This is a genomic window from Polaromonas sp. P5_D5, from assembly GCF_054049435.1.
Genome location: NZ_JBFUMJ010000008.1, coordinates 1 through 57,671, shown reverse-complemented (window position 1 = coordinate 57,671; position 57,671 = coordinate 1). Strand labels below are relative to the sequence as shown.

The following is a 57,671-nucleotide window of genomic DNA, read 5'->3' as shown; positions in this document are numbered from 1 at the left end:
TGGTGGACTGGTAGGCGCTGGAACGGCATTCCGCGGTTTGCTATAGTTTTTATAGCTTATCGCGCTTTTATTTATTGGCCTCAGAGCGGTTTTCGCTTAAAAAAATCGGACACAAACGTGTCTACAGGGCGCATCCAGGCACCACGGCAACGGCGCGTCGGCTGATACCGGGACGCCTGCGCTTGCCGTAAGGTGGGGCGATGACTTTTGCCGAGCCCACCACTTTCACGCTGGCCTGCATCGTGGCCGGTGCGCTGCTGATTGCCATGACACTGGGCGGCTCTTTCATTGCACGGTTGCCTCTGAGTGCCGCCATGCTGTACCTCGGTGTTGGTGTGGCGGTCAGTCCCGTTGGGCTGGGGCTGCTCAAACTCGACGCCCTCAAGAACACGGTGCTGCTGGAGCGCCTCACGGAGGTGGCGGTACTGATCTCGCTGTTCACCGCGGGCATGAAGCTCGAGTTCCGCGTACGGGATGGCCGCTGGCGCATTCCGGTGCAACTCGCAACCGTGTCGATGGTGGTCACCGTGGCCGCCATCACCGCACTGGGCGTTTATGTGCTGGAGCTGCCCGTGGGCGCCGCGGTGCTGCTGGGCGCCATCCTCGCGCCGACCGACCCGGTGCTGGCCTCCGACGTGCAGGTGGCCAACCCGGGCGACCGCGACCGCCTGCGTTTCGGCCTCACCGGTGAGGGCGGCCTGAACGACGGCACCGCATTTCCATTTGTGATGCTCGGGCTGGGCCTGCTGGGCCTGCACGAACTCGGTGAAGGCGGCTGGCGCTGGTGGGCCGTTGATGTGCTGTGGGCCGTGGCCGGCGGCCTGGCCCTGGGCTGGCTGCTGGGCACGCTGGTGGGCCGCGCCATTCTTTACCTGCGCATGCGCCACCGCGAAGCACTGGGCTCGGACGAATTCATCGCGCTGGGACTCATCGGGTTGACGTACGGCCTGGCGCTGCTCTTTCAGACTTACGGCTTCCTGGCGGTATTTGCGGCGGGCCTGGCGCTGCGCCGCATCGACGAGCCCGATGCGCGGCCCTTGCCCCAGGCACCGGCCGCACCCGACGAAACGCTGAGCCCCGATGACCAGGAAGCCTCGGGCGCGGAAGCGCCCGCCCACATGATGCGCGCAGTAGAGCGCTTTAACAGCCAGCTGGAAAGCTTCGTGGAGGTCGCCATCGTGCTGGCGGTGGGCGTGCTGGTCGCGACCACACGCTTTCGCACTGAAGTGCTGTGGTTTATCCCGGCGCTGTTCCTGGTGATCCGGCCGGCGGCGGTTTTTATCGGGCTGCTGGGCACCCCGGTCAGGGGTTCACAGCGCCGCCTGATGGCCTGGTTCGGCATTCGCGGCATCGGCTCGCTGTATTACCTGCTTTATGCCATCAACCACCACCTCCCGCCCGCGCTCGCGCAGCGGCTGCTTTCCATCACACTCGCGGTGGTCGTCGCGTCGGTGATTGCCCACGGCATTTCGGTCACGCCGTTGATGAAGCGCTATGAGGCGCGCAAACCGGGCAAACGCCGCAAGCCCTGAACAAGCGGTCCGGCGGGCATCCGCACAGCCTCACAGAATGTCACCTTATTGATAACGATAACGATTCTCATTTGTATAATCGCACTTTGACCGATTAACAAAGACACAGGAGTCGTCGTGAAACCAGCAATCAAACCCGCCATCATTGCCGCCCTCGTGGCCCTGCTTGCCGTGCCGGCCATGGCCCAGCCCGCAGCAACGGCAGCGGCCGGTGCTGTGCCTGGCACAGTGGCGGCACCCGCCACCACGGCAGCGGCCGTGGCAAAGCACTACGCCCACCTGGTGCAGTCAAACTATGACGACACGCTGGCCAGCACGCTCATCCTGCAAAAAGCGGTGCAGGCTTTTATCGACGCACCTTCGGACGACGGCCTCAAGGCCGCGCGCAAAGCATGGCTGGACGCGCGCGAGTATTACGGCCAGACCGAGGCCTTCCGTTTTTACGGCGGCCCCATCGACGACAAAAATGGCCCCGAAGGCCGCATCAATGCCTGGCCCATGGACGAGTCCTATGTCGACTACGTGAAAGACGCACCCAACGCCGGCATCATCAACAACCGCAAGGCCGTGATCAACAAAAAGCGGCTGGCCAGCCTGAACGAGCGCAACGGCGAAGAAAACATCGCCACCGGCTGGCACGCGATTGAATTTCTGCTGTGGGGCCAGGACCTGAGCACCACCGGCCCGGGCAACCGTTCGTTTGAAGATTTTGTCGACGGCAAGAAACCCAACGCCGACCGCCGCCGCCAGTACCTCAAGGTGGTGACCGAGCTGCTGGTTGACGACCTCGGCATCCTCACCAAAGCCTGGGCACCCACATCGACGTCTTACCGCGCGAAGTTCGAGCGCGGCGGCCTGGAGTCGGTGCGCAAGATGTTTGTCGGCCTGGGCTCGCTTTCGCGCGGCGAACTCGCCGGTGAACGCCTCGAAGTCGCCCTGGCCAGCCAGGATCAGGAAGACGAGCACTCGTGCTTTTCCGACAACACGCACCGCGACGTGGTGAACAACGCCAAAGGCATCCAGAACGCCTGGCTGGGCCAGTACAAGCGCGCCGACGGCACGACGCTGGCCGGCCCTTCACTGCGTGACCTGGTGGCGGTGAAAAACCCGGCACTGGCAGACCGCACCAGCAAACAGATTGCCGCGTCCGTCGCCGCTGCCGAAGGCATTCAGGCGCCGTTTGACCGCGAAATCGTCGGCGCCAAGGATGCACCGGGCCGGCTGCGCGTGCAAAAAACCGTCGACAGCCTGGTGCAGCAAAGCAAGGACCTGGTGGAAGCCGCCAATGCCGCCGGCATCACCAAGCTGACCCTGGTCAAACCTTAATGGCCGACGCCGCATCGTCCTGGAGGGTCACGCGCCCTGCGCGTGCAGTGCTTGCCTGCGTGGCCGCGGCGGGACTGGCGGGGCTCGCCTTCTGGGCGTCGGCGGGGCCGGGTACGCAAGCCGGCACGGCGCCGGACGACGAAAAAACCGGCGGCGACGCCACGGTGTTTGCCACCGGCCACAACGCGTTTTCATTTCCGCTGGCCAACCTGGGCGATGAGGAACGCACGCGGTTTGTCATCGGCAATTCTTTCTTCAAGCGCAACTGGGTGCAGGCGCCGTCCTCCACCACCGCGCGCGACGGCCTGGGCCCGCACTTCATCGCCCGCTCCTGTGGCGGCTGCCATGTGCAGGACGGGCGCGGCGCGCCGCCCGACTTCAACCGCGGCCTGGCCGACCAGCCGGTCGGCCTGCTGCTGCGCCTGTCGGTGCCGGGCAAGGACGCGCACGGCGGGCCGCTGCCGGACCCGGTATACGGCGACCAGTTTTCCAATTTCGCGGTACAGGGCGTCATGCCCGAGGGGCAGATATCGCTGCGCTACGACGTGGTGCGCGGCAAGTTTGCCGACGGCACACCCTACCAGCTGCAAAAGCCCCGCTACGGTTTCAGCAAACTCAACTACGGCCCCATGGCCAAAGATGTGATGGTGAGCCCGCGCATCGCGCCGCAGATGGCCGGCGTGGGTTTGCTCGAGGCGATTCCCGAAGCCGAAATCCTGCGCAACGCGCGCGAGCAGGCCGTCTCCGACAGCCCGGTGCGCGGCGTCGTTAACCAGGTGTGGGACGCGCCGACGCAGCAGATGCGCACAGGCCGCTTCGGCTGGAAGGCCAATGTGGCCACCTTGGCGCACCAGACCGCCGGCGCTTTCCTCGGCGACATGGGCATCACCTCGCCGGTCTTTCCGAAAGAGACCTGCACGGCCGCCCAGAAAGACTGCCTCGCGGCGCCGCGCGGCGCACAGGGCAAGGCCAGCGAGATCGACGAAAAAACATTCAACGACGTGGTGTTTTATGAAACCACGCTGGCACCGGCGGCGCGCCGCAATCCGCGCGATGCCCAGGTGGTGCGCGGCCAGAAACTGTTTGCCGAAGCACAGTGCGCCGCCTGCCACCGCCCGAGCTACGTCACCGGCGAAAGCCCGTTCCCACGGCTCGGCAGCAAAGCCGTGCAGGGCCAGACCATCTGGCCCTACACCGACCTGCTGCTGCACGACATGGGCGAAGGCCTGGCCGACGGCCGGCCCGACTTCCTGGCGGGTGGCCGCCAGTGGCGCACGCCGCCGCTATGGGGCATCGGCCTGGTGCCCGACGTAAACGGCCACAACCGCCTGCTGCACGACGGCCGCGCGCGCGGCGTGCTGGAAGCCGTCCTGTGGCACGACGGCGAAGCCAAAGCCAGCAAGGACAAAGTCCTGCGCATGAATGCGCAGGAACGCGCCGCGCTGGTGAAATTTCTCGAATCGCTATGAGCCTCATGAATACGCTTCGCTCTCCATGCCGGCCTGCCCTGCTGGCTGTGGCCGGTGTGCTTTACCTGGTGGCCTGCGGCGCCGTGCACGCGCAAACCGTCGCGCCCAACGTTGCCGTGCCGTTCTATACGGCGGGTGACTTCATGCGCGGCGTCTACCGCTTTTGGTACGCGCCGCAGGCCGCAGCGTTTGCCGAACAGGCCGGTGCCTTGCCGTCAGCGGTCTCTGCGGTGTGCGATGCGAATGCAGACACTGCCGCTGCCCGACTGGAGCAGGCCCGCGATCGCTGGAAAACCACCGCGCTCGCCTGGGATCGCCTGAGCGGCGTGCAGATCGGCCCACTGGTACAGCGGCGCTCGGCGCGGCAGATCGACTTTTCGCCAACGCGGCTCGAGCTCATCAAGCGGGCGATTCAGTCAGCGCCGCAAGATGCCGCCGCGATGGAAAGCATAGGCACGCCGGCCAAGGGCTTGCCGGCGCTGGAATGGCTCTTGTGGAGCCAGCCTGCTTCTTCGTCTCCACCCGACATGCCGGCCTGCCACTACGCGGTGCAGGTGGCCGCCGATATCCAGCGCGAAGCCGACACCCTGGCCAAGGCGTTCGGCGAGCTGGCAGCGCGCCAACCCGGCGAGTCGGAAGAAAGCAACGGGCCGGCGATGAGCGAGCTGGTCAACCAGTGGACCGGTGCACTGGAACGCCTGCGCTGGGCCGAGATGGAAAAGCCCCGCATGGCCGGGGCGCAAGGCAACCGCAACGCCGCTTATGCGCGCAGCACCAGCGGCCAGACTGCAGCGCGCTGGGCCGCGCAATGGCAGGCGCTGCGCACACTGGGCGCAGCGCAGGCGCGTGAAGCCCCTTTGCCCGGTGCCGGTCTGGCGCCGCTGGAAACCTATTTGCGCGGGCTCGGCCGCAACGAGCCGGCCAACCAGCTCGCACAAGCGGTGAACAAAACCGACAAAGCCATGCAAAGCGCATCGCCCGCCAACAAGGCCGGCATGGGCAGCGCCGGGCGTTCACTGGCCGACCTGAAAAAACTCGCGGAAGCCGACATCGCGCCCGCGCTGGAAGTGAGCATCGGCTTTTCAGACGCCGACGGCGACTAGGCATTTGCATGAAAGAGGCTGAGGCCCTGACAACACTGCGGCGCCGGCAATGGCTGGCGCTGGCAGCGGCCGGCACCAGCGCCTGGCTCAATCCCGCCCTGGCAGCTGCCGTCACTGCCACTACTCGGCCGCAGCAGCTGGTCGCCGCCTGGGAGGCAACGCACGGCTACCAGGTCGGTGTGCTGGCGTATCGCGGCGCCGCACTCCAGGTCAGCGCCGCACTCGACGTACCGACACGCGCCCATGGCGTGTGGGTCGAGCCCAGCGGCACACTGCTGGCGGTGGCCCGCCGGCCAGGTGACTGGCTGCTGCGCTGGAGGCCCGAAGGCAACGGCACAGGCCAGGCCATCGCCTGGGGTTGGGCCGAGCCCGACCGCGCCTTCAACGGCCACGTGATCGCCAGCCCCGACGGCAACACGCTCTACACCACCGAAACAAACCTCGAAACCGGCGAAGGCCTGGTCGGCCTGCGTGATGCCGCCACGCTGGAAAAATTGGGCGAATGGCCGACCCACGGCATGGACCCGCACGAACTTTTGCTGGACGACGACGGCAGCCTCGTCGTGGCGAACGGCGGCATTCCCGCGCTGCCTGAAACCGGCCGCCTGAAAATTCACATGGACCGCATGGACGCCTCGCTGGTGCGGCTGGACGCACGCAGCGGCGCGCTGCTGGGCCAGTGGCGCCTGGCCGACAAACGCCTGAGCCTGCGGCACATGGCGTGGGGCGGCGCGCCGGCGGCAGGCGGTGCGCGTGTCCTGGGCATCGCGCTGCAGGCCGAGCATGACGACACCGCGGCCAAAACCGTCGCGCCCGTGCTGGCGCTTTTTGACGGCCGGAAGTTGCAAACCTGCGCCGCTGCCGACGGGCGCGTGCTCGCCGGCTACGGCGGTGACATCACCTGGGCCGCGGGCAGCTTTGCCGTGGGCTGCCCGCGCGCCAACGGCGTGGCCGTGTGGCAGGCCGATGGGCGCTGGACAGGCTTTTTCCCGCTGGAAGAAGCCTGCGCCGTCACGTCGGCCCCGGCCGCGGGCCAGGCTGACGCCACGCTGTGGGCCGGCGGGCGGCTCGCCGCACTGACACGCGACGTCGCGGGCCGCACGGCTTTGCCGGCGCTCAAAAATGTGCGGCTGGACAACCACTGGGCGCCGCTGGCGGGTTAGATAAAGGTTGGGTTGGCCGAAGGCATCGATGAATCGCTATCTTTTTGATAGCTGCTCGCGCAGGTTCTTATTGGGTTGCCGGCACATTTGGCACATAAAAATGCCCCGAAACCGCGTCCTGGCAGGGATTTTTCCGGATTTTTACCGGCCCCGGACAACTAAAAGCGGCTATTTTCAAAGCAAAAACCGGCTTTGATCCAAGCAAATCCTGCACAAGCTGCTATTGTTTTTATAGCAACCTGAGGCCCTGAGGATTCGAACGCAGCTTGTTCGGCGCCCTATTCGGCACCGTTATTCGGCGGACTTCACAGCTTCTTCCACAGCTCACCGTCCCTGGAACGGTAAGTGCCGCCGGTGGCGCAGCAACCCCCTGCACCGAAGGCGATGCGTCCGAGGGTAACGGTGACGACACCGTTGTCTGCCTGCAGCGATTGCCGCTCGCAATACGTGAAGAAGGGATAGAGATCGGGTTCGAGCACCATCTGCCAGTCGCCCTCGCCGCCCTTTCCGGGCTCCGTGGACACCTTGGGTATGGCGCGGTAGACCTTGCAGTCATGCACCGCAAGGTGCACCGGCTTACCCTCCAACAGTCCCTTGAATACGCGCTCCGGCGGTATCGCTGCCATGGGGTCCGGCTCGGCAGGTGACGGAGCAGGGACACTGCCGCCGCCTGCCAGCCCCAATCCAATCCCAAGCCCGACAGCCAGCAGGAGCTGGCCCCACAGCATGTTCCGCTCAGGCCTTGTCACCGGCGAAAACGCCTGCCACGCCAGCGCCGCCGCAGCCGCGGCTGACAGCACTGTGGCAACCCAGATCAGCAGCTCCGCGGCGTCGGTGAAGGGACTGATCGCCCAGGCAACAGCCAGCACAGCCGTATTGACCAGCAACAGCACGAGGCTAGCCCATGGCCGCAGCCGGGAGAACAAGCCTGCAATCAGCAAGAGCACCGTGCACAGCAGCACGGCGGGCAGCACCACCACGCCTGAAAACAGCAGCTCGAACACTCCCAGCAGCCAGCCACCACTGCCCGCCATCTTGCCAACGGTGTACAGGTAAAGCGCCAGACCCAGGCCCGGCAGGGCCATCAGCTGTGCGGCGACAAAAGCAAAGGCGTAAGGTGTGTTGGAGGTTCTCAAGATGAGGGGAATTCTAGAGTGCGGTCGGATACTGTCGTATACGGCTGCGTGAATCCCGCATGCCCAAATGCCATCGCCCCGGCAACCTTTGGCTGCCGGGGCGATTGGGCTGTAGCCGGCTGCTACCGGCGCCTGAGCAGGCTTATTGCTGGCTGGTCTTCACGAGTTCAGCAGCAGCCTGGGGTGCTGCACCGGCCTTCTCGGCGCGGGGAGCGCCGAGGTTTTGCTGGGCGGTGGCGCCGTTGTAGCTGGAAGCAGAGCTGGCATTTTGGGCGTGCACCACTTCGCTTTTGACTTCCGCGCGGGTTTTGGTCGCAGGTGCCTGCATCTGGTCAAACAGATAGGAGTTGAAGGTTTGGGCAGAAGCAGCCACGGAAGTCAGGGCGGCAACAGCAACAACGGAAGCGGCGATAAAGTTCGATTTCATGATGAATATCCTCTCAAAGTTAAGTGACGTTCCGGGCATGGCGGGCTCATCTTCCCGTCTGTCCAGCCTCGGTGAGTCGCCTTGTAGTGGGCTTCGGCTCATCGATGTATGAACTTTATTCCATTCAAATCAATCAAAAAATAGCAATTTCAACAATACATTGCTGTTAAATCAGCAACAATAGAGGCTCAATTTAGGGGTAAACCATGGACCGGCTTCAATCAATGCGCGTTTTTCAGCAAGTGGTGGATGACGGGAGTTTTGCGGCCGCAGCGCGCAAATTCGACATGTCTTCCGCCGTGGTGACCCGGCTGGTCGGCGACCTGGAGGATCACCTGGGCGTACGGCTGCTGCAGCGCACCACCCGCCGCCTGGCACTCACCGATGCGGGGGAAACTTACCTGGCCCGCGTGCGCCATATCCTGAACGACATTGATGAAGCCCATGCTGCCGCCCAGGCGCACGCCCAGGAAATGTCCGGCGTCATCCGCATCCTGACGCCCCCGGTGTTTGCCACGCATGTGCTGGCGCCGCTGGTGGCCGAGTTCGGGCGGCGCTACCCCAAGGTCGTGCTCGACATCCATACGGATTCGCCGCTGGTGCCGCCCATTGAAGACTACGACCTGACCCTGCTGGGCGCTGCCGATACTTTCGACGCCAACATCATCGCGCGACCAATTGCCTCTTCGGACGGAATCCTATGCGCCGCCCCCAGCTACCTCCAGGAGCACGGCATCCCCGCGCAACCGGAAGATCTGGCGCATCATCGCTGCCTGCGCGTCAAGCTCCAGGCAAACCGGCACCTCAGCCTGCGCCTCATCAACCCGGAAGAAAACAAGCGCGAACTGGAAATAAAGGTCGAGCCCGCCCTGCTGGTCAACAACACCTCCACGCTGATCCGGGCTTGCCTCGATGGGGCCGGCATCAGCATCCAGCCTATCGACCTCGTGGCGAAATCCCTCCAGAACGGCGAGCTGCAGCGGGTGCTGTCGCCGTGGATCACGGGAAGGAACACGCTGTATGCCGCGCTGCCCAGCCGCAAATTCATTCCTGCACGCACCAGCGTGTTTCTGGAGTTCATGACCGAGTACACGCGCGCCGTGCTCAGGAAGATGGAAGCCCGGCAGGACTAAAGCCTGCGCCGGGCACACGGCAGAAGCACCAACCCGGCGGCCGGTGTAGAAAAAGCAGCCGGGCGGCCCCACATAACGATGGCGGCCTTGCCTGGTGCTGCCCTGGTTCATGGCATTTCGCCCTTCGTGCAACACGCCTCAGAAATCGCGAAGAACCGTGTGCGAACTTTTCGAACACCAAAAAGTTCCAAGACTACACGCCGTTATTGTTCCGGTTTCGACAATTGAATGTTCTGCCAATACGCACTTGTGTATCAGCGCTGCGGAACAAGGTTTGATACATCGGTGAGCCACCTGTTCAAAGCGACTCAGCGATGAAGGCCTCACGGGCAGAACGCCCGTCCCGCCTGTTTTCACACTTGTTCTTAAAGGAAATTCACCATGAAATCGACGAAACTTGTTTCCGCATCCGTTCTTGCCCTTGCAGCGCTCGCCTCGGCGAACAGCTTTGCCCAGGACAGCAACTACCCCGGCAATGAAGTGAGCGCCGCCAGCACCGTGAGCCGCGCCGATGTCCGCGCAGAGTTGGCGCAATCACCACGCGCGTCGTACCAGGTCAACAGCGACAGCAGCTACCCCGGAACCGATGCCACCCCCGTTGCGGGCACCAAGACCCGCGCAGAAGTCCGCGCCGAACTGGAGCAGGCACAGCACGAAGGCTACAAGCTGAGCATCGACAACTCCTATCCCAACGACTTCAACGTGCCTGCCGCACACGGCAGGGCACACTCCGCGGGCTAAGCAGCGCCGCACCGCCAGCCAGGCGTGTGCACCTCGCGTTAAATCGCATTGCAACGTCCAGGAAGCCTCCGGCTTTCTGGACGTTGGCCTGCGCGCAGCACGGCCCTTCCTTCCCTGTTGTCCATCCTGGCGTTGCGTGAAGGACATTCAACAAGTCAGCGCTCAAAATTGCCTTGGCACACATATTTGCGAAATCATGTATGATGTGTATCATGCGAAACACCAAGATCAACGCCAGAACGGCCGCCAAGGAAGCCTCCCACGAACGCATCGTATCCGTGGCCGCGCGGGCAATACGCCGCAGCGGCTATAGCGGCACCGGCGTGGCCGACATCATGAAAGAGGCCGGCCTGACCCATGGTGCGTTTTACGCCCACTTCGCGTCGCGCGAGGCCATGCTGGCCGAAGCCGCAACGCGGGCCTGTGCCGAATCGGCTGCAGTGGTGGCGGGTGTTGCAGCCGGCGCGCCGCCTGAACAAGCCATGGCGGCCATGCTGCGCGCCTACCTTTCGCCGGAGCACCGGGAGCAGGTTGAGATGGGCTGCCCCCTGGCCGCGCTGGGTTCGGAGACGCCGCGCCAGGCGCCTGAAGTGCGCCGCGCGACCACCCGGCATGTCAAGGAAATGGTGGATTTTGTCGCCCGCCAGTCGCCCGATTGGGGCCAGCCCGGCGCCCACGAGCGCGCGCTGGTGACGGTCGCCACCATGGTCGGCACCTTGCTGCTGGCGCGCGTGGTCGACGAGCCCGCGCTGGCAGACAGCTTTAGCGAAGCCGCGCTGAAGCAGCTGGTACCGGTCTCCCACTGAATTCATTTTTTTTTGAAGCACGCCTGCTTTTTTCTTCGCCATTACATATGACGATCATCATTCAAAATTCACTTCAAACTGAAAGAACAACACCATGAACCCCCACTACAAAGTTGCCCTGGTGACAGGCGCCTCTTCAGGCATAGGCGAAGCGGTTGCGCTGCGGCTTTCGCAGGCTGGCTACAAGGTCTACGGCACCAGCCGGCGCGGCGACCGGACGGGCGGGCAGCCCTTCGAGATGCTGGCCCTGGATGTGACCCAGGACGCGTCGGTTGAAGCCGCGGTGCAACAGCTGATTCAGCTTGAGGGCCGCATCGACCTGCTGGTCAACAACGCGGGCTTCGGCGTCGCCCCGGCTGGTGCGGAGGAAAGTTCGATCACGCAGGCCCAGGCGATCTTCGACACCAACTTCTTCGGGATCGTCCGAATGACGCGCGCCGTCGTGCCGCACATGCGCCGACAGGGCGCGGGACGCATCATCAACATCGGCTCGGTGCTTGGTTTCCTGCCAATGCCGTACGGGGCACTGTATGCGGCGACGAAGCATGCCATCGAAGGCTACTCCGAGTCGCTTGACCATGAGCTGCGCACGAGGGGCATCCGGGTCTCGGTCATCGAGCCTGCATACACGAAGACGCCGTTCGACGCGAACTTCCTGGAACCCGACACCAAGCTCGATGAGTACCGCGAGGTTCGCGCTGCCGTGAGCCAGCGCGTGAAGGAAGTGATGGCAACTGCGGAACAGCCAGGCGTCGTGGCGGACGTCGTGCTGAAAGCTGCCAGTGCCGCTCGTCCCAAACTCCGATACACCGCAGGCGGACTCGCGAGTCGCCTGCGATTGCTCCGCACATTTGCGCCTGCTGGTCTGGTGGATGCCGGGATTCGAAAAGATCTGCGGCTCGACATGATGCCAACAGTGAAAACATCATGAAAGCATTCATCGTTGAACGTTATGGAAAAAAGAGCAGTTTGCGGTTGACGGACATGCCGAGCCCGGAGCTGCGCGATGACGAGGTCATGGTCCAGGTGCATGCCGCTGGCGTGAACCAGCTGGACTTCAAGATCCGCGACGGCGAGTTCAAACTCATACTGCCCTATCGCCTGCCTCTCATTCTGGGCCACGACGTCGCTGGGGTGGTCGTCAAGGTCGGCCCAGGCGTGCGGCAGTTCAAGCCGGGCGATGAGGTCTACGCCCGGCCGGATGATTTCCGGATCGGTACCTTCGCTGAATTCGTCCCGGTCAAGGAGGCATCCCTGGCGCTCAAACCTGCGGGGCTCACGATGGAAGAAGCCGCGTCCATCCCGCTGGTGGCCTTAACGGCCTGGCAAGCACTGGTCGAGAAGGCCAAGCTGAAAAAAGGGCAGAAGGTTTTCATCCAGGCTGGCTCAGGGGGCGTTGGCACCTTTGCCATCCAGTTGGCCAAGCACCTGGGCGCTACCGTTGCCACGACGACAAGCACGGGCAATGTCGCACTTGTGAAGAGTCTGGGCGCGGACGTCGTGATCGACTACAAGACGCAGGACTTCGAAGACATCTTGCGCGACTACGACGTGGTCCTGAACAGCCAGGACGGCAAGACGCTTGAAAAATCCCTGCGGATTCTCAAGGCCGGCGGGAAGCTCATCTCCATCTCCGGCCCACCTGATCCCGCATTCGGCAAGGAAAGCAGTGCTCCTGCATTCGTAAAGCTGGTGATTCGCATGCTGAGTTCAGGCATCCGGCGCAGGGCAAAGAGCCGTGGAGTGGACTACGCGTTCCTCTTCATGAAGGCAAGTGGCAGCCAACTGCGCGAGATCACGCGGCTCTTCGATGCTGGAGCCATCCGTCCAGTGATGGACCGGATCTTTCCGTTCGAAGCAACCAACGAGGCCTTGGCCTACGTCGAGGCGGGCCGTGCAAAAGGCAAGGTCGTCATCAAGGTCAAGTGAGCCAGTTTTCCCTAATCAGCTTTTCCCACCCACTGGAGTTTTCTCATGCAAATCAAAAACGCTGTTGTTCTCGTCACCGGCGCCAATCGCGGCATCGGCCTGGCATTCGCGCACGAGCTGCTCGCCCGCGGTGCCCGCAAGGTCTACGCGGCCGCTCGCGACCCTGCCACCATCACCTTGCCAGGCGTTCAGGCTTTGAAGCTCGACGTCACCAAGCCGGAAGACGTAGCGGCCGCCGCGGCACTGGCGTCGGATGTCACGCTGGTAATCAATAATGCCGGCATTGCCCAGCCGGGCGGTTTTCTGGCGGCCGACAGTGAAGATATCACCCGGCGCATCTTCGAGACCAACGTCTACGGCGTGTTGCGCATAAGCAAGGCCTTCGCGCCAGTGCTCAAAGGCAACGGCGGCGGCGCCCTGCTCAATGTGTTGTCGGTGGCCTCGTGGGTGAACGGCGGTGAGCTGGCAGCTTATTCAGCCAGCAAGTCCGCGGCCTGGTCGCTCACCAATGCCTTGCGCAGTGAACTGGCGGCGCAAAAGACGCAGGTGCTGGGGCTGCACATGGCCTATGTAGATACCGACCTCACGCGCGGCTTCGAGGTTCCGAAGGCCAGCCCTGAAGACATCGTCAAGCGTGCGCTCGACGGACTCGAATCGGGGGCTGATGAAGTGCTGGCCGATGAAATCACCCAACATGTCAAAGCCGGGATGACGGCGGCCAGACCCAGCTACCTTCCGCAGGCATCCTGACTTCGAAACCTGGCCGGAGCCTCTGCGCCTGCAGGTTGTGGCCGATGCCATCGCCACGCCAACGCACGGGTGGTGACTCCACTTTCTATGGCTGAAAGTGAGGTGCGAGGCTGCTGTACAACCCTGCCAGACGGGCGGCGCGGTCCTGCATCCGCGTGCGCTCGGCCGCTCGCACCTCGAATACGCCAGTCACCTCTGGCGCACGAAATATTCCCGCCGCTTCGCCCGGATCGCAGGCCAGCCAGGCCAGCCGGGCCGCGCCCAGCGACGGGCCAACCTCGGCATCCGCGTGCCGGACTACCTGCAGGCCGGTAGCGTCGGCCAGCATTTGAGCCCAATAGGCATTGCGCGAGCCGCCGCCAATCAGGCTGACACACGCCAGGCCAGGCTGAACCGACTGCAGCGCGGCAATCCCCTGCGCCATGCCCAGGCACACACCCTCGAGCGTGGCATTCACAATGTCTTCGCGCTGCGTGCCTGCGTGCATGCCGAAGAACACGGCTTTGGCATGCGGATTGTTGTGCGGCGTGCGTTCGCCGTTCAGATAAGGCAGGAACAACGGCGTATCTTCACGCAAGCCGCGCTGCTCCGCCTGCGCAAGCAGCACGGCCACGTCGCGCTCTCCCAGCAGCCCCGCTGTGAACTCGAGGCACGAGGCGGCCGACAGCATCACGGACATCAGGTGCCAGGCCTGCGGCAGCGCGTGGCAGAAGCTGTGCACCGCCTGCTGCGGATTCGCGACAAAAGCGCCGGTAGCCACGAACACCACGCCGGACGTTCCAAGGGACAGCATCGCGTCGCCCGGGTTGACCACGCCGGCGCCCAGTGCACCTGCGGCGTTGTCGCTGGCGCCGGCCACCACCGACACTTCGCGCAAGCCCCAATGCTGCGCCACCTCGGGCAGCAGGGTTCCGGTGACCTCCGGGCCTTCATACAACCTGGGTATGCAGTCGGAGGACAGACCGCAAGCGGCCAGGAGCTCGTGACTCCATTCGCGCCTTCCGACATCCAGCCACAGCGTGCCGGATGCGTCGGACAGGTCGGTCGCATAGTCGCCGGTCAGGCGCCAGCGCAGCCAGTCCTTGGGCAGCAGTACTTGCCGGACCCGGTCGAACACGCCGGGCTCGTGTCTGGATACCCAAAGCAGCTTGGGCGCCGTGAAACCCGGCATCATCAGGTTGCCGGTGATCTGCCGCGACTGCGGCACCGCCCGCTCCAGTTCCGCGCATTCCGCCGCCGCCCGGCCGTCGTTCCAGAGGATGGCCGGCCGCAGAACGTCACCGCGCCCATCCAGCAGGGTTGCGCCGTGCATCTGCCCGGTCAGGCCGATGGCCTCGATCTCGCTGCCTGTGCGGCCGCCGCGCCGCAACTCCTGCAACGCGGCACCTACGGCGGCATCGCACGCACGCCACCATTCGGAAGGATGCTGCTCGCGCCACAAGGGATGGGGGGCATCCACCGACAGCGGCGCGGAGCCGCTGGCCACCAGGCTGTGGCCACGGTCCAGCACGACCGCCTTGACACTGGAGGTGCCCAGATCAATGCCCATGAACATCGGTCAGTCCCCGAACGGCGTCCACTTGGCCGTACTGGCCGCAGACTGCACCACCTTCTCGATGAACCGCACACCGCGGGCGCCATCTTCGAGGCGGGGATAGTCGGTGTCCAGCGGATCCGGTGTACTGCCGGATTGCAGCGCGCGGATGTGCGCAGTCACTCCCAGGTAGACATTGGCAAAGGCTTCGATAAAGGCCTCGGGGTGCCCCGTGGGCAGTCGTGTCGCGCGGCGGGCTGCCTCACCGAGCCACGGCGAGCCCCGCGTCAACATGCGGGCCGGGCCGTCGATGGGGACATGCAGCAGCCGGTTAGGCTCCTCCTGGCGCCAATCCAGCGTACCGGTGGTGCCGAACACGCGCAGCCGCAGGTCGTTCTCGCAACCCACCTCGATCTGGGACGCGATCAGCACGCCCCTGGCGCCGTTCTTGAACCGCAGCAGGACATTGCCGTCGTCGTCAAGGCGCCGGCCGGGCACGAAGATGGTGAGGTCCGCGCAGATGCTTTCCAGCTCCAGGCCCGTCACCGTCGCCACAAGGTTCTCCGCGTGCGAGCCGATGTCGCCGATGGCGCCGGCCACGCCGCTGCGCGCCGGGTCCGTCCGCCAGTCGGCCTGCTTCTGCCCGCTTGCCTCCAGGTGGGTGGCAAGCCAGCCCTGGTTGTATTCGACGATGACCTTGCGCACCACGCCGATCGCGCCGCGCGCAACCATGTCACGCGCCTCGCGCACCAGGGGATAGCCCGTGTAGTTGTACGTGACACCGAATATGGAGCCGCTGCGCTTGACAACCTGAACGAGCTTGGCTGCCTCCTCGCTGGTATGGACCAGCGGCTTGTCACACACCACATGGATGCCCGCCTCGGCGAACGCGCGGGCGACGGGAAAATGCACATGGTTGGGCGTGACGATGGAAACGAAATCGATGCGCTCGTCCTTGCTGCGCCGCAGTTCGCCTTCCAGCAGGTCTTCCCAGCGGCCGTGGTTGCGTTCATCCCGCAGGCCGAGGTCGCGGCCCGATGCGCGCGCGCGCTCAGCATCGGAGGACAGTGCACCGGCCACCAGCTCCATCTGCCCATCCAGCGCCATGGCCTTGCGGTGCACAGCGCCGATGAAAGCGCCCTGCCCCCCGCCTACCATTGCATAGCGCAGTTTTCTCATGAGCCCGCCATCCCGCCCTGCTTGGCCTTGTCGAACACGGCGTCGAACGCTCCCGCGGCCGGCTTGAAGTCCAGCCGCTTGCTGTAGGCCGCGCTTTCAGTGGCGCCATGCACCCGATCCATGCGGCTGTCTTCCCACTCAACGCTCAAGGGCCCGTTGTAACCCACGTCGTTGAGCGCGACGATGATGGATTCGAAGTCGATCTGCCCGCGCCCGACACTGCGAAAGTCCCAGTGGCGGCGCGCGTCACCGAAATTGGTGTGCCCGCCGAAGACCCCCACGGTGCCGTCGCCCCGGCCCCACCACACGTCCTTCATGTGCACGTGATAGATGCGGTCGCCGAATGTCCGGATGAACTTGACGTAGTCCACGCCCTGGTAGCCCAGGTGGCTGGGGTCGAAGTTGAACCCGAAACGCCTGTGGCCACCGATGGCCGCGACTGCCCGTTGCGCCGAGGCGGTGTCGAAGGCGATTTCCGTGGGGTGCACTTCCAGCCCGAAATTCACGCCACACTGCTCAAACACATCGAGGATGGGTTTCCACCGGTTGGCAAAGTCGACGAAGCCCTTGTCCCAATACTCCTGCGAAGTGGGCGGAAACGCGTACAGCGAATGCCAGATGGACGAGCCGGTGAAGCCCGTCACCACCTTCACGCCCAGCTTGGCGGCGGCACGCGCGGTGTCCTGCATTTCCCGCGCGGCGCGCTGCCGCACGCCTTCCGGATCGCCGTCCCCCCAGACTTGCGGCGACAGGATGGCCTTGTGCCGCTCGTCGATGAGGTCGCACACCGCCTGGCCCACCAGGTGGTTGCCGATGGCGAAGCAGCGCAGCCCGTGCTGTTCCAGCAGATCGCGCCGGTCCTGCACGTAGCGATCGCTCGCCAGGGCCGCCTGCACATCGAAATGGTCGCCCCAACATGCCAGCTCCAGGCCGTCGTAGCCCATGCTGCGTGCCAGGGGTGCCAGCTCCTTGAGAGGCAGGTCCGCCCATTGCCCGGTAAAAAGAGTGACAGGTCTTGCCATGGCTGCCTCAGAACGGGGAATCGGGGAAGTAATACTGCTTGGCGTTTTCCCTGGTCACCAGCACCGACGGGATGATGGTGGTGGCCGGCAGTTTCTCACCCTTCACCCGTGCGGCGGCCGTTAGCTTCATCGCATCGGCAATCATGGCGGGCGAGTAGGTGACGTCGGCCGTCACGATCTTGTCGCCGTCCATGACCTTCTTGATGTAGTCCTTGGAACCTGCGCCGCCCAGCACGAGCTTGACATCGGTTCGCTTGGCCTGCGCGATTGCCTTTTGCACGCCGACCGCCATGTCATCGTCCGAGGCCCAGACGGCGTCGATCTGCTTGAAACGGGTCAAGTAGTCCTGCATCACCTTGAAGGCATCGTCGCGGTTCCAGTTGCCGTGCTTGGCATCCAGAACCTTGATGTCGGGATAGTTCTTCATCACAGCCGTGAACGCGTCTACGCGCTGGTTGTCGATGACCGTGGGAATGCCCCGCAGTACTACGACGTTACCCTTGCCGCCCAGGGCTTTGGCCATGTACTCCGCCGATACCTTGCCGAAGCCGGGGTTGTCGCCGGCAACGTAGGCGTCCTGCGCATTCGCATCCGTCAGGCCGCGGTCGACAACCGTGACGTACACGCCTTTGCCCTTGACCTGCGCGACCGGTTGCGTGAGCGGCGCCGACTCGAATGGCAGGATCACGAGGGTGTCGATCTTGTTGGCTGTGTGCAAGTCCTGTACCTGGTTCGCCTGTTCCGAAGCAGACCCGGCCGTCTTGATGGTGACTTTCAGGCCCGGGTACTGCTTTTCCAGCTCGGACTTGGTCCGGTTGGCCCAGTACACGACCCCGCCCGTCCAGCCGTGCGTGGCGGCCGGTATCGAGACGCCGATGTGGGGCTTGCCCTGGGCCATGGCGGAGGGCGCCGCACCCAGCGCCGCGAGAACTGTGGCGCCTGCGGCCATCAGACTTATCAGTGATTTCATGGTTTGTCTCCTTATGTTGTGAGAAACGGCAGCCTTGCCACCTGTGGGGAACCGGTTACTTGCGCCCGCGCTGGAAGAACGCGACGGCGATGATCACGAAGCCCTGCACAGCCGCGTTCAGGTACACACTGATGATGCTGGTCAGATTGAGGATGTTGCCGATCACCGAGAGCAGCACGGCGCCGATTACGGTGCCGGTGATGCCGCCGGCGCCGCCACGCAAGGCAGTGCCTCCGACGATGACCGCAGCGATGGCTTCCAGCTCCCACAGCAGCCCGGTGCTCGGCGAGGCCGAACCCAGGCGCGGCACATAGAGCACGGTGGCAATACCCACGCAAATGCCCAGCAACATGTATGTGAGAACCTTGACGCGGTCCACCTCGACGGCCGCGTAGCGCGCAACCTGCTCGTTGGAACCGATGGCCTGAACGTAACGGCCAAAGGCAGTGCGGTTGAGAACGAGGCCTCCCAGCAAAGCGACAGCGGCGAATACCCACACGGGCACCGGCACCCCCAGCCAGCTGCCGTAATACACCGGGCTGTAAACATCGACCAGTGCACTGTCGAGCGTGATGGCGCCGCCGTTGGAGAAGTAGGTCAGGTACGCGCGGAAGATGCCCAGCGTTCCCAGCGTCACGATGAAAGGCTCGATACGACCCTTGCTGATGAGCAGCCCGTGGCCCAAGCCGAACAGTGCGCCAAGTACGACTGCGAAGGCCATGCCGGTCACCACGGCCGCCATGGGGTTCCAGCCGGCGCCTGCTGTCGCATTCATCAGCAGGATCGTGCTGCCCGCAATCAGCGCGGCCATGGATCCCACCGAGAGATCGATGCCGCCGGAAATGATGACGAAGCACATCCCCACCGCGATGATTCCGATGAAAGCCGTGCGGGTGAGCACGTTCATCGCATTGTCGAGGCTGGCGAAGTTCTCGTTGAGAATCGCACCCGCGATGCACATAAGTGCCAACCCGGCCAGTGGCCCGGCTCCCGTGAAAGAGGGCCATTTGCGCAGTGCCGGCCTGGCGACAGGCACTGGAGCGGCGGCGGTATCAGTGGGTTCCAGTTGCATGGGCAATCAACAGTTCTTCGGACAGCTGATCCTGCGCGAGCTCGGCAGTGAGCCTTCCCTGGCGCATCACAAGGACGCGATGACATAACCCGATCAGCTCGAGCAGCTCGGAGGACACGACGATGATCCCGCGGCCTTCGCTGGCCAGCCGCTGGATCAGGAAATAGATATCGCGCTTGGCGCCGACGTCAACTCCTCGCGTCGGTTCATCCAGCACCACGACTTTGGGATCGGGCTGTAACACCCGCGCGAGCGCCAGCTTCTGCTGGTTGCCGCCGGACAGGGCGGAAGCCGGTATGTCAGAGCGTTGCGTGCGGATGCCAAATGCCGTGGTCGCGGCCACGAGGGCTGCCTGTTCCCGCTGCGGGTCGAGCAGCGGCTTCGCATAACGCTCCAGCGCCATCAGCGTGAGGTTCTGCGCCAGCCCCATGCGCAGGTGCAGGCCACGCGTCTTGCGGTCCTCGCTGAGATACGTGAGCCCCAGCCGTGCGGCCGAACGCGGATTGCGCCGCATCCAGGTTTTGTCCGCTACCTGCACAGATTCCGCGCTGGAGGGGCGCAACCCCAGGAGCCCTTCGAACAGCTCGGTCCGGCCCGCACCGACCAGCCCTGCAAAGCCAAGCACCTCCCCGGCGCGCACCTGGAAACTTGCGTCGTGGCACCACCCGGGTACGGTCAGTCCTTTCACGTCCAGCAGGACGGGCGCGCCGGCCGCCACGGGAAGCCTGCCCGGAAAGAGATCGGCCAGTTCGCGCCCCACCATCAGGCTGGCCATCTGCTGGCGTGTCACGCTCTGCGTGGACCGGCGAGCCACGAAGCGACCGTCGCGCATGACGACCACCTCGTCGGTGATGCGTTCGACTTCGTCCAGCTTGTGGGAAATATAGAGGATGGTGGAGCCTGCCGCTCTCAATTGCCCGATGAGGGAAAACAGGCGCTCGGTCTCGGAAGGCGTCAATGTGGCGGTGGGCTCGTCCATCACCAGTACGCGCGCGCGCCGGCTGAGCGCGCGTGCGATCTCCACCAGCTGTTTCTCGGCCACGATGAGGTCGCCCACGCGGCGCGCGGGGCTGCAATTCAGGCCAACCTGACGCAATGCGGCGCCCGCCTCCCTGGCCATCAGGTCTTCATCCAGCAGCCCGTAGCGCTTGCGCTCATGGCCGAGGAATATGTTCTGCGCAATGGTGAGGTCATCAGCAAGGTTGAATTCCTGATGGATCATCACCACACCGGCCGCTTCGGCCTCGCGCGGCCCCTTGAAACGTACGACATGCCCGCCCACCTCTACCACACCCTCACTGGCGGCCTCATAGCCGGCCAGGATTTTCATCAGCGTCGACTTGCCGGCGCCGTTTTCTCCAAGCACCCCGTACACCCGGCCCGGTGCGAGTTCGAAACTGACCCCATGCAGTACCTGCACGGGGCCGAAGCTCTTGCTCACGTCTTTGAAGCCGACCGTCAAACTCACTGAGTGCTCCTGCGTTCGGTTCTTCAGGCCGCGCCGGCGAAGATCGCGGCATTGACCCGGTTTTCCAGCCACTCCTGACGGCCGCTCACAGGCTTGGGCCGAAGATCGTTGACGAAGGCATGTTCGGCGAGCTGGCTGAGGCTCATGTCGCCAGTGATGATGCGCCGCCCCAGTTCACCGTCCCAGTTCGCGTAGCGCTGCTGGCGGAACTGCTCAAGCTCGCGGGACTCCATCAAACGCGCGGCACTCTTGAGTGCCAGCGCCAGCGCATCGATCGCACCCACATGCCCGTGCAGAATGTCAACCGGATCCATGCTTTGGCGCCGCACTTTCGCGTCGAAGTTGAACCCGCCACTGCCGATGCCGCCGGCGCGGAGGACTTCGTAGAGTGCCAGCGTGAGGTCCTCCACACTGTTGGGAAACTGGTCGGTGTCCCATCCGTTCTGCGGGTCGCCACGGTTGGCATCGATGCTGCCGAAAATTCCGAGGGAGGCAGCGGTTGCGATCTCGTGCTGGAAGCTGTGGCCCGCCAACGTGGCGTGATTGGCCTCGATGTTGAGCTTGATCTCCTTTTCCAGGCCGAACTCCTTCAGGAAGCCATACACAGTGGCGCTGTCGAAGTCGTATTGGTGCTTGGTCGGCTCCAGCGGCTTGGGCTCGATAAGCAGTTGCCCTTTGAAACCGATCTTGTGTTTGTGGTTCACCACCAATTGCATGAATCGGCCCAGCTGCTGGCGCTCGCGCTGCAGATCGGTATTGAGCAGGGTGTCATAGCCTTCGCGCCCACCCCACATCACGTAGTTGGCACCGCCAAGCTGCTGGGTGGCATTGAGTGCGCTGAAAACCTGCGTCGCCGCGTACGCGAAGACGTCGGGGTCCGGGTTGCTCGCTGCGCCGGCTGCGTAGCGGGGGTGGCTGAACAGGTTGGCAGTCCCCCATAGCAGCGAAATGCCGGTTTCTTTCTGCTTCTGGGCGAGCACATCCACCATCGCGGACAGATTGCTGCGGTACTCGGCCAGGTTCGCGCCTTCCGGCGCCACATCGGTGTCATGGAAAGTGTAGAACGGGACATCGAGCCGGGAAATCAGGCCAAAGGCTGCGTCCGCTTTCTTCCGCGCCATCGTCAACTCGTCTCCACCGGCATGCCAGGGCCGCGCAAACGTGCCTTGTCCGAAGACATCGCTGCCGGGCCACACGAAAGTGTGCCAGTAGCAGACGGCAAGCCGCAGGTGCTGTGCCATCGGCTTGCCTAGCACGACGGCACTGGCGTCATAGTGACGGTAGGCCAGGGGCGTCGTGGCCTGAGGGCCTTCATAGCGTACGGGTGCGATGGATTCGAGAAAGTTCATGTTTGTGGTGGGTAACAGCTTCCAATGGCACCATCCTAGAACCGCCGGCCTCCGCCCGCGATTGCGAAATTTGCGAGGGCAGCTTGCGAAATTGCTTTCTGCAGCGCAGCAATCTGTCCGATATGCCGGTATCCTCATGGTCAACCGACCCGACCATGAAATCGTCATTACGTCAAAGTGGCCCCACCGTGCTGCGCGTGGCATTGCTCTTCCATGCGAGCAAGGTGTACGACCGTGAGATCATCACGGGCATCGGCGACTATGTGAACCACACGCGCGTCGCCTGGGATCTCTTCCTTGAAGAGGATTTCCGCTTTCGGCTTGACGGCATCCACGACTGGGACGGCGACGGGATCATCGCGGACTACGACGATCCGGCCGTGGCGCATGCCCTCACAGGAGTACGCGTACCTGTCGTCGCCGTCGGGGGCTCCTACGAGGATCCAGCGTGCTACCCCGTCGATGTGCCGTATGTTGCGACGGACAACCGCGAACTGGTCGCGCATGCGCTGACCCACCTGGTGGAGTCCGGGCTTTCTCGTTTTGCCTGCTACAGCCTGCCGGAATCGCCACTCAACCGTTGGGCCCAGGAGCGCGAAAAAGCGTTCACTGCCCGCCTTGCCCGCGATGGGTTGGCTGGTGAGATCCACCGGGGCCTGGCAACCAGCGCGCCCACATGGGGCAGCGCGACAAGGAAACTGCTCTCCTGGCTGCAAAGCCTGCCCAAGCCCGTTGGCATAGTCGCCGTCACAGACGCGCGCGCACGGCAGGTGCTGCAGGCTTGCATCGTCGGCGCAATCGCAGTTCCCGACGAAGTCGCCATCATCGGGATCGATAACGACACACTGGGCCAGCACCTGACGAGAATCCAGCTCAGCTCGGTCAGCCAGGGAACCCACGAAATGGGCCATCGCGCGGCGCACCTGTTGCACCAAGCCCTGAGCGGCTCGCCGGTGAACGACGTGCGTGTGGTCGTGCCCCCGGCTGGCGTGCATTCGCGCGCGTCCACCGCGCGCGACGTCGAACACAGCGCAACCGTGATGCGTGCTCTCCATTACATCCGTCAATACGCCTGCCAGGGCATCAAGACGGAGCAGGTTGCCGAAACGGTGGGGCTTTCGCGCTCATCGCTGGAGATGTACTTTCGCCGCGAGTTGAAGCGCTCCGTCCACGACGAAATCCTGCTGTACAAGTTGCAGCGTTGCTTTCAGTTGCTCAGCAACACGCAAATGGGCATCGATGACATCGCGCGGGCGAGCGGCTTTCGTTCCGTCCAGTACCTCAATACAGTGTTCAAACGGGAACTGGGAGCAACGCCGGCTTCGTGGCGGGAAAGCCGTCGGAGCTGAGCCGGCAGTTTCTCTGGTCCGCTACGCCTTGTGCCGGCGATAGAACGCGAGGGCGTTCTTGAACATCACTTTGTCGCGCACGCCGGCACCGAACGGGGCCAGATACGCCTCGGCGACAGCGATCTGGGCTTCGAAAGTCCCGTGCAGGGTGATTACCGGCCAGTTGCTGCCCCAGATCAGGCGGTCCTTGCCGAACGCGGACATCAGCACGTCGAAGTGCGGCTTGTACGAAGCGAGGTCGGTGGGAGACGGAAAAACCACGTCGCCGGGAGCGTACATGTCATAGAACGACGAAAACTTCATGTACAGATTCGGGCAGTCGCTGGCGAGGTGACGAACGTCGGACGCCCAGGCGGGGTCCACCGCCGGCCCGGTTGCGCCGCCCAAATGGTCGATGATGACGCGCAGATTGGGCACCGCGGTACAAAGCGCCTGCACCTGGCTCTTCGGGTTCCTGGTCCCCCGGCTGATGATGTCGAGCGTCATACCGCGCGCTGCCAGGTCGCGCAGGCTGGTGAGCTGTGCCGCGCTGAGCGTGATGCCCTCAGCCGGGCCGGTGAGATAGCCGCGGATTCCCACAAAGCGCGGGTCAGCTGCGAAACGCGTGAGGTCAGCGGAAAAGTTCGGCGCGCCAATCTCGAGATTCCCGACGAAGAACGCGTAAAACGGATCGTTCTTGGTGAGGTCGAGGACCCACCGGTTGTCCTGAACAATGCCGCTCGCTTCCACGATCCCGGCCGCCACCACGCCCTGGGACCTGGCGAATGCGCTGTACTCCGGCGGCAGCACGTCGCGGAAGATCGGCCCTTCCGCCGCTGTGGGCCATGGCACACCGCCGGGCCGCGTCATCTGCCAGAAATGAATATGTGTCTCGACGATGGGCCGTTTGCCGGGCGAGGCGTTGCGTTCGGCGGATTCGATCGCAGCCTGCAGCGCCTGATCGACGGCACCACGCCCCCCGCGCGCCGTTGCGAGCCACGTCATGCCAGCGCCGCCGCTGCTGCCGCACAGTGCCTCAGGCCTTTGCTTACTGTCTCCTTCATGGTCCCCTCCTTGTCGGGTTGATGGGTGTTCCGGAACGAACCCTGTCATACGGTAAGTCAGTGATGGCTGACACAGTGTTGACGCTGATCGAGACGCCATTGGACGGTGACACGTCTCCGGCAGGATCGCGGATCAGGGTAAGACCAATATTACATATGTGTCAATATTGGCCTGACCAACCAACACCGCAGACCCGCGAAGCCCACAGAGAAGCAACGATGGATCGGAAATAACCGGCACCTCCCCGGCAAGTGGTTTTCACTCGGTGCAAGCGCCCGAACGCAGTGACCCGGCGAGAAACAGGGACGGCGCCGGCGTCGTAGAGAGCCGCCACCCTCTCTAATCGGTGAAGGCTCGCGCCCGAGGCCAAGTCCACTTTCTTTCCTGCTGGCTTCGCCATGTCGTTTGCAGCGAAGTCTTTTCTCCTCTGAAGCGCACAGCCAGGAGGACAACTCCGGAATCGATATAGGTTGCAACCCATACGAATTCGTGTATGGATCAAGCCCAAAACATGATCGCCAAAGCAGGGCCGGCTTGCTATCATCCGCGCCATTCAGAGGGCCCGAATGCAACCACCTTCTTCCGGACTCCTTCTCGTCACGGGTGCCACCGGCAAGGTGGGCCGCGCGTTCATCCAGCGAGTACTGGAGGACGCCAGTCTCGAGCGCTTCCGCGTGCGGGCGCTCTGCCACAACCGTGTGTTGCAGCCCCGCGAACGCCTGGAGTGCGTGCGGGGCTCCATTCAGGATCGCGCGGACGTGCAGCGCGCGCTCGAAGGCGTGACACACGTGCTGCACCTGGCCACAAGCAAGGAAACGCCGGACGAGGTGATGGATGTCGCCGTCAAGGGCATGTTCTGGTTGCTCGAGGGCTGCCGGACAAGCACCACCTTCCGGCAATTCGTGCTGGTCGGCGGCGACGCCGCTGTCGGGCATTTCCACTACGCGCACCCCGTACCGGTGGTAGAAAGCCAGCCGCATACCGCCTACCCTGGATGCTATGCCCTGTCCAAAGTACTGGAAGAAGTAATGCTCCAGCAGTACCAGGCCCAGTATGACCTGAACGGCTGCTGCCTGCGTGCACCCTGGATCATGGAGAAAGACGATTTCCGCTTCACCTTGTCCTTCGGCGACGACGTGTTCGGAGGCCCGCGCTGGCGGGACCTGGTGACACAGAGCGAAGCGCGCGACCATGTACGCAGCGGCGCCGTCCCGGTGATGCTTGATCCGGATGGGCAACCGGTGAAGCGCAACTTCGTCCATGTATGCGATCTTGTGGATGCCATCTTGCTGGCCCTGGACGCACCACGCGCCCGGCAGCAACTGATGAACGTGTGCATGGACGAGCCACTCGACTATGGCGAGCTTGGCACATACCTGGCACGCACGCGGGGCCTGCCGCTCGTGCCAGTCCGCACACCCTACCACTCCACGTGGCTGGACAACACCAAGGCGAAGTTCCTGCTGGGCTGGCGCCCCCAGTTCGACATGGCCCGGATGGTCGAGTCCGCGTGGACGTACCAACGAGCGCCCGACGACCCTCGCATGGTCTGGTATCCCGGCTGAGTTCAGCCGCCCGCCACAGCACCGGGCGGTCAGTAAGGCAAGAGTGCTGCACCCGATCGAACAGATACGAAGACAGGAGACACAAGATGAACCCGATGAAACGACGCAGCTTTGCCGCCATCATGGCGGCCGCCGGCCTGGCATACGCTTGGGCGACACCGGCCTGGAGCCAGGCGAAAGGCAAGAAGCTGGTGATCGGCTTCGCGCAGACCGGCGCCGAAAGCGAGTGGCGCACAGCCAATACGGACTCCGTCAAGGCCGCTGCCAGCGCGGCCGGCTATGAACTGAAGTTCTCTGACGCACAGCAGAAGCAGGAGAACCAGATCAAGGCAATCCGGTCCTTCATCGCCCAGAAGGTGGACGTCATCATCCTCGCGCCGCTCGTCACGACGGGCTGGGATACCGTGCTGCGGGAGGCCAAGTCCGCCAAGATCCCCGTCATTCTGGAAAGCCGCAGTGTGGTGGTGAAGGATCCCTCCACCTGGACCACCTTCGTGGGTTCGGACTTCGTCGAGGAAGGCCGGCGCGCCGCCCAGTGGTTGCTTGATAACACCAAGAACACCACGGGCGACGTGAACATCGTCGAACTGCAGGGCACCGTGGGCTCCGATCCCGCGATCGAACGGAAGAAAGGCTTCGAGGAAGGGCTCAAAGCCAATCCGCGCTACAAGATCATCCGCTCGCAGACCGCCGACTTCACCCGCGCCAAGGGCAAGGAAGTCATGGAGGCCTTCCTCAAGGCTGAAGGCAAGAAGGTCAACGTGCTGTACGCGCACAACGACGACATGGCCATCGGCGCGATTCAGGCCATCGAGGAAGCGGGCCTGAAGCCGGGCAAGGATATCCTGGTAATCGGCGTGGATGCGGTCAAGGGCGCCTTCGAGGCGATGATCGCCGGCAAGATGAATGTCAGCGTGGAGTGCAACCCCCTGCTTGGTCCCCAGCTGATGGAAGCGGCAGCCAAAGCCGCCTCGGGGCAAACGCTGCCACGCTGGATCAAGTCGATCGAGGGCGTGTTCCCGGCCGAAGTGGCTGCCAAGGAATTCCCGAACCGCAAGTATTGACACTGACAGTCGGGGCCCGCTGCAAGCCACAGCGGCGGGCCCAGCTGCGGCTCATCATTCTCAGAGTCGCCGCGACGTCGTGAGCTACACCAGGCTGCGTGCCCAGACACCAGACGTCGCCAGGTAGCAGGCGTATAGCGACGTCGTGGCCGTGATGAAAAGGCGGTTACCTCGCGGCCCGCCGAACTCTACATTGGCCACCGGCTCGGGAACGAGGATCCGGCCGAGCAGTTCGCCCTGCGGCGAGAAGCAATGCACGCCGTCTCCGGCGCTGGTCCACACATTGCCGCGCAGGTCTACGCGAAGGCCGTCCGGTATGCCCGCATCCACGGTGGCGAAGACTTCGCCGCCTCGCAGCCGGCCGCCGGCTGCCACGTCAAACACCCGAATGTGTCGTGGCCCCTGCGGATCATGCGATGCCCCGGAATCCGCCACATACAGCAGGGTGCCGTCCGGAGAAAACGCCAATCCATTGGGCTGCACGAAGTCCGTGGCGGCAGCTTCCATTCGCCCGCTCCCGGCGTCGACCCGGAACACGTAGCGGCCACCGTACTCGGGCTCGGCCGCATAACCCTCGTAATCGGACAGGATCCCGTAGGTCGGGTCGGAGAACCACACGGCGCCATCGGGCGCGACAACGGCGTCATTCGGCGAGTTCAGCCGCTTGCCTTCAAAGGCGCTTGCGATCACGATGCGCCCGCCATCGAGCTCGGTGCGGCTGACGCAGCGCGTGCCATGCTCGCAGCTGATCAGGCGGCCTTCGCCATCACGCGTATGGCCGTTGGCGAAGTTGGAGGGCCTGCGAAACTCTACTACGTTGCCCTCGCCTGCGCCGTCAGGCACCCACCGCAGGACGCGGTTGTTGGGGATGTCGCTGAACAGCAGGAAGTCGCCGGCCGGAAAATACACGGGGCCCTCCGCCCAACGCGTGCCGGTGAAGAGCTTTTCTACAAACCCGTTCGGCGGAACCAGTCCGCGAAAACGCACATCGTGCAGCAGGAAATCGCCCCGGATGCCATAGCGGTCAGCCAAGATCACCTCACCCTGGCCGAACGGCCATACAGCAGCAGCATGCACAGGATCAGCGCGCCGTAAATGATCTGGCGGCCCGCCTCGGGCATCTGCAGCACCGCAAGCACGCTTTGCAGCAGCACGATGAACACTACGCCTGCAACGGTGCCCAGGTAGCTGCCGCGGCCGCCCAGGATGTTGGTGCCGCCCAGCACGACCGCGGCGATCGCGGGCAGTACGTAGGGATCACCCATGGCCTGGTAGGCGTTGGCCGAGTAGCCGGCGAGCAGTATGCCGGCGAGCGCTGCCAGAGCCCCGCAGGCCACGAAGCACAGCACGATGACTTTGCCGGTGCGCACGCCGGACAGGTAGGCGGCGCGCTCGGTGTTGCCGATGATGTACACGTAGCGACCGATGGCAGTGCGCGTCAGCACCAGGTAGAACAGCAATGAGACGGCCACCCAGGTCCACACGGCATTGGGCACGCCAAACGTCCTGCCGACGCCCAGTGCACGCATCAGCTCGGTAGCGCCGTGCACCGGTGCATGCCCGCCTGAGTAAAGGACCATCAGGCCCTGCAGCACGGCGTTCGCGCCCAGCGTGAAAATCATCGAAGGGATGCGCAGGATCGCCACCCCCAACCCATTGACCAGGCCGATCAACGCGCCGCAGGCGATGCCTGCGGGGATCGCCCAGCCGGCGCCATAGGTGGCGCCCGCGGCGGCGGCCATCATTGCCCCGGTGGTGATGGTCCAGGGCACCGACAGGTCAATGTGGCCCAACAGGATGACGGCCATGAGCCCGGCGGCTGTGATGCCAAGGAAGGCGGCGATCTGCAGTTGCAGCAGCAGGTAGCCCGGCATCAGGAAGTTGCTGTTGACGACGCTGGCGGCCAGCAGAAGGGCCAGCGAACACAGGGCCACCATGGCCGGCGGATTCAACAGCAGTCGCTGGAACACACGCTTGCTGGTGGCGGAGGAGCGCGGAGTGTCAACGGAGAGGCTGGTCATCAGAACAGGTCCAGGCGGTTTCGCAGGCGAAGCACGTGCAGCGCGCCGACGCACACAGCAGCCAGAAGGATGAGTCCTTCGAACAGCGGCTGCCAAAGCGCAGGCGCATTGAACACGAACAGCAGGTCGCCAATGGTGCGCAACACGAAGGCACCCAACACCGATCCCACCATGCCCCCTGCGCCCCCATAGAGCGAGGTTCCGCCGATCACGACCGCCGCGATGGAATTGAGGGTGTACAGGCCCGCCTGCGGCGAGCTGGCCTCGCCCGACAGGGAGATCAGCGACAGCAGCAACCCGGCAAGCCCTGAAAGCAGTCCCGCGGCGGTGTACGCGATGAATTTGGCCCGCTGCGACGGAACGCCCGAAAGATAAGCCGCCTGCTCGGACGACCCCACGGCATAACAGGCGCGGCCGATGACCGTGCGCCTGAAGGGCATCCAGCCCAGCACGATGACCACGGCCAGCAACACCAGCGTTGTGGGAATCGTGCCGAAGAGACGACCGGTCAGCGCGTCTGACAAGCCCTCGCTGACCTCCCCGCCCGGCGCAGGACGCAGCAGCAAGGCCAGGCCGAAGAACACTGCGCCCGTGGCGAGCGTGACGATGATCGGCTGCAGGCGCCCGAATACGACGATTGCACCATTCAGGGCACCGGCCGCCGCCCCGGAGGCCAATACCAGCACCACCCCGAGTGCCACTTGCCAAGGCGCACCGTTCACCACGACGGAGGCCAGGCAACTGGTGAGCACCATCACCATCCCCACGGAGAGGTCCAGGCCGCGCGTGATGACAGGCAGGGTCTGGGCCATCGCAACGATGGCCAGCAGCGCCGCCTTGTTCGAGGCCGTGGTGACGATGCCGACCGATATCGAGCGCGGATGCTCCAGCAGGTACAGCGAAAACATCAGGATGAACACCACCAGCGCACTCAGCGGACCACTGTTGCGGCGCAGCCCTCGCAGCCATTCTTCCCTGTTCATGTGACGGCCTCCGGTTCGGTTGAAGCGAGGGATACGTTGAGGGATGAGGCCACAATCGCCTGCTCGGTGATCTCCTCCCCGACAAGCGTGCGCGCGATGCGTCCTTCGTACATGATCAGGATGCGGTCCGCCAGGCCGATCAGTTCTTCGTAGTCGGTGGAGTAGAGCAGGATGGCCACGCCCTGGGAAGCAAGCTGGCGCAACAGGACATAGATTTCCTGCTTGGTGGCCACATCGATGCCGCGTGTGGGATCGTTCAGCAGGAGCACGCGCGGCTGGGTCATCAGCCACTTGGCGATCACCACCTTCTGCTGGTTGCCGCCGGACAAGGTCTGCACCGGGTCTTCCACGGAACCGATCTTGATGCGCAACTTGTCCACCATCTGCGCCACGGCCGCCTGCTCGCCCCCCGGGCTCAGCAAGCCGTAGCGCGTGAGCGCCTCCAGCCGGGCAAGGCTCGCATTCTCACGGATACTCATGGGCAAGACCAACCCTTCGGTCTTGCGATCCTCCGGGATGAGGGCAATCCCCAGCCCGGGTTGCTTGCATATGTGTGGCGTCAGATTGGTGACCGGTTGACCAAAAACCTCGATTTCGCCGTGCACACCCTTAAGCACGCCGAAAAGCGCCAGCAGCAATTCGCGCTGCCCCTGTCCGTCCAGCCCTCCCAGGCCGACGATCTCGCCTCGCAGAATCTCCAGCGAAATGTCCCGGAGGCTGGGCTCCCAGCTCAAGGACTTGACCGTGACAGCCGGTCGCGCATCCGTGGCCGGACCGGTCTTGGGCGGGTACGACTTGGCGACGTCACGACCGATCATGAGTTGCACCACTTCAGCGTCGGTCCGCGTGCCGTTGGCAAACGTGTCGACGCGGCGACCACTGCGAAAGACCGAACAGGTACCGGCGAGCGCCTTGACCTCGTGCATGCGGTGCGAGATGAACAGCGCTGCGACGCCCTGGTCTCGCAGACTGAAGAGCAGGCGGTACAGGCGTTCCACGTCTTCGCTGCTGAGGGCGGAGGTCGCCTCGTCCAGGATGAGCAGGCGCGGCTGCGCACCTAGCGCCTTGGCAATTTCGACGACCTGCCGGCGGGATAGCGGCAGGTCGCGCACGCGGTCCATGGGATGGATGTCGCCGCAACCCAGCAAGGAGAGTAGCTCGGTAGCTCGCTCTTGCTGAGTCCTGGCGTCGATCAGGCCGTACTTCATCGGGGGCCTGGACAGGAAAATGTTGTCGCACACGGACAAGTCCGGGACCAGCGACAGTTCCTGGAACACGCAGACGATGCCGCGCTCGCGCGCGGCGTTCGGAGAGTCCAGCCGCAGTTCCTTGCCGTCCAGCAGGATGCGACCCGCGTCGGGCTGAACGACGCCGGCGATGATCTTGATCAAGGTCGACTTGCCGGCACCGTTCTCGCCCAGAACAGCGTGGATTTCACCTGCCGTACAAGCAAAGTCCGCGCTGTCAAGCGCACATACGCCGCCGTAGTGCTTGGTGATGCCCTGGAGTTCGAGCAAGAGTTTCTGGGTCACGAAAAGAAAAGCCTCCAAACAGGAAAAAGCCGGGCGCGGCCACACAGCCCGGCGTTAAAACTCCAAGGCTGATCTCAGGTATTTCCCTCGCTCTGCTTCATGATGTCCGGCGCCGTCAGGTTGATGTTGCAAGGCGGAAACTCGTTGGCCACGTAGAAGGTGTCGGGCAAATCCGGGTAGAAGTTCTTGCCGGGTGCCATGTTCTGGTATTCCACGTAGGGAATGGGCACCGAGATGTACTGCGGCAGCTTTTGGCCTTGCAGTGCGGCGATGGCCGCCTTCAGGGCCACGGAGACCAGGCCAGGAGACTGCGCGGCCGAAGCGCCTTTGAGGCCGTCCTTATGGTGCTGATAGACCATCTTGCGAAAGCCATTTTCCCCTTCCGCACCGATCGGCACGAACGGGTGCTTGGCCTCGATCAGCGCACGAATGGTGCCGTTGGATCCAGCCTGCGTGTAGATGCCGTTGAAGCGGCCATGCACGGCAATCGCGTCGGCCGCTACCTTCTGCGAAGTGCCGTCGTCCCAGTTGCCCACCACTTCGATGATCTGGACCTGCTTGTGCTTGTCCATGATCTCGCGGAAACCCAGGTGGCGGTCGCGGTCCACCGAGTTGCCCGGCAGGCCGCGGATCTCCAGCACCTTGCCGCTGGTCACGCCATTTTTCTCCAGCCAGCGGCCCATCAGGCGGCCCATCTCCAGCTGGTCTTCGTTCACCTGAATCACCTCGTCGGTGTCGAGCACATTGTCGAACGGGATCAGCACGACACCGGCCTCCTTGGCGCGCTTGATCACCGGCTTGAACGAGGTGGGCGACACCGCGATCGTGAGGATGGCGTCGAAGCCCGCATTGATGAAGTTGTCGATGGCACCAAGTTGCGCAGCCACGTCCGTGCCGGTGGACACGACCTTCAGCTCCTTGATGTGCTGCTTCATCTCCGGCGTTGCTGCATAAGCCTTCAGCGACTTGATCATCTGGATGCGCCAGCTGTTGCCGGCATAACCATTGGCCAGCGCGATACGGTACGGCCCCTTCTTGGCCGGATACTGGATGGTCTTGGTGTTGCCGGAGAACGGCTTGAAGCAGGCCGGCTCGTAGGTCTGCGCCAGCGCCGGCGCGCCCAGGCCGGCCAGTGTTGCGGCCGCGCCCGCGGCCAGAATATCTCGTCTCGTTTGCATGCTTGTCTCCTGTTTAGAGTAAGCCGGTCTCTGAAGCCGGCGAGCTGACAACGGCGCAGGATTGCGCGAAGCATTTGGCCAGGCCAAAACTTAACCAATTCATTTTTGGTCTGGCCATAACGGACCGCATCAGGGCTTTCCCTTGACTTGCGCCGCTTCGAAGGCTGCATCGCCCCTCAGAACCCAAGGCGCCGCAGGCGGGTCAGCCTGCCTGCGACGCCAACACGGGCGGCGAGCTCCAGGAGCGGGTCGACATGACAGTCCGGAAATCCTCGACCGTCGCGTTGCGGCCGCCAAGTAACGTGGCTTCGCGCTTGTGGAACTCAGGATCGGAGAGAGTAATGCTGTCGCGGACGATGGAAACGAGGATGTACTTTCCATCGTGGGCGAGGAACCGGAATCCGCGTTCCTTCACGGATCACGTCAGCATGATTGGCCTTGTGCAGGGGTCAGGCCGGTAACGACATATTTGCTAATTTGGACTGACCACTCTCGGCGGCGAGCTTTCGAATCTCGGAAAACCTGGGGAGACTCCCAGCAGCGGAAGCGGTACTTTCGCAGCCTCTGATATTCCGTTCAAAATTAGTTCCGGCATCTCGCCATCAAACAAGGCCGGCCCGGCCAGGCGGTCGACCCAGTCCAGAAGCTGCATGCCGCAGTACACCACGTGGCGCCCACGGATGGTGATGCGCAGTCCCCGGCGGTGGCGCTGGAAGACTGGCTCCCCGACCGCGTCCTCGAAAGCCTTCAGCCGGTGGCTGGCGCCCGACAGGGACAAGTGGCAGCGACGCGCAGCTTCCGACAATGAACCGGACTCGGCGCAAAGCACCACGAGCCGGATCGAAGCGAGATCGAAGCGTTGAAGGTTGATAAATTTGGTCATGCCAATTTTTTGAATGTACCAATTTTGGTCTGACCAGACAAGGTTTTTCCACCACAACTTACCGGCCATGGCCACGCAGGGGCACCGCCCGACGGTATGATCCTTTCGTTACACCTTCCCCGTCATGAGAGTTACCAAGCCTGCCGAACCCCGCCGCCTGTATCAGCAGATCGCCGATCAGATCAGGGAATTGATCGCCAAAGGATCGTTCCAGGTCGGCGACCGTCTGCCGGCCGAGCGCGAGCTGGCATTGCTCCTGGGCGTGTCCCGCCCTTCGCTGCGCGAGGCATTGATTGCCCTGGACGTCCAGAGCAGTGTCGAGATCCGTGGCGGCTCGGGTGTCTACGTCTGCCCTCAACCTAAACGCACTTCCGGGAAGGCCACACCCGCACTCGGCGAGAGCCCAAGGGAACTGATGCAGACGCGCTCCGCCCTGGAGAGCGCGGTGGTGATCCTTGCCTGCGCGCGCGGCACCCCTGAGCAGCTCAAGCAGCTTAGGACGATCGTCACGAGAATGAGGGCTGAAACGGATCGCAACCGCGCCCCGCTGGATCTTGATCGACGCTTTCACATGACGCTCACGCAGATGAGTGGTAATTCGGTTATGGCCCGCATCATCGCCGAGTTGTTCGATGAACGGCACAGCCCGATCTCGGCCAAGCTGTCTTCGAAATACGAGAACCCACGCACCTGGAAGGCTGCGCTGAAGGAACATGAAGCTATTCTCAGCGCTCTGGATGCACGCGATCCGATAGCCGCACAGGCTGCCATGCTCGCCCATCTGCGCGCCTCCGAGCTGCGTTGGGTGGGGGACTGACCCCGTCCCCTGAGGTGTGCATCCATGAGCGCACGATGCGCGGATTGCTATCGCTCGCACCGGAAATTGAATTGGTGCCGGGCCCGAGTCGAGCCTAGCATCGCGCGTGCCCCCCGCCGCTGCACATCGCAATTTAGGAGACGATTCACATGAACATGCAAACTCGCTATCCCAGCCTGAAAGACCGGTCCGTCCTCATCACCGGGGGGTCGACCGGCATCGGTGCCACCTTGGTGCGGCAGTTCGCAGCGCAAGATGCGAAGGTCGGGTTCATCGACATCGACGTGGACAACGCACTCGCCCTTCAGGCAAGTGTGGCGAAGGAGCTCGGCAAGCGCGTGCATTTCATGCGCAGCGACGTCACCGACACTGACGAAATGCGCCAGGCGATCAAAGTGCTTCGCTCCCAGATCGGGCCGATCCGGGTGTTGCTGAACAACGCGGCCAACGACGAGCGACACCTGATCGAGGACACGACACCGCAATCCTGGGACGCGGGTGTCGCCGTGAACCTGAAGCACCAGTTCTTCGCGGCACAGGAAGTCGCGCCGGACATGAAAGCGCTGGGCGGTGGCTCCATCGTCAACTTCGGCTCGGTCAGCTGGATGCTCAAGCAAGGCGGCATGCCGGTTTACACCACCTGCAAGGCGGCCGTGCAAGGGCTCACCAGGAGCCTGGCGCGAGACTTCGGGCCCTTCCGCATTCGGGTGAACACCCTGGTGCCGGGTTGGACCATGACGGAAAAACAGTTGCGGCTGTGGGTCACACCCGAGTCCAAGGCAGACCTGGCCCGTGCGCAATGCCTGCCGGGGGATTTGATGCCTGAACATATTGCGAAGGCAGCAATGTTCCTGGCTTCCGATGACAGCGAGATGATGACGGCGCAGGATTTGGTCATCGACGGGGGCTGGACATGAGCGACGGGCCAATCGAAGGCTGTTGAATTCCATCGAAATCTGACATGGGCGGTCCCACCAGGACGATAGCGACGCCCCAGAACTGAAAAAGCCCCTGAATCCGTTAGGAATCAAGGGCTTGCGCATCTGGTGGCCTGGGGCGGAATCGAACCACCGACACAAGGATTTTCAATCCTCTGCTCTACCGACTGAGCTACCGGGCCTGAGCCTCAGATTATATATCACCAGAAAGGGAGGCCCGGCCCGCTGGGGGCCGGCGAGTCAGACGCCGCGTTTGCCGCGGGTCAGATCCACGCCGAGTTGCTTGAGCTTTCGGTAGAGGTGGGTACGCTCAAGACCGGTTTTCTCCGCCACACGGGTCATGGAGCCACCTTCCTTGGCCAAATGAAATTCGAAATAGGCTTTTTCAAATTCGTCACGTGCATCGCGCAGGGGCTTTTCAAGCAAAAAGCTTTGTGTGGCCTGAGGACCCAGGTCGACGGGTGTCGGCAAGGTCCCGCCGGTCATCACGGCTTCTACCGTGAGGTCGGCTGCGTGTGCCGCGGGGCTGCTGTTCATTACGGCGGGTTTGCGGGGAGCTGCCTTGGTGAGGCCCTGCTCCACGGCCTTCAGGAGTTTTTGCAGGGTAATGGGTTTCTCAAGAAACGCCATGGCGCCGATCTTGGTAGCCTCGACTGCCGTATCGATCGTGGCGTGGCCGCTCATCATGATGACGGGCATGGTCAGCAAGCCACTGGAAGACCACTCCTTGAGCAGCGTCACGCCGTCAGTGTCAGGCATCCAGATGTCCAGTAGCACGAGGTCGGGCCTGGAACGTCCGCGGGCGGCGCGGGCCTGAGCGGCGTTCTCGGCGAGCTCGACCTGATGCCCTTCGTCATTAAGAATTTCTGAGAGAAGGTCGCGTATGCCCAGCTCGTCGTCGACCACCAGAATATTTGCCATGATTGAATTGCTGCCTGCCTGTTATTGCGAATGCCGTGCGGATATCGAAGTGTTACTGAATGTGTTGTTAAGCCACAACTGCAAATGATAACGACACTTGTGCCCCTTGCACCAAACCGTCTGCCACGCGGTTCGAAATATCGATGCGGGCTCCGTGTTCATCTGCAATTTTTTTGACGACCGCGAGCCCCAGCCCCGTACCCTTTACCTTGGTCGTGACGTAGGGCTCGAACGCGCGTTTGAGGATATGTTCGGGGAAGCCCGTTCCGTTGTCGCGCACCGTCAGACGCACACGCCTGGACGTTTCAGAGTATTCGGTCTTGAGCGTAACCCGTCCGTCCTCCTTGCCTTCCTGCGCATCCTGGGCGTTCTGCAGCAGGTTGTGGATGACCTGGCGCAGCTGCTGATCGTCGCCCTGGATTTTCGGGGCCTTGGGGTCCAGCTCTGTAACGACCGGAACCGCGGCACTGCCGCTGCGCAGTTCGCTGTGATCGTCACTGAGGTAGAGCTGCATCACATCGTTGATCAATGCATTGAGGTCAACAGGCTTGAGTTCGGCTGCCGGCAGGCGGGCGTAGTCGCGGAATTCATTCACAAGCCGCTTCATCGCGTCGACCTGGTCGACGATGGTTTTGACGGATTTGGTGAGCAACAGCTGCTCGGGTTCGCCGACCTTGCCGGTGAGTTTCATTTCGAGGCGCTCAGCCGACAGCTGGATCGGCGTGAGCGGATTCTTGATCTCGTGGGCCAGGCGGCGCGCCACCTCGCCCCAGGCCTGCGCGCGTTGGGCCGACACCATTTCGGAAACATCGTCAAACACCAGCAAAAACTCTTCGGTGCCCGGCATCTTGGCGCCACGGGCGATCAGCGTGATGGCGTTGTCGGGCGCACCGGGCACGGCCGCGTTGAGCTCAAAAGACTGCTGCCAATGCTCAAGCCCGTGCGGCGCCCCATCGCTGAGGTAATCGGTGAACTGGGCCAGCACATCTTTGGCAAACAGGCCCAGGCCTGGCACTTCGCCCAGCGATTTTCCGTGGTATGCCGCCAGCGGCGCACGCAGGATGCGGGTAGCCCCAGGGTTGCTGGACTGGATGCGGCCATGCACATCCAGCACGATCACGCCGGCGGTGAGGTTGTCCAGAATGGTCTGCAGGTTGGCGCGCGCGGCATCAACCTGGCTCATGCTTTGCTGCACTGCCGAGCGGGCATCGGCCAGCTGCTGTGTCATGTCGGCAAAAGAACGCGTGAGCCCGCCCAGCTCGTCCTTGCCCTGCAGGGCGGCCTTGGGTGTCAAGTCGCCCTGGGCCACCTGGCGCACGCCCTCCGCCAGCACCAGCAGCGGCTTGGCCAGCTGGTTGCCCAGCACCACGGCCAGCAGTACCGCACCGAATACGGCCAGGAACAAGCTGAGCGTGAGTGTGCCTATATACATCTTGCGCAGGCCTCCGCGTGCCAGCGCGCGCTCCTGGTATTCGCGGTTAGCTTCCTGGACGGCGACAGCATTGGCCACCAGGCCCTCAGGCAGCAGCTGGGTCACCTGCAAAAACCGCGCGTCGCCCAGCACGTTCACATTGGGGTTGTTCACCACGGCAATCGCCTTGACCCGCGCAACGGCCCCCGGCGCGGTACCGGCAGCCCCACCTGCGGCCAGCTCGCCGTTGCCGGCAGACACCACCTCATCGAGGCCTTCAATCTGCGTGACAACGCGCTGTGTGCGTGCTGCGCGCAGTTGCTGCACCGAAGGGCGTTCGGGTTTCAGCAGAAATCTCGACTCACCTGCGCTGGCGATCACCTGGCCCGAGGGGCTCCAGAGCACCACATCGCTGGCCTGGAGCTGGTCGCGCAGGCGTTCAAGTGCGAGGCCAGCCATGGCGTCCGGCGTCTCGGAAATTTGGGTGGCGGCCTGTCGTGTCTTGTTGCCAAGGTCGGCGGCCAGGGTGTCCAGCGTGGCCCGGCCCAGGTTCAACCCGGCCGCCAGCGCCCCCTCCACTTCCACGTCAAACCAGCTTTCAATCGACCGCGACACAAACTGGTAGGACACCACATAAATCATCAGCCCCGGCATGAGGCCGACCAGCGCAAAGATGGCGGCCAGCTTGACCAGCAGCCGGCTGCCGAAGCGGCCGCGGTACAGCCGCAGTGCAAGGCGCGCCACAATCCATCCGATGACCAGCAGCAGCAAGCCGGCAACGGCCACGTTGAGCACAAAGAGCAGTGCGTAATTGCGCTCGTACAGCTCGCGATTGCCGGTGGCCTGCGTCAGCAGGAACATCAGCACCAGGCCGAGCGCCGCGATGGCCCCCACCCCGACACCGACCGTCCAGCGAAAAGCCTTGCTGCTCTTGAGGGAGCCGCCGCTGACCTGCAGGTTCACTTGACGCCCTCGGCGCTGGAGACCACAGGCGTGGCGGGCTCCAGTTTCAGCCGCTCCCTGACCTGCGCGGAGATATTCCAGTCTTTTTGCCCGGCTACCCCGATCTGGAAGGGGCGCGGCAGCTGCGTCAGGTCGAGCCTGAAACTGAAATCAAGCTTGTGGGCGGCGTCGGGGTCGACCTCGGCCGCATCGGCGATTTTCCAGCGCGCCACGCGCTGGATGGCAGACAGGGCCTCGGGAAGGGTCTCGTAATTCTGGTTCAGTGTGGCGCGCAGGCCCGCCGAACTGGTGATGAGGCCCGAAGCAATGTTGACGCGCCAGCGGCGGGTCAATGGCTGGTATGCCAGGCGAACGGTGCGGGCCGCACTGGCCACGCGCGGGTCCGTCCAGTACCAGCGGTCGCGGTAAATGTCGGCTTCGACCACAAAAAACATCGGGATCCCCTTGAGCAGGGCGTCTTCCACGACCGCCGGAAGCTCAAACCGGACCTGCGCAGACAGGTGAACACCATCGTCACCGCGCTCCACGCGCAGCTGCGTGATCTCGGTGGCCAACGCCGGTCCCGGTGCGGCCATCGCGATGCAAAGGCACAGCCCTGGCAGAAAACGCCCCATGATGCCCACCGCACGCCGCCAGCTGTCAGCGGCTGCGTTTTTCAAGGAGGGCGTAATAGAAACCGTCGTGTTCACGCATCAAATTGTCCGGGAAGACCGTCGCTCCGACGCCACTTTGGGGGAGCAAATGCCCCGGCGAAGGCTTTAATAAGGCGTCGGTGTGGTGCGTAAGAAACGTTTGTATCTGGTTGTCGCCTTCCGCGCGAAAAACTGAACAGGTGCAATACAGCAGGCGCCCGCCGGGCTTGAGCAAAAGCCAGAGCGTTTTAAGCAAATGCGCCTGGATGTCGGCCAATTGGGTGATGTCCGTGGGCCGGCGCAGCCAGCGTACATCCGGGTGGCGCCGCACGATGCCCGAAGCCGTACAGGGTGCATCCAGCAGGATCGCGTCGAATGCCTGCCCATCCCACCAGGAATCAGGCTGGCCGGCATCGCCGACACGGATGTCAGCCTGCAGACCCAGGCGGTGCAGATTCTGCTTCACGCGCTCGCAGCGGCGCGCATCAATGTCCAGCGCTGTCACGTCGCAATCGGCCAGTTCAAGCAGGTGAGCGGTTTTGCCGCCCGGTGCAGCACAGGCATCCAGCACTTTCAGCCTCCCGGCTTCACCGCCCTCGGCTTTCAAACCATCCAGAAGCAAAGGCGCAGCCAGCTGCGCCGCGGCGTCCTGAACCGAAAAATGCCCTTCCGCAAAGCCCGGCAACGAGCTCACGGCCTGCGCACGGGCGAGGATGACTCCCTGCCTGCCGACCGGTGTTGCTTCAATATTGATAGCTGCCAGCGCATGCTGGTATTGGGCTTGAGTCGTTTTTCGCTCATTAATGCGCAAGATCAGCGGTGCCTGGGTATTGTTGGCCTGCAGTATGGCCTGCCAGGCCCCGGGGTGGTCCTTGCGCACCCGGTCTATCCACCACTGGGGATGGTTCCACACGGCCTGCGGGCTTTTCTCGGTGCGTGCCACCAGCTCCTCGCGTTCGCGCAAGAACCGGCGCAGGCACCCATTGATAAAGCTGGCCTGGTGCTGTGTGGCGTCGCCGCGCTTGGCGGCTTCAACGGTCTGGTCGACCAACGTGTGTGCCGTGTATCTGGCCCCCGCGCTTGTCGCTTCGCGGGCCTTCGGCGGTGCGCTGCCCCATTCAGAAGAAGAAGGGGCTAATTTTCCTGGGGGCGGCCCGCCGGAAAATTGTTCCGGCCGGCTGACATCGATTTCGTTCCAGGCCAAGGCGAGGGCGACACACAGCAACGCATCTGCCTCGGGCGGCGGCGGGCGGCGCGCCAGTTGCTGGCGCAAGGCCTCGGCGCGGCCCAGCCAGCGCAGCGTGTGAAAACCCAGCGCCTGGACGCCGGGCCGCAACGCGGCATCCACATCTTCCAGCGCGGCGGTCATGGACTGGCCATCACGCACGGCCATTAAAAGGGAAGCAGCGCCCTGAAGCTGGCGCCACAGGGGGACTTGGGTCGGGTTGTCTTGCATTTGTCTCACGGATACCGCCCGAAGGGGACGGCAACCTGTATTAGACCAGTAGCAAGTCCCCGCCGCGCCACCCCGAATTGCAAGCAGGGGCCGCGGGACCGGCTTTGCCGGACCGCAGGCGCAGCGGCCCCCTCGGGGGGCAGGGAGTTACGCGAAGCGAACGACCGTGGGGGCTAACTGAGACTGTCTGCCCAGATATTGCTCGCCCAGTTCAGCGCGTAGACGCCCTCAAGCTCGGTAGGCCCGGCACTGACGCCGCCGGAGCCGGCTACCGCCTTGAAAGTTTTCTCTGCCACCACATACTCATGCACGCTGGCCACATGGATCACATTCTTGTTGTCGACAAAGCTGTAGCAGGTGTTGGTCAGCATGGGCGCGGGGTTGACGTCCCAGCCCGAGAGCTGCGCCACGATGGCGGCGGCCGCCACCTTGCCGTGGTTGTTGGCCATGTGGCCGCTCTTGGGCATGGCGGGGGCGACCTGGATGGAATCGCCCAGCACATGAACGTCCTTGGCCGCAGTGGATTCAAACGTCAGGTAGTTAACGCCGCACCAGCGGTTGTTGGCCTGGTTGTTAAGGCCCGCCTGCACGGCAATCGTGCCGGCGCGCATGGAAGGCAACACATTCAGCACGTTGGCCTTGACATCGTCCTGCACATCGAACTTGATGATCCCGGCTTTGGCGTCAACCGCGGTAGCCTTGTGCTGGCCGCGGTATTCGATGATGCCTTTGTATTGCTCGGCCCACACCTTCTTGAAAAGCGGCCCTTTGGACGTGACGTCCGGGTTGGCATCAAGGATGAGCACCTTGCTGCGCGGTTTGGCGGCCTTGAAGTAGCCGGCAATGACGCTGGCGCGTTCGTACGGGCCGGGTGGGCAGCGGTAAGGCGCCTCAGGAATCGTAATGGCATATACACCACCGTTAGGCATGGCCTCCAGCTGTCGGCGCAGCGCGAGGGTTTCCGCGCCGGCCTTCCAGGCCTGCAGGACCCGGCCCGAGTCGTTGGCGGCCTTCAGGCCCTCAATGCTGCCGAACATCAGTTCCACACCGGGCGAGACCACCAGCTTGTCATACGAGATGGTGGCGCCGCGAGCCAGCGTGACGGTTTTTTTGGTGGTGTCGATGGCGCTGGCGTAGTCTTTCACCACGGTGATGCCGTGGTTGCGCGACAGGCCCGCATAGGACGTCGTAATGTCACCGATCTGCTTGCCGCCACTGAGCACGAGGTTGGAGATGGGGCACGAGATAAAGGCGTCCTGCGGCTCAATCAGCACCACATCGATTTTGTTGTCCGACAGCAGGCGCACATATTTGGCAGCCGTAGCGCCGCCGTAGCCGCCGCCAATCACTACAACCCTGGCCTTGGATGGTTCAGCGGTGCTGGCGCCGCCGGCCAGCCCTAGCAAGCCCAGGGCGGCGGTTGACTGCAGGAAGGAGCGGCGCTTGAAGCCCGCCAGCGAAACAGTGTGAAGAGGCGTGTTCATGGTGTTTGGTCCTTACTTCTTTTGAGCGGCAAAGTAGCTCGCCAGCGACTCGATCTGCGCGTCGTTGAAACCCTTGCTGATCTGGTGCATCACCGTGGCGGGCCGCGTGCCGGCCTTGAAGGCATTCATCTGCGCAACGATGTAACCCTTGTCGAGGCCTGCAAGTGAGGTGACCGCGGAACCTTGAACCACTTTGCCATTGGTACCGTGACAGTTGGCGCAGGTTGCCGCCAGACCCCTGGCGTAAAGCGTTTCTTTGGTGCCGGCGTCTTGCGCCTGCGCCATGGGGCTGAGCGCAAGGCAGAGCAAGGGCAACGCAAGGCGCTTGAGCCTCCTGGGTATTGGAAGACGTAACGTTCTCATAGGTTCTCCTGTCGTTTTGGGCAGCCGTCTTTTCAACTGAAAATTTAACGCGGTGCGCTCTGCACCCTATAGGGAGTATCCAGTACTTCGGCAGCAGCTGGAGCCTTGCCGTTCAACCCAATGGCGATGTGCTTATTGGAAAGTTATTGCTGCCATGGCGAATCTAGAAAATGGCGTCCGGCCGCGTCGGCATTTCATCATCGCGCTGCGTGGGTAGCGCCTCCATTGACCGGCCATAGATGCGGCGAATGCGCTCGGCCAATGGAGGATGGCTGGCGAACCAGTGGGTATCTGCACGAAGGCCCACCAGCAGCATGTGCTGCACGGCCGGGTGCACGCTGCGCGGCATCAGCCCCTGCGCCTGCTGGCCCGCCACCTTGCGCAGCACGCCACCCAGGCCATCCTTGCTGCGCGTGAACTGCACGGCTCGCGCATCTGCCAGGAACTCGCGCTGGCGCGACACCGCCGCCTTCAGTGCACGCCCCGCAAGCCATCCGAGCGAGCCTGTGGTCATGATGGCAAAGCCGGGCAAGGCAAGGAAAGAACGCCCGCCGCTGTCGTTCTGCGCGCACATGCTGCGTCCGAGGTTGAAGACCATCTCAAGCCCGAACACCATACCGGCCAGCCGCATGTTCAGACGCGTATCGCCTTCGCGTATATGGCTGAATTCATGTGCCACCAAGCCCTGCAGCTCGTCGCGTGTCAGATACTCCAGTGCACCGCGCGTTACCGCCACCACCGAGTCGTCCTCATTCCAGCCGGTGGCAAACGCATTGATGCCCTCTTCCCGGTCGAGCACCATGGCCTGGGGCGGCCGCATGCTGGCGGCAATGGCAAGCTCACTCACGATGTTGCACAGCTTTTGTTCGGCCTCCCGGCTGGCTGGCCAGGCTTCCCGGGCACCCGCACGGCGCGCCAGCTTCTCACCGCCGCCCTTCAGCGCAGAGGTTTCCAGCCACCAGCCGCCAAACACGAACAGCAGGGTCATGCCCGTGTTGACCGCAAAGAAGTAGCCGGGGTAGCCACTGAAGCCGGGGGCCACCAGGCGCCAGGTGAGCGCCAGCGCGGCATTGACCGCCACAACCAGTGCAAGCACTGTCAAGCCGAACAGCACCAGCAGCCGCGTGGTCTGCCCGCGCGCTGTCTCCTGGCGCTCAAAAAAGCGCATTCACAGCCCCTCGGGTCATCTCACCCTTCAATACCCGAGGAGCACGCAGGCAGCTTACAGAGGATCCAAACGAGCCAGGGCCGCGGAACCGGCTTTGCCGGGCCGCAGGCGCAGCGACCCCCGAGGGGCTGGAGCCTGCGGCTCCAAAGCTGCTTGAGCAGCTTTGGACAGGCGACAGAGGCGAAGCGTCTCGCGAGCCGCGGCCTGCAAGGCCTCGCGTGATACACGAAGTGACAAGCGTGGGGGCCACGTTTTCAGAACTGGACACGCACAGCCTGACGCTCGGCCGGTGTTTCGGTTGCGCGCAGCATGGCTGAGGGCGCAAAACCGAACGTGCGGGCAATCAGCAGCGCGGGAAACTGCCCCTGCGCATTGTTGTAGTCCAGCACGGCATCGTTATAAGCCTGCCTGGCAAAACCGACCTTGTTTTCGGTGCTGGTGAGCTCTTCGCTGAGTTCACGAATGGTCTGGTCGGCCTTGAGTTCGGGGTAGGCCTCGGCTACGGCAAAAAGCCGCCCCAGGCTGCCGTCCAGCGACTGCTCGGCGGCGGCCAGCGCCACGACGGCGCCAGCATTGGCCGGGCGGCTGCGCACCGCATCGCTGGCCGTGCGCGCCTGGTTGCGCGCAAGCATCACCGCCTCAAGCGTGCTTTGCTCATGCTGCAGGTATTTTTTGGCGGCTTCGACCAGATTGGGAATCAGGTCGTAGCGGCGCTTGAGCTGCACATCGATCTGGGCGAAAGCGTTGGCAATGATGTTTTTCAGCCGAACCAGCCGGTTGTAGGCGCCTACGGCCCAGAAAACCAGCAAGGCAAACACAATGACGAAAACAAGCGTGCTAAGAGGCATGGATATTCCTTGGTGCGACATGAGCTGACACTCACCCGACAGCTCGGCGGGCGACTGCCGCGAGGTTAACTGTTTTTGGGCTCAATCGGCAAGCTTGCAGGCTGTTTTTGATTGCCACCAAACGCTATGATTTTTATAGCTGATTGCGCACGTCCGATATGCGCAAAACCCCAATTTCGCTTAGATCCCCGCCTGCATGATTGCCACGCGACGGACGTCCTGCCATAAAAAAAGCCCCACACCCTTGCGGGATGTGGGGCCTGGCGCCTTTTACGGCGCGGGAGTCAGTCTGGCTTACTCGGAAGCCGCGCTGTCGCCACCCGCTTCGGCTGCGGCGGGCATGGCTTCGAGCTCGGCCGCTTCGGCTTCAGCGATGGCGCGGCGCTCTGCGTCGTCCATCTGGTCCTTGGCTTTGCGTGCCTCGTGGTAGGCCATGCCGGTACCGGCGGGAATCAGGCGGCCGACGATCACGTTTTCTTTCAGGCCACGCAACTCGTCGCGCTTGCCCATGATGGCAGCCTCGGTGAGCACGCGGGTGGTTTCCTGGAAGGAAGCCGCAGAAATGAACGAATCGGTCGACAGCGAAGCCTTGGTGATACCGAGCAACAAGTTGCTGAACGTTGCCGGAATCTTGCCGTCAGCGCGCAGGGCGTCGTTGGCATCCAGCATGGCAGAACGCTCGACCTGTTCACCAGCGATGTAGCTGGAGTCACCCACGTTTTCAACGACCACGCGGCGCAGCATCTGGCGAACAATCACTTCAATGTGCTTGTCGTTGATCTTCACGCCCTGCAGACGGTAAACGTCCTGCACTTCGTCGACGATGTAGCGTGCCAGCTCTTCCATACCCAGCAGGCGCAGGATGTCTTGCGGGTCGGCCGGGCCGTCCACAATCGACTCGCCCTTGTTGACCACCTGGCCTTCGTGCACCAGGATGTTCTTTTCCTTCGGAACCAGGTCTTCCCAGACCTTGCCTTCAGGATCAGTGATCTGCAAGCGGACCTTGCCTTTGGTTTCTTTACCGAAGGACACAGTACCGGTCATTTCAGCCAACGTGCCCTTGTCTTTCGGCGTACGGGCTTCGAAGAGCTCGGCAACACGCGGCAGACCGCCGGTAATGTCGCGGGTCTTCTGGCCTTCGATCGGGATGCGGGCCAGCACTTCGCCGGGGCCCACGTCCTGGCCGTCACGCACCTGGACCAGCGCACCCACCTGGAAGCCAATCGTCACCGAGTGATCGGTGCCGGGGATCTTGACTTCATGGCCGGAGGCGTCAATCAGCTTGACCTGCGGACGGATCACTTTCGTGGCGCCGCGGCGTTTCGGATCGATCACCACCAGGGTGGACAGACCCGTCACATCGTCAACCTGCTTGGCAACCGTCACGCCTTCTTCCACATTCTCGAAGGCCACCTTGCCGGCGAACTCGGTAATGATGGGGCGCGTCAGCGGATCCCAGTTGGCCAGAATGGCGCCGGCCTTGATGGTCTGGTCGGCCTTGACGGTCAACGTGGCACCGTACGGCACCTTGTGGCGCTCACGCTCACGGCCGTGTTCATCATGGATGATGATCTCGCCGGAACGGGCGATCACGACCAGCTCGCCCTTGCTGTTGGTCACATAGCGCATCGGCGCATTGAAACCGATCACGCCGTTGGACTTGGCTTCGACGCTGGAGGCAATCGCTGCGCGCGATGCGGCGCCGCCGATGTGGAAGGTCCGCATCGTCAGCTGCGTGCCGGGCTCACCGATCGACTGCGCGGCGATGATACCGACGGCTTCGCCGATGTTGATGAGGCCGCCGCGACCCAGATCTCGGCCATAGCACTTGGCGCACAGACCGAAACGGGTTTCGCAGGTCAGTGCCGTGCGCACTTTCACTTCGTCCACGCCGGCTGCTTCGAGCTCTTCGATCAGGTCTTCGTCCAGCATGACCCCGGCCTTGGCCAGCACCGAGCGGTTTTCCGGGTGCAGGATGTCTTCGACCGCTGTGCGGCCGAGGATACGGTCGCGCAACGATTCGATGACTTCACCACCTTCGACGATGGCGCGCATGAGGGAACCCTCTTGCGTGCCGCAATCTTCTTCGGTGACCACCAGATCCTGAACCACGTCGCAAAGGCGGCGCGTCAGGTAGCCGGAGTTGGCCGTTTTCAGCGCCGTATCGGCCAGACCCTTACGGGCACCGTGGGTGGAGATGAAGTACTCCAGCACGTTCAGGCCTTCACGGAAGTTGGCGGTAATCGGCGTTTCGATGATGGAGCCGTCTGGCTTGGCCATCAAACCGCGCATACCGGCGACCTGGCGAATCTGCGCAGCGGAACCGCGGGCGCCGGAGTCGGCCATCATGTAGATGGAGTTGAAGGACTCCTGCTCGACTTCCTTGCCGTTGCGGTCCAGTACTTTTTCTTTCGAAAGCTGGGCCATCATCACCTTGGACACTTCGTCGCCGGACTTGCCCCAGATGTCGACCACCTTGTTGTAGCGCTCGCCGGACGTCACGAGACCCGAGACATACTGCTGCTCGATTTCTTTGACTTCCTTTTGTGCGCGCGCAATGATGGCGGGCTTTTCCTTGGGGATCAGCATGTCGTCGATGCAGATCGAGATGCCGGCTTTTGTCGCCAGGCGGAAGCCCGACTGCAGCAGCTTGTCGGCAAACACCACGGTCTCTTTCAATCCGCACTTGCGGAAAGACACGTTGATCAGCTTGGAGATTTCCTTTTTCTTCAACGCCTTGTTGATGTTGGAGAAAGGCAAACCTTTGGGCAGGATCTCGGACAGCAGTGCACGGCCGCCCGTGGTTTCCCACAGCTTGGTCGACGGCACAAATTCGCCGGTGGCCTTGTCTTTGGTGTACTCGGTCAGGCGCACGCTGATGCGGGCGTTCAGGTCAAGCTCACCCGCGTCAAATGCCCGGCGCACTTCGCCGGTGTCGGAGAACACCAGGCCTTCGCCCTTGCCGTTGGTACGGTCGCGGGTCGTGTAGTACAGGCCCAGCACAACGTCCTGCGAAGGAACGATGGACGGTTCGCCGTTGGCAGGGAACAGGATGTTGTTCGAAGCCAGCATCAGGGTGCGGGCTTCCATCTGTGCTTCTACCGACAGTGGTACGTGGACAGCCATTTGGTCACCGTCGAAGTCGGCATTGAAGGCCGAACAGACGAGCGGATGCAGCTGGATGGCTTTGCCCTCGATCAGGATGGGTTCAAAGGCCTGAATGCCCAAACGGTGCAGCGTAGGCGCACGGTTCAGCATCACAGGGTGCTCTTTGATCACCTCTTCCAGGATGTCCCACACCACTGGCGTGCCGGATTCGACTTCCTTCTTGGCTGCCTTGATCGTCGTGGCGATGCCGCGCGACTCAAGCTGCGCAAAGATGAAGGGCTTGAACAGTTCCAGCGCCATGAGCTTGGGCAAGCCGCACTGGTGCAGCTTGAGTGTTGGGCCCACGGTGATCACGGAACGGCCGGAGTAGTCGACGCGTTTGCCCAGCAAATTCTGGCGGAAACGGCCTGACTTGCCCTTGATCATGTCGGCCAGAGACTTCAGTGCGCGCTTGTTGGCGCCCGTCATGGCCTTACCGCGGCGTCCGTTGTCGAGCAACGAGTCCACAGCTTCCTGCAGCATGCGCTTTTCATTGCGGGCAATGATTTCAGGCGCCTTCAGCTCCAGCAAACGGCGCAGACGGCTGTTGCGGTTGATCACGCGGCGATACAGGTCGTTCAGGTCGGAGGTCGCAAAACGGCCGCCGTCCAGTGGCACCAGCGGACGCAGGTCCGGCGGCAGCACAGGCAGCACGTCGAGCACCATCCAGCCCGGTTTGATGCCGGACTTCTTGAACGCTTCCATCAATTTCAAGCGCTTGGCGTTCTTCTTGATCTTGATTTCGGAACCGGTCAGGTCGTTGCGCAGCTTCTCGATTTCAACGTCGAGATCCAGCCCTTCGAGCAGGTCCTTGATGCCTTCCGCGCCCATCTTGGCGGTGTATTCATCACCGTATTCCTTGCGCTTGGCGTCATAGTCGTCTTCCGACATGATGCTGAATTTCTTCAGCGGGGTCATGCCGGGGTCGGTGACTACATATGCTTCAAAGTACAGCACGCGTTCGATGTCGCGCAGCGTCATGTCGAGCACCAGGCCCAGGCGCGACGGCAGCGACTTCAGGAACCAGATGTGCGCGCACGGTGCGGCCAGATCGATGTGACCCATGCGCTCGCGGCGAACCTTGGTTTGTGTGACTTCAACGCCGCACTTTTCGCAGATGACACCGCGGTGTTTCAGGCGCTTGTACTTGCCGCACAGGCATTCGTAGTCCTTGATGGGGCCAAAGATCTTGGCGCAAAAAAGACCGTCGCGCTCTGGCTTGAAGGTACGGTAGTTGATGGTTTCAGGCTTCTTCACTTCGCCGAAAGACCACGAACGGATCTTCTCGGGCGAAGCCATGCCGATCTTGATGGCATCAAAATGCTCATCCGGCGTGAATTGCTTGAACAGGTCGAGTAATGATTTCATGAGTTAAATCCTTTTCTTTCCTGTTGATTAGCTGCGTTCGAGTTCGATGTCGATACCGAGCGAGCGGATTTCCTTGACCAGCACGTTGAACGACTCGGGCATGCCGGCCGTGATCGCGTGCTCGCCCTTGACGATACTTTCGTAGACCTTGGTACGGCCCTGCACGTCGTCCGACTTGACGGTGAGCATTTCCTGCAGCGTGTAGGCGGCGCCGTACGCTTCCAGCGCCCAGACCTCCATCTCGCCGAAACGCTGTCCGCCGAACTGCGCCTTGCCGCCCAGCGGCTGCTGGGTGACGAGCGAGTAAGGACCGGTCGACCGTGCATGCATCTTGTCGTCCACCAGGTGGTGAAGTTTCAGGAAGTGCATGTAGCCCACCGTGGTCGTGCGCTCGAACGCATCACCCGTACGGCCGTCATACAGCTGGGCCTGGGTACGCGTTGCCGTCAGGCCCTTGGCCTTGGCAATGTCGTCCGGATACGCCAGCTGGAGCATGCCCATGATCTCGGCCTCGGAAGCACCGTCAAACACGGGAGTGGCAAAAGGCACGCCAGTGGTGAGGTTGCCGGCCATCTCGATGATGTCGGTATCCGACAACTTCGCCAGGTCCTCTGCGCGGCCTGACTTGTTGTAGATCGTTTCCATGAACTTGCGGATTTCCTGCACCTTGGCTTCGGCTTGCAGCATGTCCCCGATGCGATGGCCCAGGCCCTTGGCGGCCCAGCCCAGATGCACCTCAAGCACCTGGCCCACGTTCATCCGTGAAGGCACGCCCAGCGGGTTCAGCACGATGTCGCACGGTGTGCCATCGGCCATGTGCGGCATGTCTTCGACCGGAACGATCTTGGACACGACACCCTTGTTGCCGTGACGGCCGGCCATCTTGTCGCCAGGCTGCAGGCGGCGCTTGACGGCCAGGTAAACCTTGACCATCTTGAGCACGCCCGCTGGCAACTCGTCGCCCTGCGTGAGTTTTTTGCGCTTTTCTTCGAAAGACAGGTCGAAGCTGTGGCGCGTCTGCTCCATCGAGTTCTTGACGCTTTCGAGCTGCGCAGCCACTTCGTCATCGGCAGGACGGATGTCAAACCAGTGGTACTTCTCGACATCGGCCAGATAGGCCTTGTCGATCTTGGTGCCCTTGGCCAGCTTCTTCGGGCCGCCGTTGGCAACCTTGCCTATCAGCAGTTTTTCGATACGGTCGAACGCATCGGCCTCGACGATGCGCAACTGGTCGTTCAGGTCCAGGCGGAAGCGCTTGAGTTCGTCGTCAATGATCTGCTGGGCGCGCTTGTCACGCACGATGCCTTCACGGGTGAAGACCTGCACGTCGATCACGGTGCCTTGCGAGCCTTGGCTCACGCGCAGCGAAGTGTCTTTCACATCGCTGGCTTTTTCGCCGAAGATGGCGCGCAGCAGCTTTTCTTCCGGTGTCAGCGTGGTCTCGCCCTTGGGCGTGACCTTGCCGACCAGCGTGTCGCCCGGCTGGACTTCAGCGCCGACATAAATGATGCCGGACTCGTCGAGGCGGTTCAGCTGTTGCTCGGACAGATTGGGAATGTCGCGCGTGATTTCTTCGGCACCCAGCTTGGTGTCACGGGCCATCACGACGAGTTCTTCGATGTGAATCGAGGTGTAGCGGTCTTCGGCCACTACGCGCTCGGAGATCAGGATCGAATCCTCGAAGTTGTAGCCGTTCCATGGCATGAACGCGATCAGCATGTTCTGGCCAATGGCGATTTCGCCCAGGTCAGTCGATGCACCGTCGGCAATCACGTCACCCTTGGCCAGCTTGTCGCCGATCTTAACAATAGGACGCTGGTGGATGTTGGTGTTCTGGTTGGAACGCTGGTACTTGATCAGGTTGTAGATGTCCACACCGACTTCGCCGGCGAGGGCTTCTGCGTCGTTGACGCGCACCACGATACGGGTTGCATCAACGTAGTCCACCACACCGCCGCGATTGGCAGTCACCACGGTGCCGGAGTCAACCGCAGCAACCCGCTCAATGCCCGTGCCGACCAGCGGCTTTTCAGGGCGCAGTACAGGCACGGCCTGACGGGACATGTTGGCGCCCATCAACGCGCGGTTGGCGTCATCATGCTCGAGGAACGGAACCAGGGAAGCCGCCACCGAGACGATCTGTGCAGGAGACACGTCCATGTACTGGACGCGTTCTGCGCCCACCAGTACGGACTCACCGTTTTCCCGGGCAGACACGAGGTCACCGGTCAGCTTGCCGGCATCGTCCAGAGCCGCGTTGGCCTGGGCGATGACGTATTTGCCTTCTTCGATGGCCGACAGGTAGTCGATCTGGTCGGTGATTTTGGCGTCCACCACACGGCGATACGGGGTTTCAATGAAACCGTATTCGTTGAGGCGGGCATACAAGGCCAGCGAGTTGATCAGACCGATGTTCGGACCTTCAGGCGTTTCAATCGGGCAGACGCGTCCGTAATGGGTCACGTGCACGTCGCGCACTTCAAAACCGGCGCGTTCGCGGGTCAAACCGCCCGGGCCAAGAGCCGATACACGGCGCTTGTGGGTGATTTCGGCCAGCGGGTTGGTCTGGTCCATGAACTGCGAGAGTTGCGATGCACCGAAGAACTCTTTCAGCGCAGCCGAAATCGGTTTGCTGTTGATGAGATCGTGCGGCATCAGCGGCTCTTGCTCGGCCTGGCCGAGACGCTCTTTCACGGCCTTTTCGATACGTGCCAGACCGGTACGGTACTGGTTTTCAGCGAGTTCGCCGACACAACGCACGCGGCGATTGCCGAGGTGGTCAATATCATCGACTTCACCGTTGCCGTTGCGCAGGTCCACCAGGATCTTGACGACAGCGAGGATGTCCTCGTTGGTCATGACCATGGGGCCAGTGGACGAATCACGGCCCACGCGGGCATTGAACTTCATGCGGCCGACCTTGGACAGATCGTAGGTATCCGGGTTGTAGAACAAGCGCTGGAACAGGGCCTGCACGGCATCTTCGGTGGGTGGCTCGCCGGGGCGCATCATGCGGTAGATGGCAACGCGCGCAGCAAACTCGTCTGCGGTTTCGTCGGAGCGCAAAGTCTGGGAAATGTACGAACCCTGGTCGAGTTCATTGGTATACAAAACCTGCAGGTCCTGCACGCCGGCAACGCGCAACTTCTTCAGCAGCACTTCGCTCAGTTCATCATTGGCCTTGGCGATGATTTCACCGGTCTCAGCATCAACGATGTTCTTGGCGACCACACGGCCGATCAGGAAATCTTCGGGAACGCTGATCGTCGTGGTGCCGCTTTGCTCCAGCTCGCGGGTATGGCGAACCGTGATGCGCTTGTCTTTCGCGACCACGACCTTGCCGTTTTTGTCGGTAATGTCGAAACGGGCCACTTCACCGCGCATGCGCTCGGCTACGAATTCCATCTGTGCACCGCTATCCATCAGGCGGAAATTGTCGAACACAAAGAAATTGGCCAGGATGGATTCCGGGTTCAGGCCAATGGCCTTAAGCAGAATCGTGACAGGCATCTTGCGACGACGGTCAACCCGGAAGTACAGGATGTCTTTGGGGTCGAACTCGAAGTCGAGCCACGAACCGCGGTAGGGAATGATACGGGCCGAAAACAGGAGCTTGCCCGAGCTGTGGGTCTTGCCCTTGTCGTGTTCAAAAAACACGCCAGGCGACCGGTGCAACTGGGACACGATCACGCGTTCGGTCCCGTTGATCACAAAAGAGCCCTTGTCGGTCATGAGCGGCACTTCGCCCATGTAGACCTCTTGCTCTTTGACTTCCTTGACCACCTTGGACTGCGATGTGGAGGATTCGCGGTCATAAATGATCAGCTGCACCTTGGCACGTACGGCCGAGGCGAAAGTAAGGCCAYGAGTCTGGCACTCGCGCACGTCAAATGCGGGTTTGGCCAGGTTGTACTCGATGAACTTCATCTCGACAAAACCATTGTGCGAGACGATGGGGAAGGCGTTTTCAAACGCTGCCTGCAGGCCTTCAACGGTCCGCTTTTGAGGCGCACGGTCGGCTTGCAGGAACGCTGTGTACGCGTCTTTCTGCATTTGCAGCAAATAGGGAACAGTCAACACGCTTTCGCGGTTGCCGAAGCTTTTGCGGATGCGTTTACGTTCGGTGTAGGAATAGGCCATGAGTTCTCCGCGTTGATGGGCTCTGGCGACTCTCGTGCCCGAATACACCACGTATTCAGGCAGCTTGGTGGTTGGCCACTACCAACCATGGCGGACGGTGACGCATTGCACGTCACCCGAACCAAGGCGTTTTCTGCAGTCGGGGTCAGAAAACACTGGAAAAAGGACTGGTATCAATCATTTTTCCAGTGTTTCTACAAAACACTGAACAGGCTGCAGGCCTGTCAGGGTTCGAAGAACACTGGAAAGCAGACGGTTAAGTCTGCTTTTCGGTGTGTTCCTTGAAACACGAAAGGCTGGAAGCCCGACTACGGTCTTCCAGCCTTCTCAAACACCAAGAATTACTTGAGTTCGACTTTCGCGCCAGCTTCTTCGAGCTTCTTCTTCGCAGCTTCTGCGTCAGCCTTTGGAGCGCCTTCCTTGACGTTCTTCGGAGCGCCGTCAACCAGGTCCTTGGCCTCTTTGAGGCCCAGACCGGTGATTTCGCGAACGGCCTTGATGACCGACACCTTGTTGGCGCCAGCTTCGAGCAGCACGACATTGAAGTCGGTCTTCTCTTCAGCAGCTGCAGCAGCACCGCCGCCACCGCCAGCAGCGGGAGCAGCCATCGCAGCTGCGCTCACGCCAAATTTCTCTTCGATGGATTTCACCAGTTCGTTGAGTTCGAGGACCGTCATGCTATCCAGCGCGGTCAAAAATGCGTCTTTATCGAATGCCATTTTGAATTTCCTAAAAAGTTGGGTACAAATTACGCTGCTACAGCTTCAGCTGCTGCGGGGGCATCGGCTGCGCCGCCGCCCTTTTTGGCCGCCAGGGCGCCCAGCACAACGGCCGTACGCGACATAGGCGACATCAGCAAGCCACACAACTGGGCGAGCAACACTTCCTTGGAAGGAATGTTGGCCAGTTGCTTCACGCCGTTCACGTCCAGGGATTTACCGCCAAATGCACCACCGCGAATCACCAATTTGTCATTGGTTTTTGCGAAGTCAGCGACTACTTTTGCAGCAGCCACAGCATCTGTGGAAAAGCCATAGATCAGCGGGCCCGTCATCTGGTCGGACACGACTTCGAATGCACTGCCTGCCACGGCACGGCGAGCCAGGGTGTTCTTCAGAACACTCAGGTTCACGCCTTTGTCGCGGGCTTGGCTGCGCAGACGGGTCATGTCAGCGACCGTGATACCACGGTATTCCGCCATCACGAGCGTTTGAGCTTTAGCGGCGAGGCCAGTCACTTCATCAATGACGGCTTGTTTCTCACTGCGGTTGAGACTCAAGGTCTACTCCTTAAAAATGTGTGGTCAGCTTCCAGCGGCTTTCACCACCTTCAACCTTCAACACGCTCATGTTCAGCGACCAACTGTTTCAGATTCTTTGCAAAACCATCTGCAGCGGGACCGCCATCTGCGTTGGCTGTCTTTCGATTAAGCGGCAAGCCCAAAAAGCCTGCCACGCCAACGGTCTTTGATGACCTGCCGGAACGAACCCCGGCAGCCCACCACATTGGGCGCCCTTTGCGGGGCACCCAAATTTCTGCGATTACGCCGCGATGGTTTGCGTGTCGACGCGAACGCCCACACCCATCGTTGACGAAACCGCAACTTTCTTCAAATACACACCCTTGCTCGAAGCCGGCTTGGCTTTTTGCAACGCGTCGATCAGTGCAGCCAGATTGCCTTGCAACTTGGCGGTGTCGAACGAGCGGCGGCCAATCGTGCCGTGAACAATACCGGCCTTGTCGACACGGAACTGGACCTGGCCGGCTTTGGCATTCTTGACGGCTTGCGCCACGTCAGGCGTCACGGTGCCAACCTTGGGGTTGGGCATCAGGCCGCGGGGGCCGAGCACTTGGCCCAGCGTACCCACGATACGCATGGCATCAGGGGAAGCAATCACCACGTCGAAGTCCATCTTGCCTGCCTTGATTTCGGCAGCCAGATCGTCCATGCCGACGATGTCTGCGCCAGCGGCTTTGGCTTCTTCAGCCTTGGCACCCTGGGCGAACACGGCCACGCGCTTGGTCTTGCCGGTGCCGTTTGGCAGCACGACAGCACCGCGAACGACCTGGTCGGATTTCTTGGCATCGATGCCGAGCTGCACAGCCACGTCGATGGATTCATCGAACTTGGCGACAGCAAATTCCTTCACGAGGCCAAGGGCGTCGGAGATTGCGTACAGCTTGTTGCTGTCGATTTTGTCGCCAATGGTTTTTTGGCGTTTGGTCAGTTTGCTCATACAACACCCTCCACCGACACGCCCATGGAGCGGGCCGTGCCAGCAATCGTACGAACTGCAGCGTCGAGGTCAGCAGCCGTCATGTCTTTCATTTTGGTTTTGGCGATTTCTTCAAGCTGTGCGCGGGAAATCTTGCCGACCTTCACCGTGTGCGGCGTGGACGAACCCTTGTCGAGCTTGATGGCTTTTTTGATCAGGACGCCTGCCGGAGGCGTCTTGATGACGAAGGTAAAACTCTTGTCGGCAAATGCCGTGATCACCACAGGCAGTGGCAAGCCTGGCTCAACACCTTGGGTCTGCGCATTGAATGCCTTGCAGAATTCCATGATGTTCAGGCCACGCTGACCGAGCGCAGGGCCGATCGGGGGGGACGGGTTGGCCTTACCAGCTGGCACTTGCAGCTTGATGAAGCCGACGATTTTTTTCGCCATACTTTTCTCCTTGCGGGTCATAACGCCTGAACGCTGCCAAGGCAGGTCCGGGCTCCCCGGGGGTTACACAACTCAAAAACAATCCGCAAGGACCGTTTCGCGCCGAGTTGCAAGGCGCGAAATTATTTACCGAATCGAAATTACGTTTTTTCGATCTGGCTGAATTCCAGCTCTACCGGCGTTGCACGTCCGAAAATCGTGACTGAAACGCGAACCTTGTTTTTGTCGTAATTGACTTCTTCGACCGTACCGTTGAAGTCGGTGAAAGGACCATCCTTGACGCGGACGTATTCGCCCGTTTCAAACTCGACCTTGTGGCGCGGTTTCTCGGTGCCAACCTGCATCTGGCTGACGATCTTCTGAACGTCTTCCTCAGAGATCGGGGCCGGACGATTCTTGGCGCCACCGACAAAACCCGTCACCTTGTTGGTGTGTTTCACCAGATGCCAGGTCTCATCATCCATGACCATTTCAACCAGCACATAGCCCGGAAAAAATCGGCGCTCGGTCGTCTTCTTCTGACCGTTCTTGATCTCAACCACCTCTTCAGTGGGCACCAGGAAACGACCAAACTTGGACTGCATGCCCGCGCGGTTGATGCGCTCAACGATGTTGCGCTCGACCGCTTTTTCCATGCCGGAATAGGCATGGACGACATACCACTGCATGCCTGGGGTCGGCGTGAGAGACGTTCCCGCCGCCACTTCGCTGACTACCGTGCCGTTCAGATCGCTCATTATTTTTTCCATCCCAGGATCAGGTCGTAAAACACCCATTCGAGCGTTTTGTCCGTAAGCCACAAGAACAAGGCCATGATCACCACAAAACCGAATACATAGGCCGTCATCTGGATGGCTTCTTTACGAGCCGGCCAGACAACTTTCCGGACCTCGCGCCATGAGTCGCGCCCAAAAGCCACAAATTGCCTGCCCGACTCCGAAGTCATGAACACAGCAACCGCCGCCACCAAACCAGCAATCAAGGCACCCCACTGGGCTAATTGACCCTGCTTGGCAAAGAAATAGAAGCCCACCAGCGAGGCCAGCACCAGCGCGACAGCCACAGCCAACCTGGCCTTGTCGGCGTTGGTACTGACAGTTTCAACTTGAGAAGAGGCCATGGTCGCCGATTTCCTGTTCAATCTTCATGCGTCTCTGCAGACGCTTAAGCCCACCTGGAGTTTTTGACTCCTGGCGGGCTTGCTTTTTATCTTTTCAAACCACCCTCAGCATCGACACTCATCAAAGCCGGGTGGCAGGGGCAGTAGGAATCGAACCTACAACCTTCGGTTTTGGAGACCGACGCTCTGCCAATTGAGCTATACCCCTCCATCAAACCTTACAAATTACGCAATGATTTTGGCAACGACGCCGGCGCCGACGGTCTTGCCGCCTTCGCGGATGGCAAAGCGCAGGCCTTCTTCCATGGCGATCGGGTTGATCAGCTTGACGGTGATCGACACGTTATCGCCTGGCATGACCATTTCCTTGCCTTCTGGCAACTCGATCGCACCGGTCACGTCCGTCGTGCGGAAGTAGAACTGGGGGCGATAGTTGTTGAAGAATGGCGTGTGGCGGCCGCCTTCGTCCTTGCTCAGAACGTAGATCTCGCCGGTGAAG

Annotated in this window: 50 protein-coding genes, 2 tRNA genes and 1 pseudogene (1 of these 53 running past the window's edge); 17 read left to right on the top strand and 36 right to left on the bottom strand. The window is 62.3% G+C overall.

Translation table 11 applies throughout. From position 1 onward, the window contains the following. From ACXJKE_RS21740 to ACXJKE_RS21715, 6 genes are all read left to right on the top strand, one after another. On the top strand, window positions 1–14 hold the end of the coding sequence (locus ACXJKE_RS21740) for a phospholipase A (protein WP_457282667.1). 1,192 nt of this gene lie to the left of the window's left edge; the window shows 14 of its 1,206 coding nt (coding positions 1,193–1,206); its start codon lies beyond the left edge, outside the window; its stop codon occupies window positions 12–14. 186 nt (window positions 15–200) lie between these two features. Next, window positions 201–1,532 carry a cation:proton antiporter gene (locus ACXJKE_RS21735; protein ID WP_457282666.1) on the top strand — a complete coding sequence of 444 codons (1,332 nt, stop codon included), beginning with the start codon at window positions 201–203 and terminating at the stop codon, window positions 1,530–1,532. Window positions 1,533–1,712: 180 nt separating this feature from the next. Further along, window positions 1,713–2,858, top strand: coding sequence for an imelysin family protein (locus ACXJKE_RS21730; RefSeq protein ID WP_457282703.1), 1,146 nt, complete (start codon window positions 1,713–1,715; stop codon window positions 2,856–2,858). Next, entirely contained in the window at window positions 2,858–4,327 is a 1,470-nt protein-coding gene (locus ACXJKE_RS21725) for a di-heme oxidoreductase family protein (RefSeq protein ID WP_457282665.1), read from the top strand. Before ACXJKE_RS21730 ends, ACXJKE_RS21725 begins: the two co-directional genes overlap by 1 nt. After that, window positions 4,324–5,430, top strand: a complete 1,107-nt coding sequence (locus tag ACXJKE_RS21720) for an imelysin family protein (protein ID WP_457282664.1) — start codon at window positions 4,324–4,326, stop codon at window positions 5,428–5,430. Before ACXJKE_RS21725 ends, ACXJKE_RS21720 begins: the two co-directional genes overlap by 4 nt. An 8-nt stretch (window positions 5,431–5,438) precedes the next feature. Continuing rightward, a complete protein-coding gene (locus tag ACXJKE_RS21715) occupies window positions 5,439–6,593 on the top strand; it encodes a DUF1513 domain-containing protein (protein ID WP_457282663.1) in 1,155 nt (384 codons plus the stop codon). 305 nt (window positions 6,594–6,898) lie between these two features. On the opposite strand, the gene ACXJKE_RS21710 is transcribed toward ACXJKE_RS21715, so the two are convergent. Both ACXJKE_RS21710 and ACXJKE_RS21705 read right to left on the bottom strand, forming a co-directional pair. Beyond that, window positions 6,899–7,729 (bottom strand): hypothetical protein, encoded by an 831-nt coding sequence (locus ACXJKE_RS21710; RefSeq protein ID WP_457282662.1) that lies wholly within the window; start codon window positions 7,727–7,729, stop codon window positions 6,899–6,901. A 142-nt stretch (window positions 7,730–7,871) separates the two neighbouring features. Further along, entirely contained in the window at window positions 7,872–8,156 is a 285-nt protein-coding gene (locus ACXJKE_RS21705) for a DUF4148 domain-containing protein (RefSeq protein WP_457282661.1), read from the bottom strand. A 206-nt stretch (window positions 8,157–8,362) separates the two neighbouring features. Here ACXJKE_RS21705 and ACXJKE_RS21700 point away from each other — a divergent pair, with 206 nt between their 5' ends. The 6 genes from ACXJKE_RS21700 (at window position 8,363) to ACXJKE_RS21675 (ending at window position 13,515) form a co-directional block, all read left to right on the top strand. Next, window positions 8,363–9,289 (top strand): LysR family transcriptional regulator, encoded by a 927-nt coding sequence (locus tag ACXJKE_RS21700; RefSeq protein ID WP_457282660.1) that lies wholly within the window; start codon window positions 8,363–8,365, stop codon window positions 9,287–9,289. A 381-nt stretch (window positions 9,290–9,670) separates the two neighbouring features. Further along, on the top strand, window positions 9,671–10,030 hold the full coding sequence (locus ACXJKE_RS21695; RefSeq protein ID WP_457282659.1) for a DUF4148 domain-containing protein: 360 nt from the start codon (window positions 9,671–9,673) through the stop codon (window positions 10,028–10,030). 200 nt (window positions 10,031–10,230) lie between these two features. After that, on the top strand, window positions 10,231–10,836 hold the full coding sequence (locus tag ACXJKE_RS21690) for a TetR/AcrR family transcriptional regulator (RefSeq protein ID WP_457282658.1): 606 nt from the start codon (window positions 10,231–10,233) through the stop codon (window positions 10,834–10,836). 94 nt (window positions 10,837–10,930) lie between these two features. Beyond that, window positions 10,931–11,767, top strand: a complete 837-nt coding sequence (locus ACXJKE_RS21685; RefSeq protein WP_457282657.1) for an oxidoreductase — start codon at window positions 10,931–10,933, stop codon at window positions 11,765–11,767. Further along, complete coding sequence (locus tag ACXJKE_RS21680; protein WP_457282656.1) at window positions 11,764–12,765, top strand: NADP-dependent oxidoreductase; 1,002 nt, start codon at window positions 11,764–11,766, stop codon at window positions 12,763–12,765. Before ACXJKE_RS21685 ends, ACXJKE_RS21680 begins: the two co-directional genes overlap by 4 nt. A 45-nt stretch (window positions 12,766–12,810) precedes the next feature. Further along, the gene (locus tag ACXJKE_RS21675; RefSeq protein ID WP_457282655.1) at window positions 12,811–13,515 is read left to right on the top strand and encodes an SDR family oxidoreductase; all 705 of its coding nucleotides are present in this window, start codon (window positions 12,811–12,813) and stop codon (window positions 13,513–13,515) included. 85 nt (window positions 13,516–13,600) lie between these two features. On the opposite strand, the gene xylB is transcribed toward ACXJKE_RS21675, so the two are convergent. The 7 genes from xylB to xylA are packed head-to-tail and all read right to left on the bottom strand — an operon-like array spanning window position 13,601 to window position 22,109. Further along, the gene (gene xylB, locus ACXJKE_RS21670; protein WP_457282654.1) at window positions 13,601–15,070 is read right to left on the bottom strand and encodes a xylulokinase; all 1,470 of its coding nucleotides are present in this window, start codon (window positions 15,068–15,070) and stop codon (window positions 13,601–13,603) included. Between the two features lie 3 nt (window positions 15,071–15,073). Then, window positions 15,074–16,228, bottom strand: coding sequence for a Gfo/Idh/MocA family protein (locus tag ACXJKE_RS21665; RefSeq protein WP_457282653.1), 1,155 nt, complete (start codon window positions 16,226–16,228; stop codon window positions 15,074–15,076). Then, window positions 16,225–17,250, bottom strand: a complete 1,026-nt coding sequence (locus ACXJKE_RS21660; protein WP_457282652.1) for a sugar phosphate isomerase/epimerase family protein — start codon at window positions 17,248–17,250, stop codon at window positions 16,225–16,227. The genes ACXJKE_RS21665 and ACXJKE_RS21660 overlap by 4 nt, the downstream gene beginning before the upstream one ends. 7 nt (window positions 17,251–17,257) lie before the next feature. Then, window positions 17,258–18,220, bottom strand: a complete 963-nt coding sequence (locus tag ACXJKE_RS21655) for an ABC transporter substrate-binding protein (RefSeq protein WP_457282651.1) — start codon at window positions 18,218–18,220, stop codon at window positions 17,258–17,260. A 55-nt stretch (window positions 18,221–18,275) separates the two neighbouring features. Continuing rightward, window positions 18,276–19,286 (bottom strand): ABC transporter permease, encoded by a 1,011-nt coding sequence (locus tag ACXJKE_RS21650; RefSeq protein ID WP_457282702.1) that lies wholly within the window; start codon window positions 19,284–19,286, stop codon window positions 18,276–18,278. Continuing rightward, window positions 19,273–20,760 (bottom strand): sugar ABC transporter ATP-binding protein, encoded by a 1,488-nt coding sequence (locus ACXJKE_RS21645; protein WP_457282650.1) that lies wholly within the window; start codon window positions 20,758–20,760, stop codon window positions 19,273–19,275. The genes ACXJKE_RS21650 and ACXJKE_RS21645 overlap by 14 nt, the downstream gene beginning before the upstream one ends. Window positions 20,761–20,783: 23 nt before the next feature. Next, window positions 20,784–22,109 carry a xylose isomerase gene (gene xylA, locus ACXJKE_RS21640; protein ID WP_457282649.1) on the bottom strand — a complete coding sequence of 442 codons (1,326 nt, stop codon included), beginning with the start codon at window positions 22,107–22,109 and terminating at the stop codon, window positions 20,784–20,786. 155 nt (window positions 22,110–22,264) lie between these two features. On the opposite strand from xylA, the gene ACXJKE_RS21635 reads away from it, so the two are divergent. Continuing rightward, window positions 22,265–23,458 carry a XylR family transcriptional regulator gene (locus ACXJKE_RS21635; RefSeq protein ID WP_457282648.1) on the top strand — a complete coding sequence of 398 codons (1,194 nt, stop codon included), beginning with the start codon at window positions 22,265–22,267 and terminating at the stop codon, window positions 23,456–23,458. A gap of 21 nt (window positions 23,459–23,479) precedes the next feature. Here ACXJKE_RS21635 and ACXJKE_RS21630 read toward each other — a convergent pair whose 3' ends face one another. Next, complete coding sequence (locus ACXJKE_RS21630) at window positions 23,480–24,442, bottom strand: amidohydrolase family protein (RefSeq protein ID WP_457282647.1); 963 nt, start codon at window positions 24,440–24,442, stop codon at window positions 23,480–23,482. A 626-nt stretch (window positions 24,443–25,068) separates the two neighbouring features. On the opposite strand from ACXJKE_RS21630, the gene ACXJKE_RS21625 reads away from it, so the two are divergent. After that, window positions 25,069–26,067: an NAD-dependent epimerase/dehydratase family protein gene (locus ACXJKE_RS21625; protein WP_457282646.1), complete on the top strand. Its 999-nt coding sequence runs from the start codon at window positions 25,069–25,071 to the stop codon at window positions 26,065–26,067. An 86-nt stretch (window positions 26,068–26,153) separates the two neighbouring features. Further along, the gene (locus ACXJKE_RS21620; protein ID WP_457282645.1) at window positions 26,154–27,131 is read left to right on the top strand and encodes an ABC transporter substrate-binding protein; all 978 of its coding nucleotides are present in this window, start codon (window positions 26,154–26,156) and stop codon (window positions 27,129–27,131) included. 84 nt (window positions 27,132–27,215) lie between these two features. On the opposite strand, the gene ACXJKE_RS21615 is transcribed toward ACXJKE_RS21620, so the two are convergent. The 7 genes and pseudogenes from ACXJKE_RS21615 to ACXJKE_RS21585 all read right to left on the bottom strand — a co-directional run bounded on the left by ACXJKE_RS21615 (window position 27,216) and on the right by ACXJKE_RS21585 (window position 33,728). Continuing rightward, window positions 27,216–28,163: an SMP-30/gluconolactonase/LRE family protein gene (locus ACXJKE_RS21615; RefSeq protein ID WP_457282644.1), complete on the bottom strand. Its 948-nt coding sequence runs from the start codon at window positions 28,161–28,163 to the stop codon at window positions 27,216–27,218. A gap of 2 nt (window positions 28,164–28,165) precedes the next feature. Then, the gene (locus tag ACXJKE_RS21610) at window positions 28,166–29,152 is read right to left on the bottom strand and encodes an ABC transporter permease (RefSeq protein ID WP_457282643.1); all 987 of its coding nucleotides are present in this window, start codon (window positions 29,150–29,152) and stop codon (window positions 28,166–28,168) included. Then, window positions 29,152–30,135 carry an ABC transporter permease gene (locus ACXJKE_RS21605; protein ID WP_457282642.1) on the bottom strand — a complete coding sequence of 328 codons (984 nt, stop codon included), beginning with the start codon at window positions 30,133–30,135 and terminating at the stop codon, window positions 29,152–29,154. Before ACXJKE_RS21605 ends, ACXJKE_RS21610 begins: the two co-directional genes overlap by 1 nt. Continuing rightward, a complete protein-coding gene (locus tag ACXJKE_RS21600; protein WP_457282641.1) occupies window positions 30,132–31,667 on the bottom strand; it encodes a sugar ABC transporter ATP-binding protein in 1,536 nt (511 codons plus the stop codon). Before ACXJKE_RS21600 ends, ACXJKE_RS21605 begins: the two co-directional genes overlap by 4 nt. 74 nt (window positions 31,668–31,741) lie before the next feature. Further along, window positions 31,742–32,845 (bottom strand): sugar ABC transporter substrate-binding protein, encoded by a 1,104-nt coding sequence (locus tag ACXJKE_RS21595; RefSeq protein ID WP_457282640.1) that lies wholly within the window; start codon window positions 32,843–32,845, stop codon window positions 31,742–31,744. Between the two features lie 253 nt (window positions 32,846–33,098). Beyond that, window positions 33,099–33,251 (bottom strand): annotated as a pseudogene (locus ACXJKE_RS21590) (dehydrogenase); the annotation flags it as partial. A gap of 66 nt (window positions 33,252–33,317) precedes the next feature. After that, window positions 33,318–33,728, bottom strand: coding sequence for a helix-turn-helix domain-containing protein (locus tag ACXJKE_RS21585; protein WP_457282639.1), 411 nt, complete (start codon window positions 33,726–33,728; stop codon window positions 33,318–33,320). Window positions 33,729–33,852: 124 nt separating this feature from the next. Between ACXJKE_RS21585 and ACXJKE_RS21580 the strand changes: the two genes are divergently transcribed. Together ACXJKE_RS21580 and ACXJKE_RS21575 are read left to right on the top strand one after the other, a co-directional pair. Then, window positions 33,853–34,545, top strand: a complete 693-nt coding sequence (locus ACXJKE_RS21580; protein WP_457282638.1) for a FadR/GntR family transcriptional regulator — start codon at window positions 33,853–33,855, stop codon at window positions 34,543–34,545. Between the two features lie 149 nt (window positions 34,546–34,694). Then, window positions 34,695–35,462 carry an SDR family NAD(P)-dependent oxidoreductase gene (locus ACXJKE_RS21575; RefSeq protein WP_457282637.1) on the top strand — a complete coding sequence of 256 codons (768 nt, stop codon included), beginning with the start codon at window positions 34,695–34,697 and terminating at the stop codon, window positions 35,460–35,462. A gap of 127 nt (window positions 35,463–35,589) precedes the next feature. On the opposite strand, the gene ACXJKE_RS21570 is transcribed toward ACXJKE_RS21575, so the two are convergent. From ACXJKE_RS21570 to ACXJKE_RS21480, 19 genes are all read right to left on the bottom strand, one after another. Continuing rightward, window positions 35,590–35,665 (bottom strand) — tRNA-Phe (locus tag ACXJKE_RS21570). Between the two features lie 58 nt (window positions 35,666–35,723). Further along, window positions 35,724–36,404, bottom strand: a complete 681-nt coding sequence (locus ACXJKE_RS21565; RefSeq protein ID WP_457282636.1) for a response regulator — start codon at window positions 36,402–36,404, stop codon at window positions 35,724–35,726. Window positions 36,405–36,471: 67 nt separating this feature from the next. Further along, on the bottom strand, window positions 36,472–38,778 hold the full coding sequence (locus ACXJKE_RS21560) for an ATP-binding protein (protein WP_457282635.1): 2,307 nt from the start codon (window positions 38,776–38,778) through the stop codon (window positions 36,472–36,474). Beyond that, complete coding sequence (locus ACXJKE_RS21555; protein WP_457282634.1) at window positions 38,775–39,437, bottom strand: DUF4390 domain-containing protein; 663 nt, start codon at window positions 39,435–39,437, stop codon at window positions 38,775–38,777. The genes ACXJKE_RS21560 and ACXJKE_RS21555 overlap by 4 nt, the downstream gene beginning before the upstream one ends. Beyond that, the gene (gene rsmB / locus ACXJKE_RS21550; protein ID WP_457282701.1) at window positions 39,418–40,866 is read right to left on the bottom strand and encodes a 16S rRNA (cytosine(967)-C(5))-methyltransferase RsmB; all 1,449 of its coding nucleotides are present in this window, start codon (window positions 40,864–40,866) and stop codon (window positions 39,418–39,420) included. Before rsmB ends, ACXJKE_RS21555 begins: the two co-directional genes overlap by 20 nt. A 173-nt stretch (window positions 40,867–41,039) precedes the next feature. After that, on the bottom strand, window positions 41,040–42,350 hold the full coding sequence (locus tag ACXJKE_RS21545; protein ID WP_457282633.1) for an NAD(P)/FAD-dependent oxidoreductase: 1,311 nt from the start codon (window positions 42,348–42,350) through the stop codon (window positions 41,040–41,042). 12 nt (window positions 42,351–42,362) lie between these two features. Then, the gene (locus ACXJKE_RS21540) at window positions 42,363–42,713 is read right to left on the bottom strand and encodes a c-type cytochrome (protein ID WP_457282632.1); all 351 of its coding nucleotides are present in this window, start codon (window positions 42,711–42,713) and stop codon (window positions 42,363–42,365) included. Between the two features lie 163 nt (window positions 42,714–42,876). Then, window positions 42,877–43,881, bottom strand: a complete 1,005-nt coding sequence (locus tag ACXJKE_RS21535; RefSeq protein WP_457282631.1) for a M48 family metalloprotease — start codon at window positions 43,879–43,881, stop codon at window positions 42,877–42,879. A gap of 254 nt (window positions 43,882–44,135) precedes the next feature. Then, on the bottom strand, window positions 44,136–44,729 hold the full coding sequence (locus tag ACXJKE_RS21530; protein ID WP_457282630.1) for a LemA family protein: 594 nt from the start codon (window positions 44,727–44,729) through the stop codon (window positions 44,136–44,138). 294 nt (window positions 44,730–45,023) lie between these two features. Then, complete coding sequence (gene rpoC / locus ACXJKE_RS21525) at window positions 45,024–49,244, bottom strand: DNA-directed RNA polymerase subunit beta' (RefSeq protein ID WP_457282629.1); 4,221 nt, start codon at window positions 49,242–49,244, stop codon at window positions 45,024–45,026. Between the two features lie 27 nt (window positions 49,245–49,271). After that, the gene (rpoB, locus tag ACXJKE_RS21520) at window positions 49,272–53,384 is read right to left on the bottom strand and encodes a DNA-directed RNA polymerase subunit beta (protein WP_457282628.1); all 4,113 of its coding nucleotides are present in this window, start codon (window positions 53,382–53,384) and stop codon (window positions 49,272–49,274) included. A gap of 341 nt (window positions 53,385–53,725) precedes the next feature. After that, window positions 53,726–54,103, bottom strand: coding sequence for a 50S ribosomal protein L7/L12 (gene rplL, locus ACXJKE_RS21515; protein WP_431094480.1), 378 nt, complete (start codon window positions 54,101–54,103; stop codon window positions 53,726–53,728). Window positions 54,104–54,132: 29 nt separating this feature from the next. After that, a complete protein-coding gene (rplJ, locus tag ACXJKE_RS21510) occupies window positions 54,133–54,663 on the bottom strand; it encodes a 50S ribosomal protein L10 (RefSeq protein ID WP_457282627.1) in 531 nt (176 codons plus the stop codon). A 262-nt stretch (window positions 54,664–54,925) separates the two neighbouring features. Continuing rightward, on the bottom strand, window positions 54,926–55,621 hold the full coding sequence (gene rplA, locus ACXJKE_RS21505; protein WP_457282626.1) for a 50S ribosomal protein L1: 696 nt from the start codon (window positions 55,619–55,621) through the stop codon (window positions 54,926–54,928). Further along, window positions 55,618–56,052: a 50S ribosomal protein L11 gene (rplK, locus tag ACXJKE_RS21500; protein WP_007871338.1), complete on the bottom strand. Its 435-nt coding sequence runs from the start codon at window positions 56,050–56,052 to the stop codon at window positions 55,618–55,620. The genes rplA and rplK overlap by 4 nt, the downstream gene beginning before the upstream one ends. Window positions 56,053–56,192: 140 nt before the next feature. After that, the gene (nusG, locus tag ACXJKE_RS21495; RefSeq protein ID WP_228778638.1) at window positions 56,193–56,720 is read right to left on the bottom strand and encodes a transcription termination/antitermination protein NusG; all 528 of its coding nucleotides are present in this window, start codon (window positions 56,718–56,720) and stop codon (window positions 56,193–56,195) included. Window positions 56,721–56,788: 68 nt separating this feature from the next. After that, the gene (gene secE, locus ACXJKE_RS21490; RefSeq protein WP_457282625.1) at window positions 56,789–57,172 is read right to left on the bottom strand and encodes a preprotein translocase subunit SecE; all 384 of its coding nucleotides are present in this window, start codon (window positions 57,170–57,172) and stop codon (window positions 56,789–56,791) included. Between the two features lie 132 nt (window positions 57,173–57,304). After that, a tRNA-Trp gene (locus tag ACXJKE_RS21485) sits at window positions 57,305–57,380 on the bottom strand. Between the two features lie 17 nt (window positions 57,381–57,397). Next, on the bottom strand, window positions 57,398–57,671 hold a 274-nt coding region (locus ACXJKE_RS21480; RefSeq protein WP_457282624.1), incomplete at its 5' end, for an EF-Tu C-terminal domain-related protein.

Bases quoted from the DNA above. Each gene is read 5' to 3' on its own strand.
- ACXJKE_RS21735 (WP_457282666.1), top strand. From the start codon at position 201: ATGACTTTTGCCGAGCCCACCACTTTCACGCTGGCCTGCATCGTGGCC.
- ACXJKE_RS21730 (WP_457282703.1), top strand. From the start codon at position 1,713: ATGGCCCAGCCCGCAGCAACGGCAGCGGCCGGTGCTGTGCCTGGCACA.
- ACXJKE_RS21725 (WP_457282665.1), top strand. From the start codon at position 2,858: ATGGCCGACGCCGCATCGTCCTGGAGGGTCACGCGCCCTGCGCGTGCA.
- ACXJKE_RS21720 (WP_457282664.1), top strand. From the start codon at position 4,324: ATGAGCCTCATGAATACGCTTCGCTCTCCATGCCGGCCTGCCCTGCTG.
- ACXJKE_RS21715 (WP_457282663.1), top strand. From the start codon at position 5,439: ATGAAAGAGGCTGAGGCCCTGACAACACTGCGGCGCCGGCAATGGCTG.
- ACXJKE_RS21705 (WP_457282661.1), bottom strand. From the start codon at position 8,156: ATGAAATCGAACTTTATCGCCGCTTCCGTTGTTGCTGTTGCCGCCCTG.
- ACXJKE_RS21700 (WP_457282660.1), top strand. From the start codon at position 8,363: ATGGACCGGCTTCAATCAATGCGCGTTTTTCAGCAAGTGGTGGATGAC.
- ACXJKE_RS21695 (WP_457282659.1), top strand. From the start codon at position 9,671: ATGAAATCGACGAAACTTGTTTCCGCATCCGTTCTTGCCCTTGCAGCG.
- ACXJKE_RS21690 (WP_457282658.1), top strand. From the start codon at position 10,231: ATGATGTGTATCATGCGAAACACCAAGATCAACGCCAGAACGGCCGCC.
- ACXJKE_RS21685 (WP_457282657.1), top strand. From the start codon at position 10,931: ATGAACCCCCACTACAAAGTTGCCCTGGTGACAGGCGCCTCTTCAGGC.
- ACXJKE_RS21680 (WP_457282656.1), top strand. From the start codon at position 11,764: ATGAAAGCATTCATCGTTGAACGTTATGGAAAAAAGAGCAGTTTGCGG.
- ACXJKE_RS21675 (WP_457282655.1), top strand. From the start codon at position 12,811: ATGCAAATCAAAAACGCTGTTGTTCTCGTCACCGGCGCCAATCGCGGC.
- xylB (WP_457282654.1), bottom strand. From the start codon at position 15,070: ATGTTCATGGGCATTGATCTGGGCACCTCCAGTGTCAAGGCGGTCGTG.
- ACXJKE_RS21665 (WP_457282653.1), bottom strand. From the start codon at position 16,228: ATGAGAAAACTGCGCTATGCAATGGTAGGCGGGGGGCAGGGCGCTTTC.
- ACXJKE_RS21660 (WP_457282652.1), bottom strand. From the start codon at position 17,250: ATGGCAAGACCTGTCACTCTTTTTACCGGGCAATGGGCGGACCTGCCT.
- ACXJKE_RS21655 (WP_457282651.1), bottom strand. From the start codon at position 18,220: ATGAAATCACTGATAAGTCTGATGGCCGCAGGCGCCACAGTTCTCGCG.
- xylA (WP_457282649.1), bottom strand. From the start codon at position 22,109: ATGAACTTTCTCGAATCCATCGCACCCGTACGCTATGAAGGCCCTCAG.
- ACXJKE_RS21635 (WP_457282648.1), top strand. From the start codon at position 22,265: ATGAAATCGTCATTACGTCAAAGTGGCCCCACCGTGCTGCGCGTGGCA.
- ACXJKE_RS21630 (WP_457282647.1), bottom strand. From the start codon at position 24,442: ATGACGTGGCTCGCAACGGCGCGCGGGGGGCGTGGTGCCGTCGATCAG.
- ACXJKE_RS21625 (WP_457282646.1), top strand. From the start codon at position 25,069: ATGCAACCACCTTCTTCCGGACTCCTTCTCGTCACGGGTGCCACCGGC.
- ACXJKE_RS21620 (WP_457282645.1), top strand. From the start codon at position 26,154: ATGAACCCGATGAAACGACGCAGCTTTGCCGCCATCATGGCGGCCGCC.
- ACXJKE_RS21610 (WP_457282643.1), bottom strand. From the start codon at position 29,152: ATGACCAGCCTCTCCGTTGACACTCCGCGCTCCTCCGCCACCAGCAAG.
- ACXJKE_RS21605 (WP_457282642.1), bottom strand. From the start codon at position 30,135: ATGAACAGGGAAGAATGGCTGCGAGGGCTGCGCCGCAACAGTGGTCCG.
- ACXJKE_RS21595 (WP_457282640.1), bottom strand. From the start codon at position 32,845: ATGCAAACGAGACGAGATATTCTGGCCGCGGGCGCGGCCGCAACACTG.
- ACXJKE_RS21585 (WP_457282639.1), bottom strand. From the start codon at position 33,728: ATGACCAAATTTATCAACCTTCAACGCTTCGATCTCGCTTCGATCCGG.
- ACXJKE_RS21580 (WP_457282638.1), top strand. From the start codon at position 33,853: ATGAGAGTTACCAAGCCTGCCGAACCCCGCCGCCTGTATCAGCAGATC.
- ACXJKE_RS21575 (WP_457282637.1), top strand. From the start codon at position 34,695: ATGAACATGCAAACTCGCTATCCCAGCCTGAAAGACCGGTCCGTCCTC.
- ACXJKE_RS21565 (WP_457282636.1), bottom strand. From the start codon at position 36,404: ATGGCAAATATTCTGGTGGTCGACGACGAGCTGGGCATACGCGACCTT.
- rsmB (WP_457282701.1), bottom strand. From the start codon at position 40,866: ATGCAAGACAACCCGACCCAAGTCCCCCTGTGGCGCCAGCTTCAGGGC.
- ACXJKE_RS21545 (WP_457282633.1), bottom strand. From the start codon at position 42,350: ATGAACACGCCTCTTCACACTGTTTCGCTGGCGGGCTTCAAGCGCCGC.
- ACXJKE_RS21540 (WP_457282632.1), bottom strand. From the start codon at position 42,713: ATGAGAACGTTACGTCTTCCAATACCCAGGAGGCTCAAGCGCCTTGCG.
- ACXJKE_RS21535 (WP_457282631.1), bottom strand. From the start codon at position 43,881: ATGCGCTTTTTTGAGCGCCAGGAGACAGCGCGCGGGCAGACCACGCGG.
- ACXJKE_RS21530 (WP_457282630.1), bottom strand. From the start codon at position 44,729: ATGCCTCTTAGCACGCTTGTTTTCGTCATTGTGTTTGCCTTGCTGGTT.
- rpoC (WP_457282629.1), bottom strand. From the start codon at position 49,244: ATGAAATCATTACTCGACCTGTTCAAGCAATTCACGCCGGATGAGCAT.
- rplL (WP_431094480.1), bottom strand. From the start codon at position 54,103: ATGGCATTCGATAAAGACGCATTTTTGACCGCGCTGGATAGCATGACG.
- rplA (WP_457282626.1), bottom strand. From the start codon at position 55,621: ATGAGCAAACTGACCAAACGCCAAAAAACCATTGGCGACAAAATCGAC.
- rplK (WP_007871338.1), bottom strand. From the start codon at position 56,052: ATGGCGAAAAAAATCGTCGGCTTCATCAAGCTGCAAGTGCCAGCTGGT.
- nusG (WP_228778638.1), bottom strand. From the start codon at position 56,720: ATGCAGTGGTATGTCGTCCATGCCTATTCCGGCATGGAAAAAGCGGTC.
- secE (WP_457282625.1), bottom strand. From the start codon at position 57,172: ATGGCCTCTTCTCAAGTTGAAACTGTCAGTACCAACGCCGACAAGGCC.